Genomic DNA, 55683 nt, shown 5'->3' with positions numbered 1-55683 from the left:
CGAGCAGGTGCTGATGTGCCCGGACATCATGTCCACCGGCTTCAAGGGCGCGGAGAACGCCAACATCAAGATCGGTGACACCGTGGTGGTGTTCGCGCAGGGGCCGATCGGCCTGTGTGCCACCGCCGGTGCGCGCCTGCTTGGTGCCACCACCATCATCGCGGTGGACGGCAACGACCAGCGCCTGGCCATTGCCAGGAAGATGGGCGCCGATGTCACGCTGAACTTCCGCAATGTCGATGTGGTTTCCGAGGTGCACAAGCTCACCGGCGGCAAGGGCGCGGACAGCGCGATCGAGGCGCTGGGCACGCAGATGACCTTCGGCCAGGCGATGAAGGTGCTCAAGCCCGGCGGCACGCTGTCCAGCCTGGGCGTGTATTCGGAAGACCTGGCGATCCCGCTGTCGGCGTTTGCCGCTGGCCTGGGCGACCACACCATCCGCACCGCGCTGTGCCCGGGCGGCAAGGAGCGCATGCGCCGGCTGATGAACGTGATCCAGGGCAACCGCCTGGACCTGGGCGTGCTGGTTACCCACCAGCGCAAGCTCGACGACATCGTCGAGGCCTACGACCTGTTCGCCAACCAGCGCGATGGCGTGCTGAAGATCGCGATCAAGCCGTAAGCGCGATGGCGACGGCGGCCTGCCGCTCAGTGCGGCAGGTCATCGTCCGGGTGCTTGCTGCCAGGTGGGGGAGCAGCGTTGCGCGCGTCATGCGCTGTTGGTGGCTGCTTCGGGGCGAAGCGTTCGTTGACCCAGCCCCACAGGATCAGGCTAAGACCGGCGGCGAACATCGGGATGGCAAGCAGCACGCCGGGAAAGCCATAGACCACGGCCGCCGGCCAGGACCAGCCCCACTGGTTGCGGGCATGGAAGTAGGCGCCGACGCCCTGGCTGATGTCCGGGCTCAGCCGATCCAGCCAGGGCAGCAGCCAGCTGCCCCACGGGCCGAGCGAGACATCCAGTTCCTGCGCCAGTGCGGTCCGGCTGGTCCACGAGTAGGCCTCCATCGCGGCATACAGCGCAAACAGCGGCAGCAGGAGCAGCAACAGGCGGAGCTTGGACATTGCCGTCGGGCGCGAGGGGGAGGGGCGACAGGGTAATCGCTGCGCCCGACCGGAGGAATCCGGCCGGGGTACGCATGACCTGGGCGGTGATCAGTACAGGCCCTGGGCCAGCATCGCGTCGGCGACCTTGACGAAGCCGGCGATATTGGCGCCATCGACATAGTTGACGCTGCCATCGGCACGCTTGCCGTGCTGCACGCAGTTGGCGTGGATCTCGCGCATGATCACGTGCAGGCGCTCATCGACGTCGGCATGGCGCCAGGACAGGCGCAGCGCGTTCTGGCTCATCTCCAGCCCCGAGGTGGCCACGCCGCCGGCATTGGAGGCCTTGCCCGGCGCGTACAGGATGCCGGCGTGATGGAACACGTCCACCGCTTCCAGCGTCGAAGGCATGTTGGCGCCCTCGGCCACGCACAGCACGCCGTTGTGGACCAGGGTGCGGGCATCGTCCTCGTCCAGCTCGTTCTGGGTGGCGCAGGGCAGGGCGATCTCGGCCGGGATGTGCCAGGGGCGCTTGCCGGCCAGGTACTCGAAGCGGCGGTCACCGGCCAGCTCGGCCAGACGGCCGCGACGCTCGTTCTTCAGCGCCATCACCTCGGCCATGCCCGACTCATCGAAGCCGTCGCGGGCGTACAGGGTGCCGCCCGAATCGGAGAAGGTCAGCACCCGTGCGCCGAGGTCGGCGGCCTTCAGCGCCGCGTACTGGGCCACATTGCCGGAGCCGGAAACCAGCACCCGTGCGCCCTGGGTCTCGCGGCGGGCGTGGTGCAGCATCTGCTCGACGAAGTAGACCGTGCCGTAGCCGGTGGCTTCCGGGCGCATCAGGCTGCCGCCGTAGGCCAGGCCCTTGCCGGTGAACACGCAGGCGGCATTGTTGCTGAGCTTTTTCATCATGCCGGCCATGAAGCCGACCTCGCGCGCACCCACGCCGATGTCGCCGGCCGGCACGTCGGTATCGGCCCCCAGATGGCGGTGCAGCTCCAGCATCAGTGCCTGGCAGAAGCGCATCACCTCGCCATCGCTGCGGCCCTTGGGGTCGAAATCCGAGCCGCCCTTGCCGCCGCCCATCGGCAGCGTGGTCAGTGCGTTCTTGAAGGTCTGCTCGAAGGCCAGGAACTTCAGGATCGACAGGTTCACCGACGGATGGAAGCGCATGCCGCCCTTGAACGGACCGATGGCCGAGCTGTGCTGCACGCGCCAGGCGCGGTTGACCTGCGCCCGCCCGGCATCATCGACCCAGGCCACGCGGAACTGGATCACCCGCTCCGGTTCGACCAGCCGTTCGAGCAGGGCTTGCTCCCGGTATTTCGGGTTGCGCTGCAGAAACGGCCAAAGGCTGTGGATGACCTCCTTGACCGCCTGCAGGAATTCCGGCTGCAGCGGGTCACGGCGGGCGATATGGGCAAGGAACGCATCGGGAGTTGAATGGTGCATGGGGGCCTTCCATCTTGCGTCCTGGCGCCGTCCGGGCAGGGCGGCGGCACAGTGTGGGTTAAATACTTCAGGCAGCGCTGCCGGGACCAGCGGGGAGCCGGCCCCGGCCGTACTCAGGCGTTGGATGTCTCCGCTTGCCGGCTGCCCTGGCGCTGGCGCAGCAGGCGGTTGGCCACGTCCAGCCAGGCCAGCGCGCTGGCTTCGATCACATCGCGGCTGGTGCCGGTGCCCTCATAGGCCTCGCCTTCGTGGCGCACGCTCAGGTTGGCCTCGCCGCGGGCATCGGCGCCGATGCCGACGCTGTGCACGTGGTAGCTGTCCAGGCTCAGGGCCACACCGGTAGCGGCCGACAGCGCGGCGAACAGCGCATCGACCGGGCCATCGCCGCTGGCGGTCTCACAGACCCGGTTGCCTTCCGGGTCGGACAGCTCGACCAGCGCATTGGCGCGCTGGCCGACATCGGAGATGGTCATCGAGGCCAGGCGGTAGCCGTCCTGCACCGGGGCGCCGTGCATCAGCGTCTGCAGGTCGATATCGGTGACCACGCGCTGCTGCTCGCACAGGGCCTTGAACTGCTCGAACACCAGCGCCAGCTCTTCTTCTTCCAGCCAGTAACCCAGCGCCCGCAGGCGGGCTTCGACCGCAGCGCGGCCGCTGTGGCGGCCCAGCACCATCTGCGAGGATTCCCAGCCCACATCTTCCGGGCGCATGATCTCGTAGGTGTTGCGGTTGCGCAGCATGCCGTGCTGGTGGATGCCCGATTCGTGGGCGAACGCATTGGCACCGACAATGGCCTTGTTGCGCTGGACCGGCATGCCGACCAGGCGCTGCAGCAGCTGCGAGGTGGCCACGATGCGGCGGGTATCAATGCCGGTGTCATGGCCGTAGAAGGCGTTGCGCACCTTCAATGCCATCACGATTTCCTCGATGGCGCAGTTGCCGGCGCGCTCGCCGATGCCGTTGATCGAGCCTTCGACCTGGCGCGCACCGCCTTCGATGGCGGCCAGCGAATTGGCTACCGCCAGGCCCAGGTCATTGTGGCAATGGGCCGAGAAGATCACCTTGTCGCTGCCGGCGGCGTTGGCAATGACGTGGGCAAACATGTTGCGGATCTCTTCCGGCGTGGTGAAACCGACGGTGTCCGGCAGGTTGATCGTGGTGGCGCCGGCAGCGATGGCGACCTGGGCGACCTCGGTCAGGAAGTCCAGCTCGGTACGGGTGGCATCCTCGGCGGAGAACTCGATGTCGTCGATGTAGCTGCGCGCCAGGCGGACATGCGTGTGCACCGATTCCAGGATCTGTTCCTTGCTCATCCGCAGCTTGTGTTCGCGGTGCAGCGGGCTGGTGGACAGGAACACGTGCAGGCGCGGCCGGGCGGCCGTTTCCAGTGCCTTGACCGAGGTTTCGATGTCGCCGGGCAGGCAGCGCGACAGCGTCGCCAGGACCGGGGTCTTCAGCTCGGCGGCAATCAGCGCCAGCGCTTCGCGGTCGGACTGCGAGCTGGCGGCAAAGCCGGTTTCGATGATGTCCACGCCCAGTTCGGTCAGGGCACGGGCCATCACCAGCTTCTGTTGCGGGCTCATGCTGCAGCCGGGGGATTGCTCGCCGTCGCGCAGGGTGGTGTCAAAAATTCGAATTCGGTCGGTGGTCACCTGGGTGTCTCCTCGCCGGCGGTGGCAATAAAGGAAGTATGCGGAAAATTGCTGGAGCTGTTGCGGCCCTGGGGGCCGCTGCGTAGTCGTTCGCTGGTGCGCCGGCGCGGTTTTCGCGGCGGACGCGGGCGGATGTCGGAAAGCAGGCCAGCCAGGACGCTGGCATCGATGTTGCCGCCGGAGACCACCGCGCATTTGCGCTTGCCGGCCACGCGGCGGCCGGCGGCCAGGGCCAGGGCGCCGGCACCTTCGGCAATCAGGTGTTCTTCCAGCGCCAGCCGCACCAGGGTCTCGCGCAGCTCGGCCTCGCGCACGATGACCACGTCATCGAGCAGGCTGGCGCACAGCCGGCGGGTGATGAAGCCGGGAATCTTGACCTTGACGCCGTCGGCCAGGGTTGGCACCGGGTCGATGGCACGGGTGTCACCGGCGATGGCACGGACCATCGAATCCACGCCCTCGACCTGGGCCCCGACCACGCGCACGCCCTGGGATTTGAGCGCCAGCGCGACCCCGGAGGCCAGCCCGCCGCCGCCGATCGGCACGATCACCACATCCGGCGCGTGCGGGGCCAGTTCCAGGCCGACGGTGCCCTGGCCGGCGATCACGTCCGGATCATCAAAGGCGGACAGGAAGCGCCAGCCGTTTTCCTGGGCCAGGTTCAACGCAAAGGCATAGGCCTCGTCATAACTGTTGCCATGCAGGCGCACGGTGCCACCCCAGTGCTTGACCCCGGCCACCTTGGTCGCCGGCGCGGCGGTCGGCATCACCGCGATCGCGGTCACGCCCAGCCGCCAGGCCGCCCATGCCAGGCCCTGGGCATGGTTGCCGGCCGAGGCGCAGATCACCGGGCGCTCATCGCCGCGTTCGATCCCTGCCAGCAGCGCATTGAGCGCGCCGCGAACCTTGTAGGAGCCGGTGCGCTGCAGGTTTTCCAGCTTCAACCAGACCCCGAAACGCTCGGCGTAATGCAGCGGGGTATCGGGCAGGTAGCGGCGCAGCCGCGCCTTGGCGGCCAGCACATCGGCCACGCTGACGCGGCTTTCCACGCCGTCCGGTGCCAGCGGTGCGCGCTGCTCACGCATGGCGTGCGGCCGCTGCGGGCCGGCGCTGCCGTGCTGCCCGTGGGTGGGCCCGGCCGGTAACGGCAGGGGCGGGGCAAACCATCATGCCACCGGTGCTCCGGCCACCTCGGCCTGCGCGGTCACCGCCACGGCCAGACAGTCGTAGACCTTGCCCAGCTGCAGCGCCAGGGTATGCCCCGGGCGCTGGCCATCCACCAGCATCTGCAGCTGCCAGCTGCCATCGCCGTTGCGCTCGGCGTGGATGGCATGGGCCGTGAAGCCGCGCCGCTCGATCATGCCCAGTACACGCACAATGGCGCCCTCGGCAGCACTGATCTGCAGCTCAAGCCGGAATTGCATTGACGGTCTCCTGTGCGCGGTGGGCCGGGTTGGCATCGAGCATGTGGGAATTGGCGGTGTTCGGCGGCACCAGCGGCCAGACATTGGCACGCGCATCGATGGCCACATGCAGCAGGGCCGGGCCGTCGCTGGCCAGCAGTTCGGCCAGGGCCTGTTCGACCTGGCTGCGGTCATCGATGCGGCTGGCCGGGATGCCGAACACGCGGGCCAGCGCGGCGAAATCCGGGTTGTCGGACAGGTCGATCTCGCTGTAGCGCTCGGCATGGAACAGCTCCTGCCACTGGCGCACCATCCCCAGGCAGGCGTTGTCGAGCAGGATGATCTTCACCGGCAGCTTGCAGCGGGCGATGGTGGTCAGCTCCTGCACGTTCATCATGAAGCCGCCATCGCCATTGACCAGGATCACCGTGCGCTCGGGGCAGGCAAACTGCGCACCCATCGCTGCCGGCAGGCCGAAGCCCATCGTGCCCAGCGCGCCGGAGGTCAGGTGGTTGGCCGGGTGGTTGAAGCGGCAGTGCTGGGCCACCCACATCTGGTGCTGGCCGACATCGCAGGCAATCACCGCATCGGCCGGGGCCAGCTCGCTCAGGCGCTTGAGCAGCGACGGGGCGTAGATGCTGTTGCCGGGGGCGTCATAGCGTGCCGGGAAGCGTTCGCGGTTGCCGATGCAGCGGGCCCGCCACGGTGCACAGTCCGTGCGCACCGACTGCAGTGCCTGCAGCGCCTCGGCGATGTTGCCGGGCACGGCGATATCGGCGGTGCGCAGCTTGGAGATCTCGTAGGCATCGGCATCGATGTGGATCACCCGTGCAAACGGGGCGAACTCGACCAGCTTGCCGGTGGCGCGGTCATCGAAACGGGCACCGACCACGATCAGCAGGTCCGACTCCTGCACCGCCATGTTGGCCGCGCGGGTGCCGTGCATGCCGAGCATGCCCAGGTAGTTGGGATCGTTGGCGGTCAGCGCACCCAGCCCGCGCAGCGACAGCACGGTGGGGATGTTGCTGTTGGCCACGAACTGGCGGAACGCGTCCACCGCCTTGCCCAGGCCCACCCCGCCACCGGCATACACCACCGGTTTTTCCGCGCTGGCAATGGCGGCGATGGCCTGTTCCAGCTGCTGCGGGCACGGTGCCGGCACCGGTGGCACGCTGGCCGGTACATGCGCCGGCAGGTGGCTGGCATCGGCCAGCTGCACGTTCTTGGGCATGTCGATCAGCACCGGGCCGGGACGGCCTTCGCGGGCGATCCTGAAGGCTGCGGCCACCACCGCCGGCAACTCGTCGACACTGCGCACCAGCCAGGAATGCTTGACGATCGGCAGGGTCATGCCGAACACGTCCAGCTCCTGGAAGGCATCGGTGCCCAGCAGCGGCGTGGGTACCTGGCCGGTGATGCACACCATCGGCACCGAGTCGAGCATCGCATCGGCGATGCCGGTGACCAGGTTCGAGGCCCCCGGCCCGGAGGTGGCCACACAGACACCGACCCGGCCGCTGGCCCGCGCATAGCCATTGGCAGCCAGCGCGGCACCCTGTTCATGGCGTACCAGGATGTGCTTGAGCGAGGAATCCACCAGGGCATCGTAGAAGGGCATGATCGTGCCGCCCGGATAGCCGAACAGCGTATCCACGCCTTCGGCCTCCAGGGCCTGGGTCAACCAGCGCGCGCCATTGCGCGGCGTGCTTGGTGCTTGGGTGTTCATGTGTGACCTTTGCCTGAAGCGGGTGGGGGACCGCGCCGGTTACGCGTTCTGGGATTGCAGCCAGACCATCTTGGCGCGCAGCTCGCGGCCGACCTTCTCGATCGGGTGATCCTTGTCGGCCTGCTGCCACTGCTTGTAGTTGGGCAGGCCAGCGTCGTATTCGGCCTGCCAGTTGCGGGTGAAGGTGCCGTTCTGGATATCGGTCAGCACGTCCTTCATCCGCGCCTTGACCGAGGCGTCGATCACCCGCGGGCCGGAGACGAAATCGCCGTACTGCGCGGTTTCGGAGATGAACTCCAGCATCCGGGTGATGCCACCTTCGTAGAACAGGTCCACGATCAGCTTCAGCTCGTGCAGCACTTCGTAATAGGCGATTTCCGGCTGGTAGCCAGCCTCGACCAGGGTTTCGAAACCGGCCTGCACCAGTGCCGAGGCACCGCCGCACAGCACCGCCTGCTCGCCGAACAGGTCGGTCTCGGTCTCTTCCTTGAACGTGGTCTTGATGATGTTGGCGCGTGCGCCGCCCAGCCCGCCGGCGTAGGCCAGGGCCAGCTGCTCGGCCTGGCCGCTCTTGTCCTGGTGCACGGCATAGATGCACGGCACGCCGCGGCCGATTTCATACTCGCGACGCACCAGCGCGCCCGGGCCCTTGGGCGCGACCAGCACCACGTCCAGGTCCTCGCGCGGGGTGATCATGCCGAAGTGCACGTTCAGGCCGTGGGCGAACAGCAGGCAGGCCCCCTGCTTCAGGTTCGGCGCCAGCACGTCGTTGTAGAGCTTCTTCTGCACCATGTCCGGGGTCAGTACCGCGACCAGGTCGGCATCGGCCACTGCCTCGGCCACGGGCTTGACGGTGAAGCCATCGGCCTGGGCCTTCGCCTCGGTCGGGCCACCCGGGCGCAGGCCCACGGTGACATCGAAGCCGGAATCACGCAGGTTCAGCGCATGGGCGCGGCCCTGGCTGCCGTAGCCGACCACGGTGATCTTGATCTGGGGCTTGTCGTTGCTGCTCATCGTGCTTGGGTCCTTGCTGGAGTCAAAAAAACAGCCGCGGCGTGGATTACGCAGCGGCTGTGTCGGGGGCATTGCGGGAAGCGCAGGCGCAGGCCACAGGCGCGCTGCCAGCGCCAGCGGGCTGCTGAGGTTTGGCGGCGGTGGTCATGGTGGGCTGGCTCATGGTTTCAACTGAAAGAAAGGCTGGAAATGAAAAACCCCGCACCGGGAGCGGGGCGGGGTTTTTGACTTGATCCTGACGTTGGGTGTCTACGCGTCAGAAAGCCCCGCACCTGTAGGTCCGGTAATAAGTAGGAGCACCACCAGCTGAGCGACCGCGGTGGTCACTGATGCAGGGGTCGGCAGGGGAATGTGGCGTTGCAGCATGGGTCGAGAGAACCATGGGCTTTGTTGCCCTGTCAAGCGATGCTGTGCCCGCTGTTGACCCGCTAGCAGCCGGTTGCCGGCCAGGCGTTGTGGCAGCGTGATCGTTACAGCGGTAACGGCCATCTGGTTGAATCTGAAACCAATGGTTTTCCCCGGTTTTGCGCATGAAAGCCCGCTGTGGCAGGTGCACGATGCCCGTATGGTCCGGCCAATCAGCCTCGGCCAGCGTGATAGGAATTGCGGCTGTTTGCCGGTAGTCCAGTGGGGAGTGGCCCCGCTTCGGAACCAGGGCAATGCAATGAGCAGTCTTGAACAATGGCCGACCGGATTGGATCGACTCTGGCAGCCTTCGGCTGGTGTAACGCCGTTACTGGGCCTGGTCACCCAGGAGGGAGTAGCCGCTGCGGCCAGGCCAAGGCTGCTGTATCGCAAGGGCAGCGGGCTGTTGAGCTATCTGGCGGTGGAAAGCTGCCGCCGGCATCGGCGCAGTGACCTGGCAGAGCTGTTCTGGCCCGACCTGCCTGCCAGCGCCGGGCTGACCAACCTGCGTCAGGTACTGTGCGATTTACGCCGCAGGCTGCTGCCGATCCTGGGCCCGGAGGTGCTGCAGATCGACCGCACGCATGTCCAGCTGCAGTTGACCTGGGGCCAGGCGCAGGTGGACCTGCAGATCATCGAGGCGGTGGCCATCGGCGAGCACAGCGCGCAGCTGCCTGCGATGGATTGGCTGCTGCACTGCGATGAGCTGCTGGCGGACTGGGATGTCGATGGCTGTCCGGCGTTTGACCAGTGGCTGGCTGGGCAGCGGCGCTGGTACCGGCAGTTGTGGCGGCGGGCGCTGGAGCGCCTGCGGGCGGTGGCCGAGCGCGGCCACGACTGGCGGCTGGCGCTGGAATGTGTGCGCTGCCAGATCCAGGTCGATCCCTGGGATGAACGCCTGCACCGGCAGCGCATGCAGCTGTACTGCGCGCTGGGCCAGGCCGAGCTCGCCCTGGCCAGTTACCAGAGCCTGGCCCAGCAGCTGGAGAAGGAACTGGGGGTGTTGCCCGACCCTGACACCGCGGTTCTGGCCCGCTGCATCCAGGCCACCGTCGTGTAAGCGTGGGCCGGCCACACAGGTGGCAGCGGGTGCCCGGATGCACAGGCAAAAAAAGCGCGCCATGCGGCGCGAATGCAGGATGTTTCGGGTTATTGGAATGCGTCGGCGAGAGAGAGATTTGCCTGCCGTCACCGCGGCCGTTGTCGGCTGCGATTAACAATGCCTAGGCTATCCTCCTGCGGCTGAAAACCCTTTGCTGTACATGCCGATGCTGTTTGCTGCCTCTGGCGCTTGCGCCAGCCTGTGTCCGTTGCCCGCTACCGGTCGATCCTGGCGATTGACGTGGAGTGCTGGGCAATGACTTCTGCGCTATCGGCAGTGGCCACTGCCATAGTGCTGCAGGTTGGCCGCTGCCGTGTCGAAACGGCGTCGCGTGAGATTACCGGGCCTTCCTCGCCGCGGGTTCGCCGGGTAACCCCCAAGGCAATGGCGGTATTGCGGCTGCTGGCAGTAGCCGGCGGGCAAGTGGTGACACGCGAGAGCCTGCTGGCCGGTGTCTGGCCCGATTCGGCACCGACCGATGACGTGCTGACCCAGGCCGTGACCCAGCTGCGCAAGGCTTTTGCCGCTGCCGATGGCAGTGAGCCCTATATCGAAACCATTGCGCGCAGCGGTTATCGGCTGCTGGTGCCGGTTGCGGTTATGTCCTTGCCGGCCACGCCAGACGCCCCGGAGCCGGGTCTGCGTCCGACCGAAGCCGGCTTCAGCGCGGAGCCGCCGCGCCGGCGTCGGCGGGTGCTGCGGCGTTGGTTGTTGATTGCGCTGGCGGTGGCGCTGGTGCTGGCGATCGCAATGCTGTCGTGGCTGTTGTGGCAGCAGCGCAGCCAGGCCCAGGCGGCCTCCAGCAACCCGCTGCCGGTACGCCCGTACCGGCTGTTGACCTCCAGCCTGGAAACCGAAACCCACCCCGCGCTGTCGCCAGCGGGCGACCAGCTGGCCTATACCGCGGTCAACAGCCAGCAGGAGCGCTCGCAGATCTTCGTGCGCAAGCGCTTGGCCAACAGTCCGCTGCATGCCCTGAGCGACACCCCGCTGCAGGCGCATGACCGCCTGCCCAGCTGGTCGCCGGATGGCAGCCAGATTGCGTTCGCGCGCTTTCATGCCGATGGCCGTTGCCAGTTGATGCTGGCCGCCGCCGATGGCCAGCAGCCACCGGTGGAGCTGCTGGACTGCTCGCCGGCAGAACTGCTCAGTTTTGATTTCAGCGCCGATGGCCGCACGCTGGTCATCGGCAGTTTTTCCGCCCAGCCCGGGCGGGCGGGGATTGCGTTGTTCCATATCGCCGAGCGCCGTTGGCAGCCGCTGGACTATCCGCGCCAGCCCGGTGACCTGGATTACAACCCGCGCATCTCGCCGGATGGGCGCTGGCTGGTGTTTGCGCGCAATCCGCAGCTGGGACGGCTGTACATGATGCCGGCCGGGGGCGGTGCACTGCAGCCACTGGACCCGGGCTTGATGCAGATCCGCGGGCTGAGCTGGCTCAGTGACAGCCGCCATATCGTGGTCGGTCGTCGGATCGGGATGGAGGCCCGGCTGCAGCAGCTGGACACCCGGCAGCCCGGTGTCTGGCGCGACCTCGGTGTGGAGGATGCGCAGCTGCCGGCTGCCGCACGCCAGGTGCCGATGCTGGCCTTCATGCAGCGGCGCGCGCAAACCGGACTGCTGCGGTATGGCCGCGACCAGCCGCCGCAGCGGATCTATCCCAGTGTCGGCCGCGAACTGGCACCGGCCCTGTCGGCCGATGGCCAGCAGCTGTTGCTGTTTTCCGACCGCAGTGGCGTCCCGGCGGTCTGGCAGGGACGTGGCGATGGCCGCGGTGCGCTGCGTCTGGTGGTCGGTGTGCAGCCCGATGTCAGGCAGCAGGCGGTCTGGGACCGGCAGGGCCAGCACGCCTTGTTGATCGGTCAGGACCAGGCGCAGCGCAGCGTGCTGTACGAGCTTTCCGGCGCCGGTACGGCGGTGCCGCTGCCGGTACCGGTGTCTTCGCAAATCCTGCAGGCTGCCTATACCGACAGCGCCAACCAGTTGCTGGTACTGGAACGTGCCGATGACCGCGGCCGGCTGCGGCTGTTTGACCGTGACCGCACGCCATGGCAGGAACTGGCCCGTCTGGATGGCGTCAGCCAGTTGCGTTGGGACCGCAGCCGTGGGCGGGTGCTGTTCACCCGTTTTGACCGTCCCGGTCTGTTTGCCTGGGATACCGCCAGCGGCCAGACCGCAGTGGTGAACACCCATTGGCCCACGCGCTGGCGCTACCGCAGCTGGGAGGTCTCTGCCGATGGCAGCATCTGGTACAGCCAGATCGCAGCGCACTGCCGCAACGCGCTGCGGCTGCTGAACCCCCAACCGCAGCAGCGTGACAGTGGCCAGGACCTGCGTTGCCTGGACCGCCGGCTGGCTGCCAGCTTCGGTGGCTTCAGCAGCGCTGAAGATGGTGCGTTGTTGATGGCCGTGGCTGAACGCGAGGGCGGGGATATCGGCCTGATGCCGTTGTTCGATACAGCTGAGGCTCAGCTTGAGTATTTCTCCAAGCGATTGATTCTGTAGGTAAATTTGCTTTCGTAAGTCTTTCGGCATGAATTTCGGAAAGACCTCGGCGGCCCTTCGTAGGACTTTCCTGACACTGCTGCACGAACTTGGCAAAACGAACGCCAAGTTTTTGTAAATGCGGTGATCTCATGCGAAAAATCATCTGGGCCGATCGCGGCCAAGTGCTCAATCCGGACAAGCTGGCGGAGGATGGCCAGGCGCCTGTCTGCATCGGCGCCTCGCGGCTGGGGACCGTGCAGGCCAGCGCGCATGCGATGACGGTGTGGATGCAGCTGCGCGGCAGCTCCTGGATCGAGTCCAAGGAAGGCAAGTTCCGCCTGCACGCCGGGCAGTGGATTGCCTTTGAGAAGGAGTCCCGGCCGATGATCCAATGTGGTCGCGAGGGCCTGGCCATTGGCCTGTGCCTGGATGCCGATGCGCTGCGCGCGTTGAGCCAGCTGGCCGACTGTGCGGTGTATGCCGGCCGCGGCACGATCAACCGCAGCGAGGCCCGGGTCGCCCTGCGGCTGTGGCGCAAGCTCGCCGACAGCGATGGTTCGGCGCTGGCCATGCGGCCGGTGCTGCTGCATCTGGCCTCGCTGCAAAGCGAACTGGGCGAGGTGGTGCAGCGTTGCCCGGGGCGTTCACGGCTGCGCAAGCGCCAGGTGTTCGGGCGCATGCAGCGCGCGCGGATGTACCTGGAAGGCAACAGCCACCGGGTGGTGCGCATCGGCGAACTGGCCGAGCTGACCAACTTCTCCTCCTGGTACCTGTCCAAGACTTTCCAGTCGCTGTACGAGGAAAGCCCGCAGTCGTTGTCGGCGCGCCTGCGCCTGGAGCGTGCGGCGCTGCTGCTGCGCGAGACCGACATGATGATTGGCGAGGTGGCCTCGGCCAGCGGCTTTGACAACTGCTGCAGTTTCGCCCGTGCCTTCCGGGCCAGATTCGGCACGTCGGCATCGCGCTATCGGGAAAGCTTGCTGGCTGATTCGGCAAAGCCAGCTGGTGCCTGGCGCAAAGTTGCCGCGTTCTCCTGATCGTAATGTGCAGGGCGGCGTTCATTGAGCGCCCTTTACGACTTGGAGAGAAACATGAAGTTGCGTAATTCTGCGATCCGGCTGGGCCTGCTGCCGGCCGGTATCGCCATGGCACTGGTACCCTCGCTGGCCAGCGCGCAAGACAGCGCCGCTGCCGGTGCCACCACCCTGGATCGCCTGGAAGTCACCGGTTCGCGCATCCGCGGGGCTGACATGGAAACCCAGCAGCCGATCCTGACCATGACCCGCGAAGCGCTGGAAAAGCAGGGTTTTGTCTCCGTCGCCGACGTGCTGCAGAACCTGACCTCGGCCGGTTCGCCGGCGATCTCGCGCTCCGATGCGCTGGCCTCGGGCGAGAACGTCGGTGGTTACTACATCGACCTGCGCAACCTGGGTGCCAACCGCACCCTGGTGCTGATGAACGGCAAGCGCTTGGGCGCCACCACCGGCGGCTACCAGGACCTGAGCCAGATCCCGATGTCGGCCATCGAGCGCATCGAGATCCTCAAGGACGGCGCTTCGGCCATCTACGGTTCCGATGCCATCGCCGGCGTGGTCAACGTGATCACCCGCAAGCGCTTTGACGGCGCCGAGGCCCAGGTCTATGTCGGCCAGTACGGCGAAGGCGACGGCGACACCACCCAGTATTCGTTCACCCTGGGTGCCGAGGGCGAGCGCGGTGGCGTCACCCTGTCGGCCGAGTATTCCAAGCAGGAGCCGGTGTTTGCCGGTGACCGCTGGTACTCCCGCTCCGGCAGCGCCGGCCCGGACTACCCGGGCGCCGGCTTCAGCCCGATCAGCCAGAACGGCTCGTTCTGTGATCCGTGCCTGCACCCGACCGCAAAGGCTGGTGAGCCGGGCTACGTCAACCCGAGCGATGTGCTCTGGTACACCCTGAGCGAAGGTGGTGATCCGTCCAACCGTGCCGACTACCGTCTGCACACCGCCGCGGACAACGCCAACTCCAACGAGCAGATGATGGTGTCCACCGGCATCGAGCGTAAGTCGTTGTATGTCAACGGCAACTACGACGTGACCGACGCCATCAGCTTCAATGCCGATGTGCTCTACAACGAGCGCACCACCGACCAGCAGATCGCCGGTTACCCGTACCAGTCGGAGGCCTTTGGCACCCCGCTGGCCGCCGACAGCGCCTTCAATGTCCTGGGCAAGGACATGGAGTTCCGTCGTCGTCTGTGGGAAATGCCGCGTACCACCGAAAGCAAGCTCAAGACCCTGCGCTTTGCGCCGAGCCTGTCGGGCTACTTCGACTTTGCCGGCCGCACCTTCGACTGGAACGTCGGGGCGATGTGGAACCGCAACGAGATCGCCAAGTCGGCACGTGGCGACATGTCGCTGCTGGCCTCCGAGCAGGCCCTGGGCACCTCGTTCATCGATGCCAATGGCGTGGCCCGTTGCGGCACCGCCGCCAGCCCGATCGCCGGCTGCTATGCCTGGAACCCGCTGCTGCCCTACGGCGTGGCCGGTGCCGGTTCGCTGGCTGACAAGGCCGTGCAGGACTTCCTGTTCCCGATCTACAACGATACTGGTGTGACCAAGACCACCAGCTTCACCGCTGACCTGTCCGGCTCGATCATGACCCTGCCGGCCGGCGACCTCGGTTTTGCCGTGGGCGTGGAGCACCGCAAGGAAGAAGGCAAGTTCATTCCCGATGCCTTCTCGCAGTCGGGCCTGTACACCGGCCTGGCCAGCACCACCACCTCCGGCGACTACAGCCTGGATGAGGTCTACCTGGAGCTGAACGTGCCGGTGCTGGCGGACCTGCCGTTCGCCAAGGAGCTGACCGTCAACATGGCCTCGCGCTATTCGGACTACAGCAACTTCGGTGACACCACCAACTCCAAGATCGGCTTCACCTGGCGCCCGATGGACGAGCTGCTGGTCCGCGGCACCTTTGCCGAAGGCTTCCGCGCCCCGTCGATCGACAACCTCTACGGCGGCACCGGTGCCAGCTTCGAGTCCTACACCGATCCGTGCTCGGTCGGCGTGCCCGGCTCGGTGGCCGGCAATGCGGCCTGCACCGCCGCCGGCGTGGCCCCGGACTACGTCCAGCTCGGCCAGGGCCTGGTGCCCTGCGAAGACTGGCCGTGCCAGACCCCGGACCAGTTCATCACCGGTTCCAACCCGGCACTGAAGCCGGAAACCTCCACCTCCAAGACCGTGGGTCTGGTGTGGAGCCCGCGCTGGGTCCAGGGCCTGGACGTGAGCCTGGACTGGTTCAACTACAAGATCGAGGACATGATCATCTCCGACAGCGTCGACCGCATCCTGCGCGACTGCTATGTACTGGGTGATGCCTCGCGTTGTGGTGCGGTCAGCCGTGCCGGTGATGGCCATATCAATGCCATGTTCTACGGCCTGGCCAACCTGGGCCAGATGGAAACCGAAGGCTACGACCTGGGCGTCAAGTACCGCCTGCCGGAAACCGCCTACGGCAATGTCAGCTTCGACTGGCAGACCACCTACGTGGCGACCTATGACCAGTCCAGCCAGAATGCTGCCGGTGAAGACATCATGGTCGGCTACGTCGGCAGCCCGGGCATCTTCCGCGTGCGCTCCAACCTGGGCGTGAACTGGAACCTGGGTGACTGGGCCGCCAGCTGGACCGCCCGCTACTACTCCTCGATGGCCGAAGCGTGCGTGCGCAACCGTCCGTGTACCGATGCGGACCGTTTTGCCAACGGTGAGGCTGCACCGCAGCGCAAGGTGGGTGCCAACACCTTCCACGACCTGCAGGTCAGCTACCAGGCACCGTGGAACGCAACCATCGCCCTGGGTGCCAACAACGTGTTCAACCACCGCGGTGCGATCATGTTCTCGGCCCCGAACTCGAACTTCCCGTACTACGGCGGGTTTGATATCGGTCGCTTCCTGTACATGAAGTACACCCAGCGCTTCTGATCGAACCGATCATCGGGTGTAAAGGAGGGTGGGCCGCAAGGCCCACCCTTTTTGCTGGCGCCGGTCCGGCCTGCCGTGCGGTCGGCGGCATAAAAAAACCGCGCCGGTGGCGCGGTTTTCAGCGGGAGGGGGCGGTGCTGGATCAGGCCGGCTGGGCCGCCAGTCCGAGCAGGTGATCGGCCTGTTGCTGCCATTGCGGCAGCTTGTCCAGCGCGCCGGTCTTTTGCAGGTAGTCCAGGTTGACCGGCTCCCTGCGGATGAGCCGGTTGGCCACGTGCACGGCCCCGGTCACCCAGAAGTTGCGGCTGTTGCTGCGCTCCGGTTCAAGTTGAAAGGCGACCGCTTCGATGATCGGCATCGGCAGCCCCCACAGGCCCAGCAGATAGGCACCGGCATCGGCGTGGCCCAGGGTCTGGTGCTGTTCGCTGCTCTGGTTCTGCTCGACCACCCCCGGCAGCAGCAGGCCGATATCGGCCAGCAGCGCGGCGGTGGCACCCAGCTCGGCACTGGAGCTGGGCAGCAGGCGTGAGGCCAGTCGGGCGGACATCATTGCGCGTTGCTGCAGCTGGGCGCGCTTTTCCTCGGAGATGATGCTGCTGGAAAACACTTCGCTGGCCAGCACCAGGTCACGCAGGGTGGCCAGGCCCAGACGGGTCACGGCGGTGCGCAGGTCGGTGATGGTGCGGCCGCTGTTGAAGAATACCGAATTGGACAGCTGCAGCACCTTGGCCGCGATCGCAGGATCGGTGGCCACCAGGTCGGCAATCTGGCCATTGTCGATGGCGTTGTCCTGTTCCAGGGCGGCGGTCAGGCTCAGGTACAGGCCCGGTGGCGAGGGCAGTTTTTCAATCCGCCCGATCGCATTGCGCAGCTGCGGGTTGTCCAGCAGCTCGCGCAGTTCTTCAATGCTGCTCAGGGCCTCGAGCAGGGCTTCGGGAGCAAGCGGGGAGGGCAGGAAGCGGTGGGCCAAGCCGATCAGGCGGGCCGACGGCGGCCGGCCGGCGTTGTGCTCGGACACCAGTGCAATCCGGATCGCTTCCGGCCGCAGCGTGCGGGCCTGCAGCAGCAGCATCGTCGGCGGCAGCCCGACCACATGGGGCGCCACGATCAGGGCATCAATAGGATGGCTGGCCAGTTCGGCGACGGCAGAATTGCCATCGCTGACGCGGGTGACTTCCCACTCGTCGCCCCAGGCATGGATGAACTCGGACAGTTCGGCCGGCAGTGCGGCTTCATCCCCTACAAGCAGAATATGAACGCTCTTCCCCTGCGGCTGCGCAAGATACAGCCATTAACCCCATAACTCTAACCAAAACAGGAGATCCGCTGCTGGGCGAACCCCCTGTTTTGTGATGCTGCGCACCTTGGAATCAGCGTGCGCTGGCGTGCGGTTCAGCCTTGGCCGTCAGCCTGGTAGCGCGCCAGGGCCTCGACCAGGATCTGCTTGGCTTCGGCGGCATCGCCCCAGCCCTCGACCTTGACCCACTTGCCCTTTTCCAGATCCTTGTAGTGTTCAAAGAAATGGGTGATGCGGTCCTTGATGCCCTGCTCGACGTCGCCCACGTCATTGATGTGGGCATAGTCCTTGAAGATCTTGGTCACCGGCACGGCGATCAGCTTCTCGTCCTGGCCGGCCTCGTCACTCATCTTCAGCACGCCGACCGGACGGCAACGCACCACCGAACCCGGGATCAGGCCGAACGGCAGCAGCACCAGCACGTCGGCCGGGTCGCCGTCACCGCACACGGTGTTGGAGACATAGCCGTAGTTGGCCGGATAGCGCATCGGGGTGGACAGGATGCGGTCAACGAACAGGACGTTGGAATCCTTGTCCACTTCGTACTTGACCGGCTCGGAGTCCTTGGCGATCTCGATGATGACGTTGATTTCTTCCGGCGGGTTCTTGCCGGGGGAGACGAGCTCCAGGCCCATGTGCGGCTCCAGTATCGGGATGAATAAAATTGGCCGCCAATTCTACGCTGGCCATTGCTGCGTTGCATCGCATGGTGCTTGCTGCGGTGTTCAGGTGCTGCGGTGAAAGCTGCCTGGCAGTCCCACTCCCCGGTGATGCCATGCGTGTGAACCCGTGCCTGACGTTGCTGATGATCAGTACCCTGCTGCTGGCCCCGGCCCTGGCGGCCCCGCCCGATACCGGGCGGCAACGTCCACCGTCGCGTCCGCAGGCCGACGGGGTATGGCATACGCTGCGTCAGATTCCCGAGGCCTGCGCCCGCCTGCAGGGCCGGTTTACCGGCCAGCCGGAGCGGCCGTACCAGCTGCAGGCGGTGGCAGGCAGTACGCACTGCCGGCGGCGGGCGGTCCTGTTGCCGTTGCAGCAGGGCGGCGAAGATCCCGGCCAGGGCTGGATGCTGGATGAGCGCATCATGGTGCCCTCGGCGGCCTGTCCTGGTCTGGCGGTGGAACTGAGGCTGTGGCGGCGCCAACCGGCTGACACAAGCCGGCCGCGCGATGCCCAGGGACGGGAGCGCATCTATCTGCAGCAGGCACGCGAGCAGTGGGCCCGGCAGCGCCTGGCCGGTTTGCCGCAGTGGCGCGCCTACTGGCAGCTGCAGGGCCGCTGTGGCTGAAAGTGCTGCCGCTGCCGGGACATGCCGGTAGCCTGGGCAAGCGCCGCAACAGGGTCATGCGCTAGACTGGCCGCCTTGCGGTGTTGGTTGTAACGCTGGTCTGATGGCCGCGCGCGCCGTATCTTTTCCCTCCCCCTGTTTATGGAGTGCGCATATGCGTTTGGTTCTGTTGGGCCCGCCCGGTTCTGGCAAAGGCACCCAGGCTGCCCGCCTGAAGGATGAACTGCAGATTCCCCATATCTCCACCGGCGACCTGCTGCGCGCCGAAGTGGCAGCCGGCAGTGAACTGGGTCTGCAGGCCAAGGAAGTGATGGCCCGCGGTGAACTGGTCTCTGACGAGATCCTGCTGGGGATGATCCGTTCGCGGCTGTCGCGCGAGGACGTGGCCAACGGCTTCATCCTTGATGGCTACCCGCGCAATGTGGCCCAGGCCAATGCACTGGAAGCCCTGCTGGCGTCGATCGGCCAGCCGTTGCAGGCGGTGGTCCAGCTGGATGTGGCCAACGAGCTGCTGGTCGAGCGGATCGCCGGCCGTGCCAAGGCTGAAGGTCGTGAAGACGACAACCCCGAATCGGTACGCAAGCGCCTGCAGGTCTACAGCGATTCCACCGCCCCGGTGATCGGCTTCTACGAAAGCCGCGGTGCGCTGGCCAAGGTCGATGGCGTGGGTACCCTGGATGAGGTGTTCGCGCGCATTCTGGCTGCGCTGGGCAAGTAAGCCGGCCGTGCCTGGATAAATAAAACCCCCGCCTTGCAGCGGGGGTTTTTTGTGCACAACACGGCAGCAGTAACGTGGGGAGACGTTGCAGTGCCGCGTATCAGCAGCCAGCTGGCTTGCTCAGAGCCGGGGCCGGTCTTCATCGGGGATGTGCCCAGGGGAGGGGCGTCATGAAGATCGGCCGGGCTGGCCGTGGAACAGTATCGATGGCACCAGCGGCAGCACCTATCGGTATTTGGCTCATCGGTTGTCAGGGTTTGCCTGACACCTGCCCTTGGCCTGGGCAATCGGTGACAATGCGCTGATGAGCACGATCCATATCCTCGGCATTGCCGGAACATTCATGGGCGGCGTGGCTGCGTTGGCACGCGAACTGGGCTACAGCGTGGAGGGCAGTGACCAGGCGGTCTATCCGCCGATGTCCACCCAGCTGGAGCAGCTGGGCATTGCACTGCGCCACGGCTACCTGCCTGAAAACATCGGCCCGGACTGTGCCAGCGTGGTGGTCGGCAACGCCCTGTCGCGCGGCAATCCGGCCGTTGAACACGTGCTGGACCAGGCGCTGGATTACACCTCCGGGGCGCAGTGGCTGGCGCAGAACGTGTTGCCCGGACGCACCACGATTGCCGTGGCCGGTACCCATGGCAAGACCACGACCACCTCGCTGCTGGCCTATCTGCTGGACCGTGCCGGGCAGGATCCGGGCTTTCTGATTGGCGGGGTGGTGCCCGATTTTGGCGTCTCGGCACGGCTGGGCACAGGCCCGGCCTTCGTGGTCGAGGCCGATGAGTACGACACCGCGTTTTTCGACAAGCGCAGCAAATTCGTACATTACCGCCCGCGGGTGGCCATCCTCAACAACCTGGAATATGACCACGCCGATATTTTCCCGGATCTGGCCGCCATCGAACGCCAGTTCCATCACCTGGTGCGGACTGTTCCGGGCAATGGCCGGCTGATCGTCAATGCCGCCGATGCCAACCTGGCCCGGGTGCTGGAGATGGGCTGCTGGACGCCGGTGGAACGCTTTGGTTTCCAGCCCGGGGTGGAGTGGCAGGCACAACTGCTGGCCGCTGACGGCAGCGCCTTTGCGGTGTTCCACAACCAGCAGTGCCTGGGCCAGGTGCACTGGTCGCTGCTGGGCAACCACAATGTCCTCAATGCGCTGGCGGCGTTGGCCGCGGTGCACGCCGTCGGTATCGACCCGGCCACGGTAATGCCTGAACTGGCAGGCTTTGGCGGTATCAAGCGGCGCCTGGAGGTGGTCGGCAAGGTCGATGGCATCACTGTCTATGACGACTTTGCCCACCATCCCACCGCCATCGCCACCACGCTGGCGGGGCTGCGCGCGCGGGTGGGCGATGCGCGGATCGTGGTGGCGATGGAGCCGCGCAGCAACTCGATGCGCCTGGGCGCACATGCGGCCGCGCTGGCGCCGTCGCTGCAGCTGGCCGATGCGGTGGTGTTCCTGCACCGTCCGGAGCTGGCCTGGGATGCGGCCGCGGTGATCAGCCAGGTGCGTGGCCAGGCCCGTGCGGTGGCCGACAGCGAACAGCTGCTGGACGTGCTGGCCGGGCAGGTCACTGCCGGCGACCACGTCGTGTTCATGTCCAATGGTGGTTTTGACAACGCACCACGCCGGTTGCTGGCGCGTCTGCAGGGTGGGTGCGGTTAAGCCCGGCGCTGGCCTGGGTGCTGCGTCAGGTGCGTGCCGGCGCTATGCTGGCACGCACATGCAACCGCTGATGTTCTAGCCATGGTTACCTCACAGACTGCGTTACCGCTGTTCCCTTTGCACGGGAACCTGTTGCCTGGCGCCGGAATCACCCTGCGTATCTTCGAACCCCGTTACCTGGACCTGCTGCGTCACTGCAGCCGTACCAACAGCACCTTCGGCATCTGCCTGATCCTGGATGGCGAGGAGGTCGGTGCGCCGGCGATGCCGGCCGGCTGGGGGGTAGAGGCCAGGATCGAGGATTTCGACACCGGCGCCGATGGCATGTTGTTGCTGCGGCTGCGCGGCGCACGCCGCTTCCAGGTCGAACAGGTCCAGGTCAGTGACAACGGCCTGGTGATCGGCCAGGTGCAGTGGTGCCCGCCGGACAGTGACGATGAGGTGCGGCCGGAGCATGCGCTGTTGTCGCTGCTGCTTGAGCGCATCATCGAGCAGGTCGGTGGCCCGTATGCCAAGGCCGGCAAGGAATTGTTCGAGCAGGCCGCGTGGGTTGGCTGGCGGTTGGCCGAGCTGTTGCCGCTGGAAGAGGGGCAGCGGCTGCAACTGCTGCAGCAGGATGATGTCCATCAGCGGCTCAGCCTGCTGCTGGGCTGGATTCCGGATTGACCCCGCTGCTGCCGCAGCTGCGCTTACCGCAGCGGGGCTGAGGCAGGTTCCGGCAGCAGCTGGGCGCGCAGCACCGGCACGCCGCTTTCCGGGTGATTTTCAATGGCTGGCTGCAGCGAATGCAGTGCCTGCTCGACGGCGCGGATGGCCGGCACCGGCCCCGGTACCGGGCGCCACAGCCCCACCAGGCCCCAATGTCGCTGGAAATGCAGGGTCTGGGCGGTGCCCAGCCACAGCGGTTGCGCCCCGGGTTGCAACACCACATCCGAGCGCCACAGGCGCAGGGCATACAGCTGGTCGGCACCGCTGGGCTTGAGCATCAGCAGCGATTCGACCCGGGTATCCAGGGTGGCCGGCAGCACCGGCACCTGGCTGGCCGCACTGTCGCTGTCGAGCATGTGCAGTGCCTGTTCCCAGCCGGCCTGCGGCTGGGCATGCCAGCCATCGGCCTGCAGCTGCTGGCGGATCTGCTCCAGGTCACCGGCCAGCTGCACATCCAGCGGCCAGCGCTGGTCATCATCAAATTCATTGCGCACCGCGGGCATCCGGCGCCATCCGTCCTGCTGCCAGGCACTGAGCGGAACCTGCTGGGCCGGCGGGCTGGCCGGTTCGAACTTGCCCAGCTTGGCCTCCAGGTTGCGCGGGGCGTAGAACAGCGCGGCGGCGAAAAAACCGCCGTAAAACAGCCAGCACACCGGGGTGATCCAGAACCCCCGGTTGAAGCGCCGACGATAGGCGATCCCCAGCACCAGCAGCCAGAACAGGCCGAACAGCATGCCGCCGAGGATGTCGCTGAGCCAGTGCGCGCCCAGATACAGGCGGGCAAAGCCAATCGTGGCGACAATCGCCCCGGACAGCAGGTACGGCCAGACCCGGTTGCGTCCGGGCAGCTCGCGGCCGATCAGTACGGCAAAGAAGCCGAAGGTGATCGTGGTCATGGTCACCGCAACGGACGGGAAACCGAAGCCACTGCTGGCCTCGGCCGGGCGCACCATGTCCACGGTGGCGGTGAGCAGTTCGGTCAGGGCCAGGCCAAAGGCCAGCGCCAGCAGCCAGTGCACCACCGCCATCCAGCGCCGCCGCCAGGCCAGGTAACCCATTCCCAGCGCGATGGCCGGCAGCAGCACCTGCCAGTCACCCAGCGAGGCCAGGGTGGTCATCGGGTAGTCGGCCAGCGGATTGCGCAGCGAGAGCATGGCCTGATGCACGGCCAGGTCCAGCTGCAGGGGTTCGCCGTGCGAAACCACGGTCATCAGCAGGGCAAAGCCGCCCCAGCCCAGCGCCAGCAGCATCACTGCCAGCACGGCCAGCGGCACCGCCTCGCGCCGCTGCGGATCAAGCACACCGACGGTGAACTGGCCCAGCAACGGGTGCCGCCCGGACCAGGCCAGCAGGGTGGCCAGCCAGCCATCCAGCCGCTCTGCCGACCAGCGGTAGGTGTACAGCACCAGCGCCCAGGCCAGGCCGAGCACGGTGGCCAGCGCCGCCAGCACCATCAGCAGGCGGCCGGCTACCGCGGCGACCGCCTCGTAGGCCTGGCCCAGGATCCAGCCCGGCAGCAGGAACAGCACCGCCCAGGAGACGGCGGCGATGACGCTGGCGCGCAGGTAGCTTTTCAGCGGCATGTTGGCCATGCCGGCCACCGCCGGCACAAACGGGCGGATGGCGCCGACATAGCGCGCGATCAGGATCGATTTGAACGCGTTGCGGCGGAACATCAGCTCGCCGCGTTCCAGCAGTTGCGGATGCTTGGAGAACGGCCAGACCGCACGCAGGCGGTCGCCCCAGCGGCGGCCGATCCAGTAGCTCAGGCCATCACCGGCCAGCGCGCCGAGGGTCGCGCACAGCACGGTGTAGGGTCCGGACAGCTCCCCCAGGCCGATCAGCACGCCAACGGCAATCAGCAGCGGCAGCGCCGGCACGATCGCGCCCAGCACAATGACCGAATCGCAAAACGCGATGGCGAAGACGACCACGCCGGCCAGTGCAGGGTTGGCCGCGATCCACGCCAGCAGCCCATCGATCCAGGAAGCATTCATCGAAAAATTATATCGGCGCCGGGCAAGCTTGCCTGTATTTTCCCACCTTCCCATTCAGCGATGAGCGCTGTCTACACTGCAGGCCATGTCCAGTAAACCAACCATCACCGCACTGAAGGCGGACAGTTTTGGCTGCATCCTGTTGGTGCAACAGGGGCAGCAGTGTTTCATCCGCCGCGATTTGAGCGTGACCCCAGGGTGGTTGCGGCTGCCGGCCTGGTGGCTGGCACGGCGCGAGGCACGCGCGCTGTCCGCGTTGGGCGACATGCCGGCCACGCCGCGCCTGCTGGCCTGGGACGGCACCCATCTGGAGCGCAGCTTCATGCACGGGGCGGCGATGTTCAAGGCGCCGCCGCGGGGCGATGTGGCGTATTTCCAGCAGGCACGCAGGCTGCTGCAGCAGCTGCACCGACGTGGCATCGCCCACAACGACCTGGCCAAGGAGGCCAACTGGCTGGTGCTGGCCGATGGCAGCCCCGGTCTGATCGACTTCCAGCTGGCGGTGGTCGGCCACCCGCGCTCGCGCTGGCTGCGGCTGCTGGCCCGTGAGGACCTGCGCCACCTGCTCAAGCACAAACGCACCTATTGCCCGCAGGCCCTGACCCCGGTGGAAAAGCGCCTGCTGCGGCGTCGCTCCTGGGTGCGCGAGCTGTGGTTTGCCACCGGCAAGCCGGTGTACCGCTTCATCACCCGCAAGCTGCTGCGCTGGGAGGACAACGAAGGCCGCGGCCCGCGCCAGTGAGCTGGCCGCCCACGCTCCCGGATCAATGGGAGAAGTGCTGCGGCAGCGCGTGGCCACAACGGTTGCAGTGGCTGGCTTCGTACTCGTGGCCTTCGTGGCCGCAGATGATGCAGCCGCGATCGTCACGGCGCCTGTTGCCGGCCTGCTGGCGGATGATGTCGCCGGCCAGTTCGGCGGTGTAGATGCCGGTGGGCACGGCCAGGATCGAGTAGCCGATCAGGATCAGCACCGAGGTGATGAAGCGGCCGATGGACGTGTGCGGCACCATGTCGCCATAGCCGACCGTGGCCATGGTCACGATCGCCCAGTACATGCTGCCGGGGATGGAGTGGAAACCGTGCTCGGGGCCTTCGATCACGTACATCAGCGCACCGGCGACCACGGTGATGGTCAACACGGTAAACAGGAACAGGATGATCTTGCGCCGGCTGCGCCACAGCGCACCGATCAGCACGCCGCCTTCATCGACGTAGCGGGTCAGCTTGAGGATGCGGAACAGCCGCAGCACGCGCAGGATGCGCACCGCCAGCAGCGCCTGTGCGCCGGGAATGAACAACGACAGGTAGGCCGGCAGGATCGACAGCAGGTCGATGATTCCCCAGACGCTGACCGCATAGCGCAGCGGCCGGCGCACCACCTTCAGGCGCAGCACGTACTCGGCAGTGAACAGCACGGTGAAGAACCATTCCACGCCATACAGCCAGCCGGAAAAGCGGGCATGGATCGCCTGCACGCTGTCGAGCATGATCACCAGCACGCTGGCCAGGATGGCCAGCACCAGCGCAATGTCGAAACGGCGCGAGGCCGGGGTGTCATGGCGGTGGATGATGTCGAACCAGCGCTTGCGCCAGCCGCTGTCACTGGCCGGGTTCAGCTGTGGGGTGGAGAAAAGTTTCATGGCCGGCATTGTGCCGCAGGGCGGGGAATGGGGGACAATGACACTTTCCCATCGGCCCCGTTACCGCCATGAATGCTGCTACTGACGCGCTGTTGTCCAAGTCCGCCTACTACCTGCCGGTGTATGCACCGCGCCAGCTGGTGCTCGAGCGTGGGCAGGGCGCGCGCGTCTGGGATGTGGAAGGGCGGGAGTTCATTGACCTGGCTGCCGGCATCGCGGTGTGCTCGCTGGGCCACAACGATGCCGACCTCAAGGCCGCGCTGCTGGCCCAGGCCGACAAGCTGTGGCACGTCTCCAACGTGTTCTACACCGAGCCGGCGCTGCGCCTGGCCGAGGAGCTGGTGACCGCCTCGAAGTTTGCGCAGCGGCTGTTCTTCTGCAATTCCGGCGCCGAGGCCAACGAGGTGGCGATCAAGCTGGTGCGCAAGTGGGCGGCCAATGCCGGCCGCGATGCGCACAAGCGCACCATCATCACCTGCCGTGGCAGCTTCCACGGCCGTACCCTGGGTACGGTGACCGCCACCGCCCAGCCCAAGTACCAGGCCGGTTACGAGCCGTTGCCCGGTGGCTTCCGCTACATCGACTTCAATGACGTGGCCCAGCTGGAACAAGCCATGGCTGCCGGCGACGTGGCCGCGGTGATGTTCGAACCGGTGCAGGGCGAGGGCGGTGTGGTGCCGGCCAGCGAGGCGTTCATGCGCCGTGCGCGTGAGCTGTGCGACGCGCACGATGCGCTGCTGGTGCTGGACGAGATCCAGGTCGGCATGGGCCGCAGCGGCCAGTTGTTTGCGCACTGGCACTGGGGCGTGACCCCGGACATCGTGACCCTGGCCAAGGCCTTGGGCTGTGGTTTCCCGATCGGCGCGATGCTGGCCGGGCCGAAGGTGGCCAGCGCCATGGGCGTGGGCTCGCACGGCACCACCTTCGGCGGCAACCCGCTGGCCACTGCCGTGGCACGTGCCGCGCTGGCCAAGCTGTCCAGTCCGGAAATCACCGCCAATGTCGCCCGTCAGTCGGCGGCACTGAAGGCCGGTCTTGAAGCCATCGGCACCGAGTTCGGGGTATTTGCCGAGGTGCGCGGCATGGGCCTGATGATCGGTGCACAGCTCAAGCCCGAATTCGTGGCCGATATCGGGGCACTGCAGAACCTGGCGGCCGAGCAGCAGGTGCTGATCCTGCAGGCCGGCACCAGCGTGCTGCGCTTTGTGCCAGCGTTGAACATCACCGACGAAGAACTGGCCGAAGGCCTCAAGCGGGTGCGTGCGGCGATTGCTGCCTACATGGCCGCGCGCTGAGCCGCGTATTGCCAGCAGATGGCAGATAGCAGGAAACCGCCGGCAAACCGGCGGTTTTTTGTTGCCTCCAGGCCAGATCAGCGCAGCAGGTGATGGCGCTTGAGTACCCGTCGCAAGGATTGCGCGTGGTGGGCGGTGTCGGCCATCAGGCCGGCACTGCGGGCGCCACGGACATTGGTGAACAGGTTGTCGATGAACAACGTGCGTGCCGGATCGGCTCCCAGTTGTGCGGTGGCCGCGGTGAAGCAGGCCGGGTCGGGCTTGTGCAGGCCCAATTGGCCGGCGGTGAGCACGCGTGTGCTGTCCAGCCCGGGCAGGTCCAGGGCCATGGCAATCGGGGCAGCCAGCGCTGCCGGATTGTTGCTCAGGATCGCCAGCGGGCAGACCGGGGCAATGCCCAGCAGCAGCTGGCGGCAATCGCGGCGCACCGTGGTGGCGGCCATGCGGGCGGCATGCCATTGCCCGGTGCTGATCGCGCAGTCCAGCCGCTGTTGCAGACGCTGCAGCACGGTGTCCAGTTGCTGTGGGTCACTGCCGGTGACCGCGTCGCGGCCCAGGGCAGCCAGCGCGCTGGCAATGCTGTCGGCATCCAGCGACAGGCTATGGGCCAGTGCCTGGTTGCGTGCGCGCGGGTTGAAATCGGCAAGGACATCATCGAAGTCCAGCAGCAGCAGGGCAGGGCGGATGAGCGGTGCAGTCATCGGCAAAAGTGTCGCAGGTATTAACGCATTGCGTGCAATCAGTGGTTGTCTTGGATGCGCTGTCTAGAATGCCTGTTCCCTGTTGCAAGGAGTGTTTCTTGAAACTGCTTTCTTCCCTGCTGGCACTTGCCGCCCTGGCCCTGGCGCCGTCTGCCTACGCACGCACTTGTGCGCTGAGCATCGACAGCAATGACCGCATGCAGTTCTCCACGGCCAGTTTGAATGTGCCTGGCGACTGCACCCAGGTCGAACTGACCCTGCGTCATACCGGTACCCGTCCGGTGGCGGTGATGGGCCACAACTGGGTACTGACCGAAACCAAGGATTTCACCGCGGTGGCGCAGGCCGGCATGCGCGCCAGCCTGGCCGACAACCATCTGCCCAAAAACGATGCGCGGGTGATTGCGGCCACGCCGATGATCGGTGGCGGGGCCACCACCCGGGTGCGCTTTGCCACCAGCAAGCTGAGCAAGGGCGGTGACTACACCTTCTTCTGCTCCTTCCCTGGGCACTGGGGAATGATGAAGGGCAAGCTGACCTTCGGTTGATCGCATCAGCATGCAGACAGACAAAAGGCCGGCATTGCCGGCCTTTTGCGTTGCCGCAGCGGGCAGGCAGCGATCAGCCGGCAGCGACCACCTTGAACGCCTCGCGCGCGGCGGCCAGGGTCGCCTCGATCACCTCGTCGGTGTGCGCGGCGGACACAAAACCGGCCTCGTAGGCCGACGGGGCCAGGAACACCCCGCGCTGAAGCATGGCGTGGAAGAAGCGGTTGAACGCGGCCACGTCACAGGCGGTGGCCTGGGCATAGGTTTCCACCTTCTCGTTGGTGAAGAACAGGCCGAACATCGCCCCGACCTGGTTGGTGGTCACCGCCACCCCGGCCTGCGCCGCGGCGGCTTCCAGACCGGCGCACAGGCGTGCGGTGGTGGCCGACAGGCGCTCGTGGAAGCCCGGCTCGCTGACCAGCTCCAGCATCGCCAGGCCGGCGGCCATGGCCACCGGGTTGCCGGACAGGGTGCCGGCCTGGTAGACCGGGCCGGCCGGAGCGATCTGGTTCATCAGCTCGGCCCGGCCGCCATAGGCGCCCACCGGCATGCCGCCGCCGATGATCTTGCCGAAGGTGGTCAGGTCCGGGGTGATGCCGTAGTGCGCCTGCGCGCCGCCCAGGGCGACACGGAAGCCGGTCATCACTTCGTCAAAGATCAGCAGCGCGCCGTACTGGCTGCACAGCGCACGCAGGTGCTGCAGGTAGCCGTCACGCGGCGGGATGCAGTTGGCATTGCCGACCACCGGCTCGATGATCAGCCCGGCAATCTCGCTGCCCTGCTGCGCAAACAGCGCGGTGGCGGCGTCAAAATCGTTGTAGGGCAGGGTCAGGGTCAGCTCGGACAGGCCGGCCGGCACGCCCGGCGAGGTCGGCACGCCCAGGGTCAGCATGCCGCTGCCGGCCTTGACCAGGAACGAATCGCCATGGCCGTGGTAGCAGCCTTCGAACTTGACGATCTTGCTGCGGCCGGTGGCGCCACGGGCCAGGCGGATTGCCGACAGCGTGGCCTCGGTGCCGGAGTTGACCATGCGCACCATCTCGCAGGACGGCACCAGCGCGGTGATGGTCTCGGCCATGGTCACCTCGGCCGGGCACGGCGCGCCGAAGGACAGGCCGTTGTCGATCGCCGCCGCCACCGCTGCGCGCACCTTCGGGTGGTTGTGGCCGACGATCATCGGGCCCCAGGAGCCGACGTAGTCGATGTAGGCATTGCCATCGACATCGTGCAGGTACGCACCATCGGCACGGGCGACGAAGAACGGCTCACCGCCGACCGACTTGAACGCGCGCACCGGTGAGTTGACACCCCCCGGCAGCAGCGTCTGGGCACGGGCGAACAGGGCGGAGGATTGGCTGTGGTTCATCGTTGGGCTTCCTTGAAGCAGGCTTGATAGGCGCGCAGGGCGGCAACCGGGTCAGGTGCGGCGTAGATGCCGCTGATCACCGCCAGCAGGTCGGCACCGGCAGCGACCAAGGCCCCGGCATTGTCCGGGGTCAGGCCGCCGATGGCCACCTGCGGCACGCCGAAGCGGTGGCCGTCGCGCAGCAGCTGTGGGTCGGCGCGGCGGGCCAGTGGTTTGGTGGTGGACGGGTAGAACGCGCCCCAGGCGATATAACTGGCGCCAGCCGCAACCGCACGCTCGGCCAGCGCCGGCTCGTTGTAGCAGGAGGCACCGATGATCGCTTCCGGGCCCAGGGCCGCACGGGCGGCGGCGATGTCGCCGTCATCCTCGCCCAGGTGCACGCCGGCCGCGCCGACGGCCACGGCCAGTTCCAGCTCGTCATTGATCAGCAGCGGCACCTGATGGCGGGTGCACAGTGCCTGCAGTGCGGTGGCCTGGGCCAGGCGCAGGGCGGCATCGGCGCGCTTGTTGCGGTACTGCAGCAGCGCGACCCCGGCGGCCAGCAGTGGCTCGGTGGCGGCCAGCAGGGCCTGGCTGTCGTTCTGGTCCGGGGTGATCAGGTACACGCCGGACATCACGGAAGTAGGGGTCATTGCTTGAGCTGTGCGGCGGGAAGGCAATAATGATCGCCCATTGCCCGCCAACGGTGGTTATCTGATGTCTGCATTGAACCTGGCGCCGTTGCAGCGCTGGATGTGTCTGGTCTGTGGCTTCATCTACAACGAGGCCGATGGCCTGCCCGAAGAGGGCATCGCGCCGGGCACGCGCTGGGCCGATGTGCCGGCGGACTGGTGCTGCCCGGACTGCGGCATGGGCAAGCAGGATTTTGAGATGTTCGTGCTCGACTGAGACTGCGTGCTAATGCATGCGTCCGCTGAAAACCGGCGCATTGCGCAGCAGTTGGCTGATTTTTTCGCTGTCCGGTGCCTGCGGTTCCCGCTGCAGGTAGGTGTCCAGGTCATGCCGGGCGGCGGCCAGGTGCCCCAGCTGCATATAGGCCAGGCCGCGATCGCGCAGCGCCGCGGTGTTGTCCGGCGCCAGCAGCAGCTGGCGGTCGGCGCAGCGTGCCACCTTGTCCCATTGCCCCTGCAGGTCCCAGCTGCGCTGCAGGTTGCGCAGCAGGCGCAGCACGATCCCGCGTACCGGCGAGGGCATCAGCAGGCGCACCAGCAGTTCTGCTTCCAGTGCCTGGCCGCCCAGGTGCTGGGCGGCGAGCTTTTCAATCTGCTCCAGCCCCAGGGGATGCCCGCCGTGGTAGGGGTCCATCGCCAGCAGCGCGTTATCGCCCAGGTCCAGTGCGGTGAGGAAATGGCCGGGGAAGGCGATGCCATGTACCGCCAGCCCCAGCCGGTTGGCCACTTCCATCTGCACGATCGCCAGCGCGATCGGGTTGCCACGACGCCTGGCCAGTACCTGTTGCAGGTGGTTGTTGTCGGCGGCGTAGTAATCATCGGCCGGGCCATAGCCCTGTTCCTGGAACAGGTAGCGGTTGATTGCCGCCATCTTCAATGGCAATGAGCCGATGCTGGCCACTTCGGTGGCCAGGGCATCGGCATGGGCCTGCAGCTGCGCCGCGCAGGCCTGCACATCCAGCCCGGGATATTCATCGGCAGCGACCCGCAGCACGGCGGCCAGCAGCGGCCATTGCGCATCATCGGTATCGGCCAATGTGCTCCAGTCAGGCAGTGACAGGCTCATTACGCTGTTAATCCGCAGTGGGAATGCCGGGCCCCAGTATCAGCCGGCTACCGTTTTGCAGGTGTAGACGCTGGGCATGGCCGGCATTGAGTTCAAGCACATAACGCGCCGGGCCTTCGCTGGGATAGGCCGGGCACTGGCTGGCCGGTGGGCAGGGCGGCACATTGCGCTGCTGGCTGACCAGGCGCAGGTCGTTGTCGAAATACAGGATGTCCAGCGCGATCTTGGTATTTTTCATCCAGTACGCCTGCCAGTCCTGGCGCTCATGGATGAACAGCATGCCGCGTCCGGCGGGCAGCTGGGTGCGGTACATCAGGCCCTGCGCGCGGCTGTGGTCATCGGTGGCCAGCTCGACCTCATAGCGCTGTCCGGCCAGTTCGACCCATGGCAACGATGTATTGCTGGCACAGGCCGGCAGCACGGTGGAGAGCAGGGCCAGCAGCAGGCTGGAGAGCAGGGCAGCTTTCATCGGGTCGGCTCGTCAAACGGATGGGGGACACCATCGGGCAAGCGTCGCTTATCCGTCAAGGCGGCGCAGGGACCCGGCCCGGGCAGGGGTGCTGCAGCGGCCATCCGCCCGCCGCCGCGGGAGCGGCCGGGCCTCTCCCTGGGTGCTGACATCGGGGATCACCTGGAAGGGGATCCGCAGCGGCGCGGCACCGGTGGCGATGGCCGCCTGCAAGGCGCCGAAATACAGCGTGTTGTTGCCGTAGCGCTGGTTGACCGCATCCAGCACCTGGTTGAGGGAGCGCCGCCGCCGTTGCTGCGGGTCGTCGAACAGCTCATCAGCGTGCATGCCGGCAGCCTCCAGGCCACTGAGGACCACCGCGATCGCCACCGGGCAATCGGCCTTGCCGAGCCTGTCGGGCAAGGGCGCGAGCAATTGCCAGAGCAGGTGCAGCAGCTGCTGGCTGTCATCGATGGCGGCAAACCGGCATTGCGCCTGCAGGCCCTGCTCGCGGCCGAGCAGGCGCACCGTCAGCTGCAGCTGGGTGGCCTTCCAGCCACCACGGCGCAGGCGCATCGCTGCCTTGGCCAACAATTTGCCGGCCACTGCGCGTGCGCCGGCCAGGCAGCGCAGCTCAGGGCCAAGCACATGCGAATGCCCGATCGAGCGGGTGGTGCTGTGCCTGAGCGGGCTGTCCACCCCGTGCAGGTCGGCCCAGAAGCGCTCGCCGCCGATGCCGCCCCAGATCGCCTTGAGCTGGCGCGGGCTGGCCGCGCACAGCTGTGCGGTGGTGTCGATCCCGGCGGCAAGCAGGCGCCGGTGCATCGACGGGCCGATGCCACACAGCTCGTTCAATGACAGTGGATGCAGCGCCTGCGGCAGGTCGTGCTGCTGCAGCACGGTCAGGCCGTCGGGCTTGTGCATGTCGGCGGCGGTCTTGGCCAGGAAGCGGTTGGGCGCGATGCCGATCGAGCAGGTCAGCGCGCTGCCATAGCGCTGGCGCAGGGCGTCCTTGATCTGCCCGGCAATCCGGCGCGCGGCGGCTTCGGAGCGTTCATTGAGCAGCAGCGGGCAGGCCACCTCGTCAATGGAAGCCGGCGTTTCATGCGGAATGCACTGGCCGATCAGCGCCATCAGCTCATGGTGCAGGGCGATGTAGCGCTCGGGACGGGCCAGCCTGAACACGATATCGGGACAGCGCTGGCGCGCCTCCCGCACCCCGGTGCCGGTCTTTACCCCGAAAGCCTTGGCCTGGTAGCTGGCAGCAATGCAGCAGGTGCCTTCACTGGCCACCGGGATCACCGCGACCGGGCGCCCGCGCAGGGCCGGTTCATCGAGCTGCTCGACCGAGGCGAAGTAGGAATTGAAGTCGACGAACAGGTAACGCAGGGTCATGGCAGCCACAGTCAGCGCAGCGGGAGGGCGCGGCTGACTGTGCGCGCAGCCCGTCTCAGCAACGGAGACGGGCCGCCGGGCTGGCGCTTACAGCACCTGCGGCGGGGTGCCGCCGACGATCACCACATCGGCCTTGCGCCGCGCGAACAGGCCCACGCAGACCACGCCGGGGATCTGGTTGAGCTCGCGCTCCAGTGCCACCGGGTCGGTGATGACCAGGTTGTGCACATCCAGGATCTGGTTGCCGTTGTCGGTGGTGGTGCCCATCCGCCAGACCGGCTGGCCGCCGGTGCGCTCCAGGATCTGCCGGGCCACCAGCGAGCGTGCCATCGGGATCACCTCCACCGGCAACGGGAACGTGCCCAGTACCGGCACCTGCTTGGACGGGTCGATGATGCAGACGAACTGCCGGGAGGCCTCGGCGATGATCTTTTCGCGGGTCAGCGCCGCGCCACCGCCCTTGATCAGATTCTTGTTGCCGTCGCACTCGTCGGCGCCGTCGACATACAGCTCCAGGGTGCCGGCATGGTTGAGCTCGATCACTTCGATGCCGTGCTTTTTCAGCTGAGCGGTGCTCTGCTCGGAACTGGACACCGCAGCCTTGATCGGGAACGGCAGCTTGGCCAGGCCATCGATGAAATACGCCACGGTTGAACCGGTGCCGACCCCGACGATCATGTCGCGTTGGACGTATTCCAGCGCCTTCTCGGCGGCCAGACGTTTGGCTTCGGACATTGCATCACCCCGTAATAAGGTTGGAAAGCAGTAAGGCCCGGCGGTGCTTGCCGGCCGGGCGGCGGGAATCATTTTTCCAGTGCGAGCAGATAGTCCCACTGCGCGGCGGTGACCGGGAACACCGACAGCCGGTTGCCGCGGGAGGTCAGCGGGAAGCCCTCGCCCAACGCATCGGCATGCTGCTTGATCTGCTCCAGCGCGATCACATCACCCAGCTTGCGCTCGAAGGCCACGTCCACCAGCATCCAGCGCGGGTTCTCGCGGCTGGCCTTGGGGTCGAAGTATTCCGAGTCCGGATCGAACTGGGTCTCATCCGGATAAGCCTCACTGGCCACCCGGGCAATGCCGACGATGCCGGGCACCTTGGCATTGGAGTGATAGAACAGGATGCCGTCACCGACGCGCATGCCATCGCGCATGAAGTTGCGTGCCTGGTAATTGCGTACGCCGTTCCACGGCTCGGTGCCGACGCGCTGCAGGTCGTCGATGGAAAACACGTCCGGTTCGGACTTCATCAGCCAGTAGCGGGTGCGGGAACTCATGGGGTGCGTGTTGCCAGATGGGTAGTGGAGGGAGTGCAGACCGCATCCAGCCGCACATCCCAGTCGGCAGCAGCCAGGGCGGCAACCTGCTGGCAATCAAAGGCGGCACCGACCAGCCACGGCGGCGCAGCGTGCTGGAGGCGGAAAGCGAAGCTGCGATCATACCAGCCGCCCCCCATTCCCAGCCGCTGGCAGTGGCGGTCAAAGCCCACCAGCGGGGTCACCACCAGTGCCATTGCCTGTGCCGGCAGCGCATCAGCCAGTGCAATGTCCGGTTCGGGAATGCCGTAGCGGTTGTGGGTCAGTGCCTGCCCGGGGCGCCAGGGCGCAAAGCGCAGGCTGTCGCCGGCCAGCAACGGCAGGCAGTAGGTCACCCCGGGCGGCAGCTGGGTCTGCCAGCGGTGCAGGGCGATTTCGCCATCGCCGGCCCAGTAGCCGGCCACCAGCCCCCGGGCGGGTGCAAACGGCAGCTGCAGCAGTTGCCCGGCCAGGGTTTCGGCGGCGGCCAGCCGGGTCGGTGCATCCAGTGCACGGCGCGCCTGGCGCAGCTGCGCACGCAGGGTTTTACGGTCCTCGGACATGGCCTGGCCATCGGATGGGGGCGATGATTGTCGCTGTGCCCGGGCGTTATCGCCAGCGCGGCGCGGGCGCTGGGTGAACGCGCTGCGCTGGCAGCGGAAAAAGAAACGGCACCTTGAAGGTGCCGTTGAAAAAGTTCTCCGCTGTGTCGATGCATGCGAAACGACCCTGAACCCGAGGTTCAAGTGGAGACGCTGAGGCCCCATCGGGCTTTCCGCTCGGAGGCGGACATGCACACCCGGTGCCGGCGCGTCCCCGGTGTCGTTCTTAAGGGACAAGGCGATATGTTTGCACATGCTGTCGGGCACGGCAGAGAACGCATCTGCAGTATACCGGTCACCGTGCACGCTGGGCAGCCGTTGGTCGGCCAATGCAGGTTCAACCAGGTGGCTGCGTTGTGCATGCGTTAGGCAAACGCGTGGTCTATGGTGCCTGGTCCAGTGCGTGATCCAGGCGCCGGTTCAATTCGGCCAGGGTCCGTTGCAGGTCACTTTCCTGCTGGCTGACCTGCTTGCGCAGCAGCAGCAGCTCGTGTGCCAGGTTCAAGGCGGTGAGCACGGCCACCCGGTCCACCGAGGCGGTGCGGTTGCCGCCGCGGATCTCGCGCATGCGCGCATCCAGGGTGCGCGCGGCTGCTTCCAGGCCGTCGCGTTCGGCCGGATCGACGCCAACGGTGTAATCACGGTCCAGGATGCGGATGGTGACCGGTGTGCTGCTTGCGCTCATGTGTTCTGTTCCAGCGAACGCAGCCGGCTGATCATGGCTTCCACCCGCGAACGGGCCATTTCGTTCTTGGCCAGCAGCTGGGCGCGTTCGACCATCAGTTGTTCCTGGGCAATGCGCAGGCTGCGGTTCTCCTCACCCAGACGGGTGTTGCGCTCAACCAGGGTCTGGACCCGCAAGGCCAGGGACTGCAGTTCGGCAACGGGATCAAAGGCAGGCATGGGCGCACGATAGGCAGGCAGGCGCCGGCCGGTCAAGCACCACAGGCATTGGCCCCAGTACACTGGCAGCCATGGCTGCAGCCGGAGGCTGTGGCGCCTGATCCCTACCCATAGGCAATGCAATGAACGAACTTCCCGATTTCACCGCCGTTTCCCAGCAGGCTGCGGCCCTGGACCTGGCCAGTACCCCGGCCGAACTGCATGGCGGGCTGTGCGGTTGGCTGGCCGCCGGTGGTGTTGATCGCAACGACTGGCTGGCTGCGGTACTGGCCGACCCCGCGCTGGGCGCGCCCGAAGCGGGCAGTGCGCTGGACCGCCTGCGCGCGGTAACGGCCGCGCAGCTGGAAGATCGTGATTTTGCCTTTGAACTGCTGCTCAGCCCGGCCAGTGCCAGCGTGCTGGAGCGCACCGGTGCGTTGTTTGACTGGTGCCGCGGTTTCCTTGGTGGCTTTGGCCTGGCCAGTGGCACCCGGCCGAGCCTGAGCGAGGAAGGGCAGGAGGCGCTGGAGGACATGGCGCGCCTGGCCGCCTCCAACAGCGAGGAATTCGAGGCCGGTGATGAAGACGAGGATGCGCTGGCCGAGATCGAGGAGTTCGTGCGCGTGGCGGTGCTGCTGCTGCACGGTGACTGTGTGATGGCCGTGCGCCATCGCAAAAGCCTGAACTGAGGTGGCGGATGTCCCTGCGTGTACTGACCGGCATCAGTGCCGGTGAATACCGGAGTCGCCGTCGCCAGCTGATGGACGCGGTGGGCAGTGATGGCATCATCGTGCTGCCGGCCGCGCCGGAGCGGGTGCGCAGCCATGACACCCATTACCCGTACCGGCAGGATTCAAACTTCCATTACCTGCTGGGTTTTGGCGAGCCGCAGGCGGTGCTGGTGATGCTGCCCGGGCGCCGGCATGGCGAGGTGATCGTGTTCTGCCGTGAGCGCGATGCCGAGCGCGAGATGTGGGACGGCCCGCGTGCCGGCACTGCCGGGGTGGTCTCGCTGTATGGCGCCGACGATGCCTATCCGATCGAGGACATCGACGAGATCCTGCCCGGCCTGCTGGAAGGGAGGTCGCGGGTGTACTACCCGTTTGGCTGTGATGCGCAGTTTGACCGCCAGCTGATGGGCTGGATCAACCAGGTCCGGGCACAGGTACGCCATGGGGCCCGACCGCCGCATGAGCTGGTCGAACTGGGCAGCTTGCTGCATGAGCAGCGGCTGTTCAAAAGCGATGCGGAAATTACGCTGATGCGCCACGCCGCCCGGCTCAGTGTGCAGGCCCATCGTGCGGCGATGGCAATGGTCCGTCCGGGCATGGCCGAGTATGTGCTGCAGGCGGAGATCGAGCGCGTGTTCCGCGCCAATGACGGCTGGCCGGCGTATGGCTCGATTGTCGGCGCCGGCAGCAATGCCTGTGTGCTGCACTATGTGGCCAACAATGCGGTTGCCGCCGATGGCGAACTGGTCTTGATCGATGCCGGTGCCGAATACCGTGGCTATGCCGCCGACATCACCCGCACCTTCCCGGTCAATGGCCGTTTCTCGCCCGAGCAGCGTCAGCTGTATGACTTGGTCGAACGGGCGCAGGCCGCGGCCATTGCCCTGGCCCGGCCGGGTACGCCATGGGATGCGCTGCATGCGGCCGCGGTGGAGGTGCTGGTCGATGGCCTGCTGTCGCTGGGGCTGCTGGAAGGCACCCATGCCGAGGTCCTGGCCAGCGGCAGTTACCGCCGTTTCTATCCGCACAAGAGTGGCCATTGGCTGGGCCTGGATGTGCACGATGTCGGCAGTTACCGGATCGAGGAGCAGAGCCGTCTGCTCGAGCCGGGCATGGTGTTCACGATCGAGCCGGGCCTGTACATCCGGCCCGACGACAAGGGCGTGGACGCGCGCTGGCGCGGCATCGGCATCCGCACCGAGGACAACCTGCTGATCACCGAGGCCGGGCACGAGAACCTGACCGGGGCACTGGAGCGCAGTGCCGAGGCGGTGGAGGGCTTCATCGCCGAGGCGAGGAGAGAGGCGAGGAACGAGTAACGAGTAACGCGGGAGGGGCCCGGTCGGCTTGTTTCTGCTGCCTGCCTGGCATGACAAAGGGCGCCCACTGGCGCCCTCTGTCACATCAGCACAATCGACAGCAAGAAGCAGCCAGGACAGTACCGACACCCGGCCACGCTTTCTCTCACTCCTCACTCCTCTCCACTCACTCCTTGCTTTCGGCGAAGATCGGCCGGGTCAGGTTGTCGGCCTGGTCGGCTGTGCACAGCACTTCGTCCTCGATGCGGATGCCGCCGTAGGGCTTGAAGAAGGCCACGCGATCCCAGTTCACGGCATCGGCCTGGCCGGCAGCGCGCAGGTCTTCCAGCAGCATGTCGATGAAGTACAGGCCCGGCTCGATGGTCACCACCATGCCCGGCTGCAGCACGCGGGTCATGCGCAGGTAGGGCTGGCCGGCCGGCCGTTCGATGAAACCGCCATGCTCACCTTGCGCAAAGCCGGCCACGTCATGCACCTGGGCGCCGATCGGGTGGCCGATGCCATGCGGGAAGAAGGCATTGCTGACCCCGGTGGCCAGCGCCGCCTCGGCACTGACGTTGATGATGTCGAAGTCCTTGAGGATCCCGGCCAGTGCCAGGTGGGCGTCCAGGTGCAGCTGGCGGTAGTCGAAGCCGGCGGTGACCTGTGCACACAGCTGCTGCTGGGCCGCATCGACCGCAGCGATCAGCGCCTGGAACTCCGCATGCCCGTCGGCGGCGTAGGTGCGGGTGATGTCGGCCGCATAGCCCCAGGCCGAGGCACCGGCGTCGATCAGGAAGCTGCGCGGGTTGGCCGGGCGCTGCTTGTCCAGCTCGGTGTAGTGCAGCACCGCGCCGTTTTCGTTGAGCGCGATGATGTTGCCGTAGGGCAGCTCGTTGGCATCCTGCTGCGCGGCCGCGCAGTAGGTCATGTGGATCTCGAACTCACTGGCCCCGGCGCGGAAGGCCGCTTCGGCGGCGCGATGGGCACGCACCGCCGGCACCTGCGCATGACGCATCAATGCAATTTCATACGGCGTCTTGAACGAGCGGTGCCAGTGCAGGTGGTCGATGACCGCGGCGGGGTTGTCCGGAGCAAAACCGCCCAGGGTGCTGTTGGCCTCGCCCAGCACCGCGCAGCGGGCTGGATCGGCCGGCAGCAGGGCCAGGGCCTGCTCCGGCTCGCGGATGATGTGGATGTCGAAATGCTCGACCCACCAGCCGCTGGGAGCGGCCGGCACCACGTGCCAGTAATCGCGCGGTTGGTTGAAGATCAGCTGCGGGCGCTTGCCCGGGGTGTAGACGATCCAGCTGTCCGGGACCCGGGTCAGCGGCAGCCAGTGCTTGAAATGCGGGTTGACCGCAAACGGATAGTCGCGGTCATCAAACACCTGGTAGTGCAGGCGGCCGGATGGAATGACCAGGTGGTCCCGTCCGGCACGCGTCAGCGCGGTATCGGCGCGCGCGGTCAGGGTGCGGAGGTGGTCGGCATACAGCGGGGCGGGATCGGGCAGGTGCATGGGCTTACATCCAGGAACGACAGCCTGTGATTGTGCACCGGACCTCCCGGTTGTGGTTGCCTCAGCTGGTCTGCCCGGTGCTGATCCACTGCCGCAGTGCCTCGCGATGGGTGGCGCTCAGGGTCAGGAACCGGAAGCCTGCCCAGTACTGCCCCGGTGCATGGGCCGGTTCGCGCCACAGCAGGTGCACGCCTACCTCGATGGCGACCTCGCGGCCATGTCGGTCGGGCACCGGGAAGCTGAGCTGGTACAGCGCATCGTCCACCAGCTCGGCATCGGAAAGGATCAGCATGCCGCTTTCAGAGACGTTGCCGAGCCGGCCGATGACCTGCTCGCGCATGCGGTCGGTGACCGGGACGTGCTCGGGGACGGCTCTGCGCGGGGCGCGCCGGGTATCTTCGATCATGCCGATTCCTTGTTGCCGCCGCGGCCGGCCAGTGAGCGCAGGGTGCGCAGGGTCGCCTGCCAGGCACGGTCGATCAGCCGGCCCTGGCTTTCATTGACCACCCGCAGTTGGCCCTGGGCCATCAGCCGGGCCAGGCTGTCCATGGTGTGTTCGGCCACCTTCTGCCCACGGGCGTTGACGAACAGGGCGTTGTCGGTGAGCTGGCTGAACCAGGACATGCGCAGGCGCCGGGTATCGCCCTGCTGGTTGATGTGGAAATCAAACCAGGTGCCGAAGGGCAGGCCGCGCAGCTGCTGGTAGCACGACTCCTCGCCGATGCTGCGTGGCGGCAGGGGGGGCTGCTGGGCGAGGTCTTCGTTACGCCCGCCCTGTTCGCCCAGGCGCGTGCGTGCCTGCAGCTTGGCGGTCAGCTCGGTGCGCGAGGTGGTGTCGTCCTCGCCGCCGGGGGTGGACAGGCGGCGGGCAATCGCGCCGGCCTCATCGGCGTGGTAGCCGACCTGGCCCAGGGCCTGTTCAAGTTGCCGGCCGAACTGGCTGTCGGCCTGGCTGCCGGCCGGCTGGGTGGTGAGGGCGACGATGCGTTCGGTGGCCGCGATCTGCTCGTTCCATTCGGGCGACTGCTCACCCTGGCGCAGCAGGGTGAGCATCAGCACATCGTTCCACGCCTGGCGCATCAGGTTCTGCACAAAGCGCGGCGGTGCCGGGGCCGTGCTGCAGGCCGCTTCAATGGTTTTTTCGGCCAGCCGACGGGCCGTTTCCAGCCGTTCCTTGCCGCGGGCGGCCTCGATGAAGCGGCGCTCGGACAGTTCGGCCTTGTGGACCGCGGTGCGGTAGTGGTTCTGGATTTCCTCGGTGGCCGCGGCGAAGACCTGCTCGTCGCCGTCGTATTCGCTGACCACCTTCTGCACGGTCTGGCCCAGCTTCTGCACCAGCACCGGGTCGATATCCTCGCTGCCCAGCCACAGCGCGCCGGATTCGGCCACGGCGTTGAGCAGCTCGCGCGCGGGGTGCTCGTCGCGGACGAAGAAGCCGGGGTCGGAAATCGCCGCGCGTACGAGCGGCAGCTGCAGTTGCGCCAGCAATTCGTTGGCGCTGGTGTCGCTGCGCATATGTGCCTGGATCTGCCGGTAGAGCAGGCCAAGCAGATCCATGGTGTCGTTGTCGCGCGGCGAGAGCTGCGCCTGCGGGCCATGTTCGGCGCGCGCCTGGGCCAGCAGGGCGTTGCGGATATCGTCGATGGAGCGGGTGGCACTGGCCGGCCGGTCGCCGGTCAGCCCCTGCAGCCGGGCCAGCAGGTTGCTGATCACCGGGCTGCTCAAGCCCGGGCTGCTGCCGGTGCTGGCCGCCGGGATGGCCGGTTCGGCGGCGGGATCTGCCGGTGCGGCGGAGCCGCTGCTGGCGCCGATGCCTGCCGTGGTGGTCGGCAGATGGCCGCCGTAGGCCTGGCGGGCGGCGCTGAGCATCTGCTGCAGGTCGGCCAGATCCTCATCGCTGACCGCTGCATTGAGGGCCTGTCCGGGCTGCATGGCCATCGCCGCCGACTCGCTGGCCACTTCCTGCAGGCTTTCACGCCAGGAGTTGCCGGTGCTTTGTCCTTGCCATTGGGTCAGTGGCCGCTCCGGGCCGGCCGGGCGGGTGCGGCGCTGCTCGCTGCGCTCGGCGGGAGTGCGGGCCGTAGCATCGCTGCTGGCCGGCGACGGCGCGCTGCCGCGCCTGCGGCCGGCCGGCCGGGGCAGGAAGGGCTGGTAGACCAATCCCGGCAACACGCCATGGCTGGCCAGCAGGCTGTTGGCGCGTTCCAGCAGTTCGGCCTGGCGTTCCAGCACCATCCGGCCGAAGGCCTTGTACAGCACCAGCGAGGCTTCTTCGCTGAGCTCCAGCGACTCGCTGGCCTGCGGCAGGCGCCGGCACAGCCAGTGCGGGGACAGCGGAACCTGCTCGATATCGTAGGCCGGGCGGCCGGCGAGCACGGCCATGCGCTGGGACAGCACATGCAGTGCGGTGGCGTGGCGTGGGGCCTCGCGGCGGGCCAGATCGCTCAGCAAGATGTCGCGATCAATCTGGATGTCCTGCACCAGCGACAGCTCGCCAGCCAGCGGCTTGCTCGAGGCAGTGTGGTTGGCGGCCGGTTCGTGCAGGCTGCACAGCGCCTGCCGGCAGACTGCCAGGTAATGACGGGCAAATGCCTCGCCCATCGGCATCACATGCCGGGCCTGGCTGAGCAGGTCCATCTGCAGCTGGCTGTTGCGGGAGACATCGGCATGCCGCATCAGGTCGCGTTCCAGCTCGACGATGGTCAGGGTGAGCGGGGTAAGCAGAATGCCCTGGGCGAGCTGCTGCAGCTCATCAAGCAGGGCGAGAACCTTGGCAGGCAACATTGTGGGTACATCCGGCGTGGGCAGTGTTCGCTGTGAACCGGCCATGGTGTGCATCCTGCGTTCCCCTGAATGGCAAACTTTAAACGTCTGAGCCGCGCGCTGCCAGTGGCGGCAGATGCCAGCGGGCAGGGCCGCCACCGCCGCCGCTACCGCCAGCGCTGCGCTCAGGCCAGAAACAGCTCGATCACGTCATTGGTAAAGCGCCGGCCCAGTTCGGTCGGCTGCCAGTGCCCATCGTTGCCGCTCAACCAGCCACGCGTGCTGGCCGTTGCCAATGCCGGGGCCAGCACTGCTGCGTCCAGCCCGGTGCGTGCGGAAAAATCCCGCTCACTGAAGCCTTCGTGCAGGCGCAGCAGGTTGAGCATGTACTCAAACGGCAGGCGCTCGGGGGTGATGATGTCATCGCCGCCGATGCTGGCCGGGGTGCCGGCAGTATCCATGAAAGTCTGTGGGTGCTTGACCTTCCAGCGGCGCAGGATCTGCTGCTGCGCCCCGGAGCTGATCTTGCCGTGGGCACCGGCGCCGATGCCCAGGTAGTCGCCAAAGCGCCAGTAGTTGAGGTTGTGCGCGCACTGGCGGCCGGGCCGGGCATAGGCGCTGACCTCGTACTGGGCGTAGCCGGCCTGCGCCAGCAGCGCCTGGCAGTGTTCCTGGATGTCCCAGGCCGCATCTTCATCCGGAATGCCCTTCGGCGGGCGGGCAAAGAAAATGGTGTTCGGTTCCAGCGTGAGCTGGTAGTGGCTGATGTGGGCCGGCTGCAGCGCAAAGGCGCGCTCAAGGTCATGCTCGGCCGCGGCCAGGTCCTGGCCGGGCAGGGCGTACATCAGGTCCAGGTTGATGTTGTCAAAGCCGGCATCCTGGGCCAGCTTGACTGCTGTTTCGGCCTGGGCGCTGTCGTGGATGCGGCCGAGTTTTTCCAGCGCCGCATCGTTGAAACTCTGGATGCCAAAGCTCAGCCGGTTCACCCCGGCTTTGAGATAGCCATCAAAACGGCCGTGCTCGGCGGTGCCCGGGTTGGTTTCCAGGGTCACTTCGGCACTGGGGGCAAAGCGCAAACGCGCGCTGGCCGCATCCAGGATGCGGGCGATGGCGTCGGGCGGAAACAGGCTCGGGGTGCCGCCGCCGAAGAACACGCTGTTGACCACCCGGCCCCAGACCAGTGGCAGGTCCTGGTCCAGGTCGGCGATCAGCGCATCGATATAGGCATCAAACGGCAGTGCGCCCTTGCCGGCATGCGAGTTGAAGTCGCAGTACGGGCACTTGCGCACGCACCAGGGCAGGTGGATGTACAGCGAAAGCGGCGGTGGAATCAGGCTGGCCATCTTGGCTCAGGCCCCGAGAAAGGCCGGCAGTGCCGGGATCAGCCGGGCCAGCGCCAGGCCGCGGTGGCTGACGGCGTTTTTCGCCTCCGGGCTGAGCTCGGCAGCCGACAGGCCGCTGGCCGGATCGCCGAAGACCGGGTCATAGCCAAAGCCGCCCGCACCGCGGGTGGCGGTCAGGATCTGCCCATGCCAGCGGCCCTGGGCGATCAGCGGATCCGGGTCCCCGGGATGCCGGACCACCACCAGGGTGCAGTGGAAGTGGGCAGCGCGCTGCTCGATGGGCAGCCCGTCCAGCTCGGCCAGCAGCTTGGCAATGTTGGCCGTATGGTCGCCGTGGCTGCCGGCATAGCGGGCCGAATACAGCCCCGGCGCGCCGCCCAGGGCGTCCACGCACAGCCCGGAGTCGTCTGCCAGCGCGGGCAGGCCGGTGAGCCGGGACGCATGGCGGGCCTTGAGCAGGGCGTTTTCGACAAAGCTCAGCCCGGTTTCCTCGGCGTCATCCACGCCCAGGCTGGCCTGGGAAACCACTTCGATCCCGGTCGGGGCCAGCAGACGATTGAATTCGGCCAGTTTGCCGGCATTGCCGCTGGCCAGGACGAGTTGTTTCATGGTGCAGGTTCCAGCAGGTCCCAGGTGTTGCCGTACAGGTCGGTGAAGATCGCCACCGTGCCGTGCGGCTCCTGCCGCGGTGCTTCGGTAAAGCGCACGCCACGGGCGGTCATCGCCGCATGGTCGCGGGCAAAGTCATCGGTGTGCAGGAAAAAGCCCACCCGGCCACCGGTCTGGTCGCCGATCCGCGATTGCTGGTTGACCGTGCTGGCCAGGGTCAGCACCAGGCCGGCCTGGCTGCCCACCGGCGCCACCACGACCCAGCGCTTGCCGGCACCGAGGGCGGTGTCGGCACGCAGCTCGAAGCCCAGCACCGTGGTGTACCAGGCGATGGCGCGGTCGTAGTCGTCCACCAGCAGGGTGGTCAGGGCCAGTTGCTGGCTCATGCGGCCAGCGCCGCCTGCTGGGCGGCGAGCAGCTCGCCGATGCCCTGCTCGGCCAGGACCAGCAGCGCATCGAGCTCGTCGCGCCGGAACGCATGGCCCTCGGCGGTGCCCTGCAGTTCGATGAAACCGCCGCCATCGTTCATCACCACGTTCATGTCGGTGTCGCAGTCGCTGTCCTCTGCGTAATCCAGGTCCAGCACCGGAACCCCGCGGTAGACGCCCACCGACACCGCCGCCACCGCGCCGATGATCGGGTTGCGCTTGATCTCGCGCTTGGCCAGCAGGGTGTTGACCGCATCGACCAGGGCGACATAGGCGCCGGTGATGGCCGCGGTGCGGGTACCGCCATCGGCCTGCAGCACGTCGCAGTCCAGGGTGATGGTGCGTTCGCCCAGCGCATTGCGGTCCACGCAGGCGCGCAGGCTGCGGCCGATCAGGCGCTGGATCTCCAGTGTGCGTCCGCCCTGCTTGCCACGCGCTGCTTCACGGTCGGTGCGGGTGTGGGTGGCGCGCGGCAGCATGCCGTACTCGGCCGTCACCCAGCCTTCGCCCTTGCCGCGCAGGAACCCCGGCACCTTGTTGTCGACACTGGCGGTGCACAGCACCCGGGTGTTGCCGAAGCTGACCAGGACCGAACCTTCGGCGTGGCAAGTGAAGGCGCGCTCGATGCGCACGTCGCGCAGCTGGGAGGCATCGCGGCCGGAGGGGCGGGAAAAGCTGGTCATGGGGTTACCGGAATCTGGCCAAAACAGGAGCGCAGACAGCACCAGGTGGCGGTCTGCGCGGCCGGCTAGGGTACCATCTGCCCTTTGAAGACATGGGGACCTGGCCATGATCCGTAGCATGACCGCCTGGGCCGGCGGCGAGCGCAGCACCGCATGGGGCACGCTGTCGTGTGAACTGCGCTCGGTGAACCACCGTTTCCTGGAAATCGGCCTGCGCCTGCCCGACGACCTGCGCGCGGCCGAAGCGGCGTTGCGCGAGCGCATCAGTGTCCGCTTGAACCGCGGCAAGATCGATGCGGTGCTGCGCCTGCGTGCGCCGGAAGGCAGCACCGCGCTGGCGATCAACCACGCCCTGGTCGAGCAGCTGGGTGATCTGGCCGGCCAGCTGCGTGAGCGTTTCCCGGCGATGACGGTGAGCCTGACCGAACTGCTGCAGTACCCGGGCGTGGTCAGGGGCGAGGCGGTGGATCCGCTGGCCCTGCAGACGCAGGCGCTGGCGCTGCTGGATGAGGTGCTCGATGGCTTCATCGCCGCGCGTGAGCGGGAAGGCGAAAAGCTGGCCGCCGCAATTGCCGAGCGTGTCGATGGCATTGAACGCATCGCCGGACAGGTGCGCGAGCTGATCCCGGCCATCCGTGAAGGCCAGCGCGCCAAGCTGGCGGCACGCCTGGCCGACCTGCCGCATCCGGTCGATCCGGGGCGGGCTGAAGCCGAACTGGTGCTGTGGCTGCAGAAGCTGGATGTGGATGAGGAGCTGGACCGCCTGGCCAGCCATATCACTGAAATCCGACGGGTGCTGCGATCGCGTGAGCCGGTGGGCCGGCGGCTGGATTTCCTGCTGCAGGAATTCAACCGCGAAGCCAATACCACCGGGTCAAAGTCGGTCGACAGCCGCACCTCCAATGCTGCCGTCGAGCTGAAGGTATTGATCGACCAGATCCGCGAACAAGTGCAAAACATCGAGTGAGGCCGCCCCGGTCGCACGCTCTTTCCACCTCATCGATACTCTTTCCCATGCGCGGAACTCTCTATATCGTCGCCGCACCCTCCGGTGCCGGTAAAAGCTCGCTGGTCAATGCCACCCTGGCGCGTGATCCGCAGATCAGCCTGTCCATCTCCTTTACCTCACGCGCGATGCGTCCGGGCGAGGTCAACGGCAAGCACTACCATTTTGTGTCGGCTGCCGAGTTCGAAGCGATGATCGCCGCCGGTGATTTCTTCGAGCACGCGCTGGTGCATGGCGACTGGAAGGGCACTGCGAGGCAGTCGGTGGAGCCGCAGCTGGCCGCCGGCAAGGACGTGCTGCTGGAAATCGACTGGCAGGGCGCACAGCAGGTCCGCGCCAAGGTGCCCGGTGCGGTCAGTGTGTTCATCCTGCCGCCGTCGCGTCAGGCGCTGGAAGACCGGATGCGCAAGCGCGGTCAGGACAGCGAGGCGGTAATCGCCCAGCGGATGGCTGCCGCGCGTGAGGAAATGTCGCACTTTGCCGAGTTCGACTACGTCATCGTCAACGAGGATTTCGACACCGCGGTGGAAGAGATGGGGTCGATTTTCCGGGCCAGCCGGCTGCGTTGCCAGGTGCAGCAGCAGCGGCATGCCGCCTTGACCGCTGCCCTGCTGCAGGATTGATCTAACCTGCTGATTCTTAAGAGGCGGTTCTCGGCCTGATTGCGTATTCAACGCCGGCCGGCGTACAATCGCCGCCTTATCCCTGACCAAAGAGTGCGGCCACCTCGGCTGCCGGGAGCTCGCATGGCCCGCATTACCGTAGAAGATTGTCTGGAAGTTGTTAACAACCGTTTCGAGCTGGTCATGATGGCCTCCAAGCGCGCCCGCCAGTTGGCCAACGGCGTGCAGGCGACGCTGGACAACAGCGAAAGCGACGACAAGCCGACGGTGCTGGCGCTGCGCGAGATTGCTGCGCGCAAGATCGACAACGCGCTGATCGACGAAGTCGAGAAGGCCGAGCGCGAACGCGCCGAGCGCGAAGCGCTGGAGCTGGCCGCCGCCGAGCTGGTGGCCGAAGAGGACATGAGCAAGAGCGACGACTGAGATCCGGTCGCCCTCGTGATTGCCGTACAACGGCCCGCCTGTGCGGGCCGTTGTTTTGTTTGCGCCCCGGTTTGCCGTCGTACGCGTGCTGACATAGTCTTCTGTCATGAATCCAGCTCCCGCCATTTCGCCCGTTGCCGACCACAATGGCGCCGTTCCCGACTACGTGCTGCAGCTCGAGCGCAGTGCGGGGTATCTGTCGCCTGAACATCTGCAGGTGGTGCGGCGGGCATGGGAGGTAGGGGCAGCGGCGCATGCCGGTCAGACCCGCAAGTCCGGCGAGCCCTACATCACCCATCCGGTGGCCGTGGCCGGGGTGCTGGCCGAGCTGGGACTGGATGTGGAAGCGCTGGTGGCGGCGATCCTGCACGACACCATCGAAGACACGCCGCTGACCCGCGAGCAGCTGGCCGCCCAGTTCGGGGAGGCGGTTGCCGACATCGTCGAGGGCGTGACCAAGCTGGACAAGCTCAAGTTCCGTGACCGCCAGGAGGCGGCGGCGGAGAGCTTCCGCAAGATGCTGCTGGCGATGTCGCGCGACCTGCGCGTGATCATGATCAAGCTGGCTGACCGCCTGCACAACATGCGTACGCTGGGTGCGCAGAGCACCGAGGCGCGGCAGCGCATCGCGCTGGAAACCCTGGAAATCTATGCGCCGATCGCCCAGCGCCTGGGCATGAACCTGGTCAAGAGCGAGCTGCAGAACCACGGCTTCAAGGCGCTGTACCCGTGGCGCCACGCGATCCTGGAAAAGCACATCCTGTCCCAGCCGGTGGTGCGCCGCGAGGCGATGGCCCAGGTCGAGGTGCAGCTGAGCCAGCGGTTGGCGCGCGAGGGCATCGAGCACCGGCTGATCAGCCGGATCAAGACTCCCTGGAGCATCTACAACAAGATGAACCAGGAGAACAAATCCTTCGACCAGGTCATGGATGTGTTCGGCTTCCGCCTGGTCGTGCGCGACGTGCCGACCTGCTACCACGCCCTGGGCGCGGTGCATGCCGCGTTCAAGCCGCTGGACGGGCGCTTCCGCGACTTCATCGCCATCCCCAAGGCCAACGGCTACCAGTCATTGCATACGGTGCTGTTCGGCCCCTACGGCTCGCCGATCGAGGTGCAGATCCGTACCGAGGAAATGGACCTGGTGGCCGAGCGCGGGATTGCTGCGCACTGGACCTACAAGTTCGGCGGCGAGGGCCCCAACAGTGCCCAGAGCCGTGCCCATGCCTGGATCAGTGACCTGGTCGAGTCGCAGCGTGCCGCCGGTTCGTCGCTGGAATTCCTGGACAACGTCAAGGTCGACCTGTTCCCGGACGAGGTCTACCTGTTCACCCCGAAGGGCAAGATCCTGGCGCTGCCGCGCAATGCCACCGCGCTGGATTTCGCCTATGCCGTGCATACCGATGTCGGCAACAAGGCGGTGGCCTGCCGGGTGGACAAGAAGCTGGTGCCGTTGCGTACCCGCCTGAGCAGCGGGCAGACGGTGGAGATCATCACCGCCCGTTCGGCCACGCCCAAGCCGCAGTGGCTGGAGTTCGTGGTTTCGTCCAAGGCGCGTACCGCGATCCGTCACCAGCTCAAGCAGCTCGAGCACGAGGATGCGGTGCAGCTGGGCCACCGCATGCTTGACCGTACCCTGGAGGCGATGGACAGCTCGATCGAGCGCCTGCCCAAGGGGCGCATGGACGCCTTCCTGGCCGAACACCGCTACCCACGGCTGGAGGCCTTCCTGGCCGATGTCGCGCTGGGCAACTGGATGCCGTTCCAGGCGGCCCAGGCATTGCTGGCCCATGCCGACCTGCGCGGGCCGGCCAGCCTGCGCAGCCAGGAAAAGATCCTGATCAGCGGCAGCGAGCGCGGCGTGGTGAGCTTTGCCAACTGCTGCCAGCCGATCCCGGGCGACGAGATCATGGGCTACCACACCGCCGGCAAGGGCATCGTGGTCCACCGCATGGATTGCCCGAACCTGGTCGAACTGCGCAAGACCCCGGACCGCTGGGTGCCGATCGGCTGGGATACCAGCGTGGTCGGTGATTACGACACCGCGCTGGTGGTGGCGGTGGAAAACGGCACCGGGGTGCTGGCCCAGCTGGCCGCTTCGATTGCGCAGAGCAAATCCAATATCGACCGGGTCGACTACCTGGACCGCGACGTCAATGCCGCGGTGCTGTGCTTCAACATCCAGGTCAGTGACCGCACCCATCTGGCCGAAGTCATGCGCCGGTTGCGGCGCTTGAGCGTGGTGCAGTCGGTACGCCGGCTGTAGCCAGCGGTAGCACTGCCGGTGGCGCATGGGATCGGTGTCGGCATTGGCTACAATGCCGCTTCCTTTTCGTAACCGGAGTGCCCCATGAGCCGCCAGATCATCAACACCGAGCACGCACCTGCTGCCATTGGCCCGTATTCGCAGGCGGTGCGGGTCGGCAACGTGGTGTATTTCTCCGGCCAGATTCCGCTGGATCCGGCCACCGGCAACGTCGTCGAAGGCGATATCACCGCGCAGGCCCGGCGCGCGTTTGACAACCTCAAGGCGGTGGCCGAGGCCGCCGGTGGCTCGCTGGAGCAGATCGTGCGCTGCGGCCTGTTCCTGACCGACCTGGGCCAGTTCGCCCAGGTCAATGCGGTGATGCAGGAATACTTCAGCGCGCCGTACCCGGCCCGTTCGACGATCGAGGTCTCCGGCCTGCCCAAGGGCGTGCTGTTCGAGGTCGAAGCGACGATGGTGCTCGAGTAACCGCGCCGCCGTGAACCGCAAACGGGTTCCTGCACCGGCCCTGGCAGTGGCCGGGCAGTCGCCGTTGACGGCGCTGTCCGGTGTCGGCCCGGCGGTTGCGCTCAAGCTTGCCGAGCGCGGGCTGGCCACCCTGCAGGACCTGTGGCTGCACCTGCCGCGCAGCTACGAGGACCGCACCCACATCACCCCGCTGGCGCAGCTGCGCAGCGGCATGGCGGCCCAGGTGGAAGGGCAGGTGGTGGCGGTGGAGCGTGGTTTCCGTGGCCGGCCGGTACTGAAGGTGGCCATCGAGGATGACACCGGTGGCCCGCTGGTGCTGCGTTTTTTCCATTTCCGTGCCGCGCAGGTGGCGCAGTTTGCCCACGGCGTGCGCGTGCGGGCCTTCGGTACCGCCAGGCCCGGCCCGACCGGGCTGGAGATCGTCCATCCCAGCTACCGGGTACTGACCGTTGGTGAGGATCCGGCGCTGGGCCAGACCCTGGATCCGGTCTATCCGCTGGTGGAAGGGGTAGGGCCGGCCACCATCCGCAAGCTGGTCGGGCAGGCGCTGGATCGTCTGCCACCGGAAGAGCAGCTGGATCTGGTGCCGCCGCAATGGCTGGCGCAGCTGGGCCTGCCATCGCTGCGCCAGGCCCTGCTGACCGTGCATCGACCGCACGCGGCGGCCGATCTGGCGGCACTGGCTGCCGGCCGCCATCCGGCGATCGCCCGTCTGGCCATCGAGGAACTGCTGGCCCATCACCTGAGCCTGCGCCGCCAGCGCATTGCCCTGCAGCGGCAGCAGGCTCCGGCCCTGGCTGGGCAGGGCGACGGCGTGGCGCGCCTGCTGGCGCAGCTGCCGTTTGTGTTGACTGCCGCGCAGCAGCGGGTGTTTGCCCAGATCCGTGCCGACCTGGCCAAGCCGCAGCCGATGCTGCGCCTGGTGCAGGGCGATGTCGGTTCGGGCAAGACCGTGGTCGCCGCGCTGGCGGCGATGCTGGCGGTGGAGGCCGGCTACCAGGTGGCGCTGGCCGCGCCGACCGAGCTGCTGGCCGAGCAGCACCTGGCCAACCTGCGTGGCTGGCTGGAGCCTCTGGGCATCACTGTCTGCTGGCTGGCCGGCAAGGTCACCGGCAAGGCGCGGGCAGCCAGCCTGGCGGCCATTGCCGATGGCTCGGCCCAGGTGGTGGTCGGTACCCATGCACTGATGCAGGATGCGGTGGTCTTCCATGACCTGGCCCTGGCCATCGTCGATGAGCAGCACCGCTTCGGCGTGCATCAACGTCTTGCCCTGCGTGACAAGGGCGCGCGTCCGGGCAGCGTGCCGCACCAGCTGGTGATGACGGCCACCCCGATCCCGCGCACGCTGGCAATGAGTGAATACGCCGACCTGGATGTCTCGGCGATTGACGAGCTGCCCCCCGGGCGCACCCCGGTGCAGACGGTGGTGCTCAGCAACGAGCGCCGCCAGGAGTTGATCGAGCGCATCCGCAGCGCCTGTGCGCAGGGTCGCCAGGCCTACTGGGTGTGTACCCTGATCGAGGAAAACGACGAACTGGAAGCCAGTGCCGCCGAGTCCATCCATTCCGCGCTGGCAGCGAGCCTGCCCGAGCTGCGGGTGGCGCTGGTGCACGGGCGGATGAAGGCGGCCGACAAGCAGGCCGCGATGGCCGCGTTCAAGGCCGGGCAGACCCAGCTGCTGGTGGCCACCACGGTGATCGAGGTCGGCGTGGATGTGCCCAATGCCTCGCTGATGGTGATCGAGAATGCCGAGCGCCTCGGGTTGGCCCAGCTGCACCAGCTGCGCGGCCGGGTCGGGCGTGGCAGTACGGCCTCCAGCTGCGTGCTGCTCTACCAGGGGCCGTTGTCGATGATGGCCAAGGAGCGGCTGGCCACCATGCGGCAGACCAACGATGGCTTTGTGATTGCCGAAAAGGACCTGGAGCTGCGTGGCCCGGGCGAGTTGCTGGGCACCCGGCAGACCGGCGTGGCGATGTTCCGGATTGCCGATCTGGCGCGTGACGCCCATCTGTTGCCGGCCGTGCATGCGCTGGCCGAGCGTCTGTTGGCCGAGCATCCGGCGCTGGCCGACCGGGTGATCAGTCGCTGGATCGGCTCGGCGGTGCGCTACGCCGCTGCCTGATGGCCGGACTTTGCGTTGGCGGCAGGCCGGTGGCAGACTCCCGTGCCGATTAAAGCGAAAGCATCATGACTGAAAAGATTCCGTTGCTGATTGATACCGACCCGGGTGTGGACGATGCACTGGCCTTGTTGATGGCCTTTGCCGACCCGCGCCATGACGTGGTGGGTCTGACCGTGGCCGCGGGCAATGTCGGTTTGCAGCACACGGTGCGCAATGCGCTGAAACTGTGCGAGGTGGCCGGGCGTCCGGAGGTTCCGGTGTTTGCCGGTGCGGCCGAGCCGCTGGTGCATCCGGCCGAGGATGCCGCTCATGTGCATGGCATCGATGGCTTTGGTGATGTGGACCTGCCTCCGGCAGCACAGGCGGCCAGTGCCGAGCATGCCGCGCTGGCGATCATCCGCCTGTCGCACGAACATGCCGGCAAGCTGTTCCTGGTTGCGCTGGGGCCGCTGACCAATGTGGCGTTGGCGCTGAAGCTGGATCCGAGCCTGCCGTCGCGGATCAAGCGGGTGCTGGTGATGGGCGGTGCATTCACCGCGCACGGCAACATCACGGCTGCGGCCGAGTTCAATATCGCGGTGGATCCGGAAGCGGCGCATATCGTCTTCAGTGCGTTTGCCCAGGTCGAAGTGGCCGACTGGGAAGCTACCCTGGCCCATGGCCTGCTGCACCGTGACGTCGAGCAGTGGCTTGCCGCCGATACCGACAGCGCGCGGTTTTACGAGCTCATTTCGCGCAAGACCCGGCTGTGGTCGGAAGATGGCCGTGGCGAGCGCTGGTTTGCCGCTGATGCATTGGCCATGGCCTGGGCGCTGGAGCCGGAAGCGGCCACCCGGGTGGAAGCGCGCCCGTTGCTGGTGGAAATGGCCGGGGTCCATACCCGCGGTGCCACCATCATCGACTGGAACCGGCAAACCGGTCGCGCCGACAACGCCCGGCTGTTGATCGGGTATGATCAGCAGCGTTTCGAGGCACGGGTGCGTCAGGCACTCGGCCTGAACTGAACCTGCGCAATGCGCTGGCTTGCTGTCATGGTGAGTCGGCGCTATAATGCCGCTCTTGCCCAGCAGCCCTCTTTTTTACAAGGTGCGAGCCCATGAAGGCCGATATCCATCCGAATTACCGCGCCGTCGTGTTCCACGACGTCACCTCTGACTTCAAGATCCTGACCCGTTCCACCATGGGTTCGAAAGAAACCATCAAGTGGGAAGACGGCGAAGAATATCCGCTGATCAAGGTCGAAATTTCCTCGGCTTCGCACCCGTTCTACACGGGCAAGCACAAGGTCATCGACACCAGCGGTCGTATCGACAAGTTCCAGAAGCGTTACGCTCGCTGATTCGGCGAACGTCGCCTGCGACGCTGCAACGGCCGCTGATGCGGCCGTTGTTGTTTCTGGCGGTTCGGGCCCGGCATTGCCGCAATTGATCGCAGTGATTGCCTGGCTGTATCGGCAACCTGCGCTGAAGCAGGGCGCTACGTCTTTAGTCACAGACGTACCTGCCGCCGTACCCGTCCGAACCGGCTGTGCGATAATGCCGTGATCCGCAGACCTGATGTCGGCGGACCAATTTTTCCGATGCTGCCCCACCCCCGCGTCGAGGGCGGCGACTTCCTATCAAAGGAGCGACCCCGTGTCCGATATCGATCAGGTCACGCTCAACGCCGGCGACAAGTCGGTTGTTTTGCCTGTCATCAAGCCGACCCTTGGCAACGATTGCGTCGAAATTTCGAAGCTGACCAAGGAAACCGGTCTTTTCACCTACGACTCCGGTTACACCGCTACCGCCAGCTGCAAGTCCGCCATCACCTATATCGACGGTGACAATGGCGTGCTGCTGTACCGCGGCTACCCGATCGAGCAGCTGTCGGAAAAGTCGACCTACACCGAAGTGGCCTATGCGCTGATCAACGGTGACCTGCCGACCGCCGAGCAGCTGGCTGCTTTCGAGGCCGAGCTGACCGCCGAAGCCGGCGTTGATGCCTCGATCAATGCACTGATCGCCTCCTTCGACAAGGACGCCCATCCGATGGCGATCCTGGCTGCCGCGATCGCGCAGCTGTCGGCCAAGTACCACAACAGCCTGGACCTGGCTGACGAAGGCCAGCGCCGCCAGGCTGCCATCCGTCTGATCGCCAAGGTTCCGACCCTGTCGGCGCTGATCTACCGCCATGGCAAGGGCCTGCCGGCCAACACCCCGGACCTGTCGCTGGGTTACGTTGCCCGCTTCCTGAAGCAGACCTTCGAGTCGGCTGATGGCCAGTACGAGATCAACCCGGACGTGGTCAAGGCGCTGGATCTGCTGTTCATCCTGCACGCCGACCACGAGCAGAACGCCTCGACTTCGACCGTGCGTCTGGTCGGTTCGACCGGTGCCAACCCGTACGCTTCGGTTGCCGCTGGCGTCACCGCGCTGTGGGGTCCGGCCCACGGCGGTGCCAACGAAGCCGTGCTGAAGATGCTGGAAGAAATCGGCAGCGCCGACAACGTCGAGTCGGCCGTGCTCAAGGCCAAGGACAAGACCTCCGGCTTCCGCCTGATGGGCTTCGGTCACCGCGTCTACAAGAACTTCGATCCGCGCGCCAAGGTCATTGGCGAGATGACCAAGAAGGTGCTGGGCCAGCTGGGCATCCAGGACCCGCTGCTCGACGTTGCCGTCAAGCTGGAACAGGCTGCGCTGAACGATGAGTACTTCGTTGCCCGCAAGCTGTACCCGAACGTCGACTTCTACAGCGGCATCATCTACAAGGCCCTGAACATTCCGACCGAACTGTTCACCGTGATGTTCGCGCTGGGCCGTACCTCCGGCTGGGTCTCGCATTGGCTGGAGCAGCAGGTCGATCCGGAAATGAAGATCGGCCGTCCGCGTCAGGTCTACACCGGCTCGCCGGTCCGCGACGTCAAGTAACACCCTGTCTGCGGGCATCGGTATGACTTGATGTGACAAAAAGCCCCGCGCAAGCGGGGCTTTTTGTTTGGTTCATCGCAGGATACCGGGGAAGGCTGCGCGGATTTTCAAGAAGAAATATTCCTGATCGCGGTACCCGTAGGCGCGGCGTTTGATGACCTTGATGGTGTTGTTGATGCCTTCCACGATGCTGGTGTTGAGCCGGTGCCGGCAGCGGGACAGGATTCCGTGCAGGTAAGCCTTGAGCTTGTGCGCGAAGTGCTCCAGGGCCGCAATGCCGCTGCCTTGGGCTTGTTCCAGCCAGTGATCCCAGGCCTTCCTGGCCCAGGATGGATGGCGGTAGAACCACAGCCGTTTGAGCTCGTCACGCATCAGATAGGTGGTCAGTAGCGGTTGGTTGGCCTGCAGCAGCTCGTCCAGTCGCACCCGCTGTGGGTGTTCAAGGTTGCGGCGATTGCGCAGCAGCAGCAAGCGTCTGGACTTGATCACCCGGCGCGCGGGCTTGTCCTGGCGAAGTGGATTGGCCTGATCCACGCGCACCCAGTCGATCACTTCGCGGCCGTACTTGGCCACGACATGGAACAGGTCGTAGACGACTTCGGCATTAGTACAGTGGACCTTGATCTCAAGCTCATAGGCGGTTGTAATGTCGA

At 66.5% G+C, this 55683-nt stretch carries 54 protein-coding genes and 1 other RNA gene (1 of these 55 only partly in view); 24 read left to right on the top strand and 31 right to left on the bottom strand.

The window, feature by feature from the left end; all coding sequences use genetic code 11:
- Positions 1-622, top strand: partial view of an NAD(P)-dependent alcohol dehydrogenase gene (locus tag ABB25_RS11545; protein ID WP_211259320.1) — the 3' portion only. Its footprint begins 461 nt before the window's first position; 622 of the gene's 1083 nt are visible here — the last part of the coding sequence; its start codon lies off the left edge, out of view; it ends in the stop codon at positions 620-622.
- A gap of 26 nt (positions 623-648) precedes the next feature.
- On the opposite strand, the gene ABB25_RS11540 is transcribed toward ABB25_RS11545, so the two are convergent.
- The 7 genes from ABB25_RS11540 to ilvC form a co-directional block, all read right to left on the bottom strand.
- A complete protein-coding gene (locus ABB25_RS11540) occupies positions 649-1065 on the bottom strand; it encodes a hypothetical protein (protein ID WP_057666949.1) in 417 nt (138 codons plus the stop codon).
- Between the two features lie 90 nt (positions 1066-1155).
- On the bottom strand, positions 1156-2499 hold the full coding sequence (gene gdhA, locus ABB25_RS11535) for an NADP-specific glutamate dehydrogenase (RefSeq protein WP_057666947.1): 1344 nt from the start codon (positions 2497-2499) through the stop codon (positions 1156-1158).
- A gap of 113 nt (positions 2500-2612) precedes the next feature.
- The gene (locus ABB25_RS11530; RefSeq protein ID WP_057666946.1) at positions 2613-4151 is read right to left on the bottom strand and encodes a 2-isopropylmalate synthase; all 1539 of its coding nucleotides are present in this window, start codon (positions 4149-4151) and stop codon (positions 2613-2615) included.
- Positions 4148-5236: a threonine dehydratase gene (locus tag ABB25_RS11525; RefSeq protein ID WP_083488292.1), complete on the bottom strand. Its 1089-nt coding sequence runs from the start codon at positions 5234-5236 to the stop codon at positions 4148-4150. Before ABB25_RS11525 ends, ABB25_RS11530 begins: the two co-directional genes overlap by 4 nt.
- Positions 5237-5317: 81 nt before the next feature.
- Positions 5318-5575 carry an ACT domain-containing protein gene (locus ABB25_RS11520; RefSeq protein ID WP_057666944.1) on the bottom strand — a complete coding sequence of 86 codons (258 nt, stop codon included), beginning with the start codon at positions 5573-5575 and terminating at the stop codon, positions 5318-5320.
- Positions 5559-7280, bottom strand: coding sequence for an acetolactate synthase 2 catalytic subunit (ilvG, locus tag ABB25_RS11515; RefSeq protein WP_057666942.1), 1722 nt, complete (start codon positions 7278-7280; stop codon positions 5559-5561). Before ilvG ends, ABB25_RS11520 begins: the two co-directional genes overlap by 17 nt.
- Positions 7281-7319: 39 nt before the next feature.
- Positions 7320-8294 (bottom strand): ketol-acid reductoisomerase, encoded by a 975-nt coding sequence (gene ilvC / locus ABB25_RS11510; RefSeq protein ID WP_057666940.1) that lies wholly within the window; start codon positions 8292-8294, stop codon positions 7320-7322.
- Between the two features lie 664 nt (positions 8295-8958).
- On the opposite strand from ilvC, the gene ABB25_RS11505 reads away from it, so the two are divergent.
- The 4 genes from ABB25_RS11505 (at position 8959) to ABB25_RS11490 (ending at position 16247) form a co-directional block, all read left to right on the top strand.
- Positions 8959-9759, top strand: a complete 801-nt coding sequence (locus ABB25_RS11505; RefSeq protein ID WP_160319436.1) for an AfsR/SARP family transcriptional regulator — start codon at positions 8959-8961, stop codon at positions 9757-9759.
- A 297-nt stretch (positions 9760-10056) separates the two neighbouring features.
- Positions 10057-12306, top strand: a complete 2250-nt coding sequence (locus tag ABB25_RS11500; RefSeq protein ID WP_057666966.1) for a winged helix-turn-helix domain-containing protein — start codon at positions 10057-10059, stop codon at positions 12304-12306.
- A 131-nt stretch (positions 12307-12437) separates the two neighbouring features.
- Positions 12438-13325 (top strand): helix-turn-helix domain-containing protein, encoded by an 888-nt coding sequence (locus ABB25_RS11495; protein ID WP_057666936.1) that lies wholly within the window; start codon positions 12438-12440, stop codon positions 13323-13325.
- 54 nt (positions 13326-13379) lie between these two features.
- A complete protein-coding gene (locus ABB25_RS11490; protein WP_057666935.1) occupies positions 13380-16247 on the top strand; it encodes a TonB-dependent receptor plug domain-containing protein in 2868 nt (955 codons plus the stop codon).
- A gap of 142 nt (positions 16248-16389) precedes the next feature.
- Here ABB25_RS11490 and ABB25_RS11485 read toward each other — a convergent pair whose 3' ends face one another.
- On the bottom strand, positions 16390-17352 hold the full coding sequence (locus ABB25_RS11485; RefSeq protein WP_244477815.1) for an HDOD domain-containing protein: 963 nt from the start codon (positions 17350-17352) through the stop codon (positions 16390-16392).
- Positions 17353-17639: 287 nt separating this feature from the next.
- Positions 17640-18179, bottom strand: coding sequence for an inorganic diphosphatase (gene ppa / locus ABB25_RS11480; RefSeq protein ID WP_057666930.1), 540 nt, complete (start codon positions 18177-18179; stop codon positions 17640-17642).
- Positions 18180-18319: 140 nt separating this feature from the next.
- Between ppa and ABB25_RS11475 the strand changes: the two genes are divergently transcribed.
- The 4 genes from ABB25_RS11475 to ABB25_RS11460 all read left to right on the top strand — a co-directional run bounded on the left by ABB25_RS11475 (position 18320) and on the right by ABB25_RS11460 (position 21894).
- Positions 18320-18835 (top strand): hypothetical protein, encoded by a 516-nt coding sequence (locus ABB25_RS11475; RefSeq protein ID WP_057666928.1) that lies wholly within the window; start codon positions 18320-18322, stop codon positions 18833-18835.
- A gap of 154 nt (positions 18836-18989) precedes the next feature.
- Complete coding sequence (locus ABB25_RS11470) at positions 18990-19553, top strand: adenylate kinase (protein ID WP_057666926.1); 564 nt, start codon at positions 18990-18992, stop codon at positions 19551-19553.
- A 304-nt stretch (positions 19554-19857) separates the two neighbouring features.
- Positions 19858-21228, top strand: a complete 1371-nt coding sequence (gene mpl, locus ABB25_RS11465) for a UDP-N-acetylmuramate:L-alanyl-gamma-D-glutamyl-meso-diaminopimelate ligase (RefSeq protein WP_057666965.1) — start codon at positions 19858-19860, stop codon at positions 21226-21228.
- Between the two features lie 81 nt (positions 21229-21309).
- A complete protein-coding gene (locus ABB25_RS11460) occupies positions 21310-21894 on the top strand; it encodes an LON peptidase substrate-binding domain-containing protein (protein WP_057666925.1) in 585 nt (194 codons plus the stop codon).
- 23 nt (positions 21895-21917) lie between these two features.
- Here the strand turns inward: ABB25_RS11460 and ABB25_RS11455 are convergent, their stop codons facing one another.
- A complete protein-coding gene (locus ABB25_RS11455) occupies positions 21918-23933 on the bottom strand; it encodes a bifunctional DedA family/phosphatase PAP2 family protein (RefSeq protein ID WP_057666922.1) in 2016 nt (671 codons plus the stop codon).
- Between the two features lie 85 nt (positions 23934-24018).
- Between ABB25_RS11455 and ABB25_RS11450 the strand changes: the two genes are divergently transcribed.
- Positions 24019-24675: a protein kinase family protein gene (locus ABB25_RS11450; protein ID WP_057666920.1), complete on the top strand. Its 657-nt coding sequence runs from the start codon at positions 24019-24021 to the stop codon at positions 24673-24675.
- 22 nt (positions 24676-24697) lie between these two features.
- Here ABB25_RS11450 and ABB25_RS11445 read toward each other — a convergent pair whose 3' ends face one another.
- Positions 24698-25573: an ion transporter gene (locus tag ABB25_RS11445; protein ID WP_057666963.1), complete on the bottom strand. Its 876-nt coding sequence runs from the start codon at positions 25571-25573 to the stop codon at positions 24698-24700.
- Positions 25574-25641: 68 nt separating this feature from the next.
- On the opposite strand from ABB25_RS11445, the gene ABB25_RS11440 reads away from it, so the two are divergent.
- Entirely contained in the window at positions 25642-26868 is a 1227-nt protein-coding gene (locus ABB25_RS11440) for an acetylornithine/succinylornithine family transaminase (protein ID WP_057666918.1), read from the top strand.
- Between the two features lie 77 nt (positions 26869-26945).
- Here ABB25_RS11440 and ABB25_RS11435 read toward each other — a convergent pair whose 3' ends face one another.
- The gene (locus tag ABB25_RS11435) at positions 26946-27569 is read right to left on the bottom strand and encodes an HAD-IA family hydrolase (protein WP_057666917.1); all 624 of its coding nucleotides are present in this window, start codon (positions 27567-27569) and stop codon (positions 26946-26948) included.
- A gap of 98 nt (positions 27570-27667) precedes the next feature.
- Between ABB25_RS11435 and azu the strand changes: the two genes are divergently transcribed.
- A complete protein-coding gene (gene azu, locus ABB25_RS11430) occupies positions 27668-28117 on the top strand; it encodes an azurin (RefSeq protein WP_057666915.1) in 450 nt (149 codons plus the stop codon).
- A 73-nt stretch (positions 28118-28190) separates the two neighbouring features.
- Here azu and hemL read toward each other — a convergent pair whose 3' ends face one another.
- Both hemL and thiE read right to left on the bottom strand, forming a co-directional pair.
- The gene (gene hemL / locus ABB25_RS11425; RefSeq protein WP_057666912.1) at positions 28191-29483 is read right to left on the bottom strand and encodes a glutamate-1-semialdehyde 2,1-aminomutase; all 1293 of its coding nucleotides are present in this window, start codon (positions 29481-29483) and stop codon (positions 28191-28193) included.
- Positions 29480-30115 carry a thiamine phosphate synthase gene (gene thiE, locus ABB25_RS11420; protein WP_057666909.1) on the bottom strand — a complete coding sequence of 212 codons (636 nt, stop codon included), beginning with the start codon at positions 30113-30115 and terminating at the stop codon, positions 29480-29482. Before thiE ends, hemL begins: the two co-directional genes overlap by 4 nt.
- 64 nt (positions 30116-30179) lie before the next feature.
- On the opposite strand from thiE, the gene ABB25_RS11415 reads away from it, so the two are divergent.
- Positions 30180-30371 carry a rubredoxin gene (locus ABB25_RS11415; RefSeq protein ID WP_083488285.1) on the top strand — a complete coding sequence of 64 codons (192 nt, stop codon included), beginning with the start codon at positions 30180-30182 and terminating at the stop codon, positions 30369-30371.
- A gap of 9 nt (positions 30372-30380) precedes the next feature.
- Here ABB25_RS11415 and ABB25_RS11410 read toward each other — a convergent pair whose 3' ends face one another.
- The 9 genes from ABB25_RS11410 to ABB25_RS11375 all read right to left on the bottom strand — a co-directional run bounded on the left by ABB25_RS11410 (position 30381) and on the right by ABB25_RS11375 (position 35863).
- Positions 30381-31220: a SirB1 family protein gene (locus ABB25_RS11410; RefSeq protein WP_057666907.1), complete on the bottom strand. Its 840-nt coding sequence runs from the start codon at positions 31218-31220 to the stop codon at positions 30381-30383.
- A 7-nt stretch (positions 31221-31227) separates the two neighbouring features.
- On the bottom strand, positions 31228-31689 hold the full coding sequence (locus tag ABB25_RS11405; RefSeq protein WP_057666904.1) for a DUF192 domain-containing protein: 462 nt from the start codon (positions 31687-31689) through the stop codon (positions 31228-31230).
- A gap of 48 nt (positions 31690-31737) precedes the next feature.
- Positions 31738-33063, bottom strand: a complete 1326-nt coding sequence (locus ABB25_RS11400) for a Y-family DNA polymerase (RefSeq protein ID WP_057666902.1) — start codon at positions 33061-33063, stop codon at positions 31738-31740.
- An 87-nt stretch (positions 33064-33150) separates the two neighbouring features.
- On the bottom strand, positions 33151-33798 hold the full coding sequence (gene rpiA / locus ABB25_RS11395; RefSeq protein WP_057666899.1) for a ribose-5-phosphate isomerase RpiA: 648 nt from the start codon (positions 33796-33798) through the stop codon (positions 33151-33153).
- A gap of 68 nt (positions 33799-33866) precedes the next feature.
- Positions 33867-34340, bottom strand: coding sequence for an EVE domain-containing protein (locus ABB25_RS11390; RefSeq protein WP_057666897.1), 474 nt, complete (start codon positions 34338-34340; stop codon positions 33867-33869).
- Positions 34337-34921: a 5-formyltetrahydrofolate cyclo-ligase gene (locus ABB25_RS11385; protein ID WP_057666895.1), complete on the bottom strand. Its 585-nt coding sequence runs from the start codon at positions 34919-34921 to the stop codon at positions 34337-34339. The genes ABB25_RS11390 and ABB25_RS11385 overlap by 4 nt, the downstream gene beginning before the upstream one ends.
- Before the next feature lie 131 nt (positions 34922-35052).
- Positions 35053-35238, bottom strand: a non-coding RNA gene (gene ssrS, locus ABB25_RS14375) — 6S RNA.
- A 104-nt stretch (positions 35239-35342) separates the two neighbouring features.
- Entirely contained in the window at positions 35343-35645 is a 303-nt protein-coding gene (locus ABB25_RS11380) for a cell division protein ZapA (RefSeq protein ID WP_057666893.1), read from the bottom strand.
- On the bottom strand, positions 35642-35863 hold the full coding sequence (locus ABB25_RS11375; protein ID WP_057666892.1) for a TIGR02449 family protein: 222 nt from the start codon (positions 35861-35863) through the stop codon (positions 35642-35644). The genes ABB25_RS11380 and ABB25_RS11375 overlap by 4 nt, the downstream gene beginning before the upstream one ends.
- Positions 35864-35985: 122 nt before the next feature.
- Between ABB25_RS11375 and ABB25_RS11370 the strand changes: the two genes are divergently transcribed.
- A complete protein-coding gene (locus ABB25_RS11370) occupies positions 35986-36531 on the top strand; it encodes a YecA/YgfB family protein (RefSeq protein WP_057666891.1) in 546 nt (181 codons plus the stop codon).
- 14 nt (positions 36532-36545) lie between these two features.
- Positions 36546-37892, top strand: coding sequence for an aminopeptidase P N-terminal domain-containing protein (locus tag ABB25_RS11365; RefSeq protein ID WP_057666960.1), 1347 nt, complete (start codon positions 36546-36548; stop codon positions 37890-37892).
- A 166-nt stretch (positions 37893-38058) separates the two neighbouring features.
- Here the strand turns inward: ABB25_RS11365 and pepQ are convergent, their stop codons facing one another.
- The 7 genes from pepQ to rph all read right to left on the bottom strand — a co-directional run bounded on the left by pepQ (position 38059) and on the right by rph (position 45216).
- Entirely contained in the window at positions 38059-39390 is a 1332-nt protein-coding gene (gene pepQ, locus ABB25_RS11360) for a Xaa-Pro dipeptidase (RefSeq protein ID WP_057666890.1), read from the bottom strand.
- Positions 39391-39451: 61 nt separating this feature from the next.
- Complete coding sequence (locus tag ABB25_RS11355; protein ID WP_057666888.1) at positions 39452-39796, bottom strand: PilZ domain-containing protein; 345 nt, start codon at positions 39794-39796, stop codon at positions 39452-39454.
- Positions 39793-42174: a DUF1631 family protein gene (locus ABB25_RS11350; protein ID WP_083488283.1), complete on the bottom strand. Its 2382-nt coding sequence runs from the start codon at positions 42172-42174 to the stop codon at positions 39793-39795. The genes ABB25_RS11355 and ABB25_RS11350 overlap by 4 nt, the downstream gene beginning before the upstream one ends.
- A gap of 164 nt (positions 42175-42338) precedes the next feature.
- The gene (hemW, locus tag ABB25_RS11345) at positions 42339-43496 is read right to left on the bottom strand and encodes a radical SAM family heme chaperone HemW (RefSeq protein WP_057666885.1); all 1158 of its coding nucleotides are present in this window, start codon (positions 43494-43496) and stop codon (positions 42339-42341) included.
- Positions 43497-43502: 6 nt separating this feature from the next.
- Entirely contained in the window at positions 43503-44105 is a 603-nt protein-coding gene (gene rdgB / locus ABB25_RS11340; protein WP_057666883.1) for an RdgB/HAM1 family non-canonical purine NTP pyrophosphatase, read from the bottom strand.
- Positions 44102-44491 carry a VOC family protein gene (locus ABB25_RS11335; protein WP_057666881.1) on the bottom strand — a complete coding sequence of 130 codons (390 nt, stop codon included), beginning with the start codon at positions 44489-44491 and terminating at the stop codon, positions 44102-44104. The genes rdgB and ABB25_RS11335 overlap by 4 nt, the downstream gene beginning before the upstream one ends.
- Positions 44488-45216: a ribonuclease PH gene (gene rph, locus ABB25_RS11330; RefSeq protein WP_057666879.1), complete on the bottom strand. Its 729-nt coding sequence runs from the start codon at positions 45214-45216 to the stop codon at positions 44488-44490. The genes ABB25_RS11335 and rph overlap by 4 nt, the downstream gene beginning before the upstream one ends.
- A gap of 106 nt (positions 45217-45322) precedes the next feature.
- Here rph and ABB25_RS11325 point away from each other — a divergent pair, with 106 nt between their 5' ends.
- From ABB25_RS11325 to ABB25_RS11285, 9 genes are all read left to right on the top strand, one after another.
- Positions 45323-46183 (top strand): YicC/YloC family endoribonuclease, encoded by an 861-nt coding sequence (locus tag ABB25_RS11325; RefSeq protein ID WP_057666877.1) that lies wholly within the window; start codon positions 45323-45325, stop codon positions 46181-46183.
- A 47-nt stretch (positions 46184-46230) separates the two neighbouring features.
- The gene (gene gmk, locus ABB25_RS11320; RefSeq protein WP_057666874.1) at positions 46231-46845 is read left to right on the top strand and encodes a guanylate kinase; all 615 of its coding nucleotides are present in this window, start codon (positions 46231-46233) and stop codon (positions 46843-46845) included.
- Between the two features lie 123 nt (positions 46846-46968).
- Positions 46969-47268, top strand: coding sequence for a DNA-directed RNA polymerase subunit omega (gene rpoZ, locus ABB25_RS11315; RefSeq protein WP_057666872.1), 300 nt, complete (start codon positions 46969-46971; stop codon positions 47266-47268).
- A gap of 106 nt (positions 47269-47374) precedes the next feature.
- Positions 47375-49531 carry a RelA/SpoT family protein gene (locus tag ABB25_RS11310; protein ID WP_057666870.1) on the top strand — a complete coding sequence of 719 codons (2157 nt, stop codon included), beginning with the start codon at positions 47375-47377 and terminating at the stop codon, positions 49529-49531.
- A gap of 84 nt (positions 49532-49615) precedes the next feature.
- Positions 49616-49999: a RidA family protein gene (locus tag ABB25_RS11305; protein WP_057666868.1), complete on the top strand. Its 384-nt coding sequence runs from the start codon at positions 49616-49618 to the stop codon at positions 49997-49999.
- A gap of 10 nt (positions 50000-50009) precedes the next feature.
- Entirely contained in the window at positions 50010-52121 is a 2112-nt protein-coding gene (gene recG, locus ABB25_RS11300; protein ID WP_057666866.1) for an ATP-dependent DNA helicase RecG, read from the top strand.
- Between the two features lie 65 nt (positions 52122-52186).
- On the top strand, positions 52187-53125 hold the full coding sequence (locus tag ABB25_RS11295; protein ID WP_057666864.1) for a nucleoside hydrolase: 939 nt from the start codon (positions 52187-52189) through the stop codon (positions 53123-53125).
- Positions 53126-53217: 92 nt separating this feature from the next.
- Positions 53218-53460: a type B 50S ribosomal protein L31 gene (locus tag ABB25_RS11290; RefSeq protein WP_057666862.1), complete on the top strand. Its 243-nt coding sequence runs from the start codon at positions 53218-53220 to the stop codon at positions 53458-53460.
- Positions 53461-53755: 295 nt separating this feature from the next.
- Positions 53756-55030, top strand: a complete 1275-nt coding sequence (locus tag ABB25_RS11285) for a citrate synthase (protein ID WP_057666860.1) — start codon at positions 53756-53758, stop codon at positions 55028-55030.
- A 72-nt stretch (positions 55031-55102) separates the two neighbouring features.
- Here the strand turns inward: ABB25_RS11285 and ABB25_RS11280 are convergent.
- Positions 55103-55683 (bottom strand): transposase (locus ABB25_RS11280; RefSeq protein ID WP_160319435.1); only part of this gene is annotated, 581 nt, incomplete at its 5' end.

This window comes from Stenotrophomonas koreensis, assembly GCF_001431525.1.
Taxonomy (GTDB): Bacteria; Pseudomonadota; Gammaproteobacteria; order Xanthomonadales; family Xanthomonadaceae; genus Stenotrophomonas; species Stenotrophomonas koreensis.
Note: the sequence above shows the minus strand (reverse complement) of the source record. Positions and strands in the feature narration are given on the sequence as shown.

Coding starts and splice junctions, on each gene's coding strand:
- ABB25_RS11540 (WP_057666949.1), bottom strand. CDS start 1,065: ATGTCCAAGCTCCGCCTGTTGCTGCTCCTGCTGCCGCTGTTTGCGCTG.
- gdhA (WP_057666947.1), bottom strand. CDS start 2,499: ATGCACCATTCAACTCCCGATGCGTTCCTTGCCCATATCGCCCGCCGT.
- ABB25_RS11525 (WP_083488292.1), bottom strand. CDS start 5,236: ATGCGTGAGCAGCGCGCACCGCTGGCACCGGACGGCGTGGAAAGCCGC.
- ABB25_RS11520 (WP_057666944.1), bottom strand. CDS start 5,575: ATGCAATTCCGGCTTGAGCTGCAGATCAGTGCTGCCGAGGGCGCCATT.
- ilvG (WP_057666942.1), bottom strand. CDS start 7,280: ATGAACACCCAAGCACCAAGCACGCCGCGCAATGGCGCGCGCTGGTTG.
- ilvC (WP_057666940.1), bottom strand. CDS start 8,294: ATGAGCAGCAACGACAAGCCCCAGATCAAGATCACCGTGGTCGGCTAC.
- ABB25_RS11505 (WP_160319436.1), top strand. CDS start 8,959: ATGAGCAGTCTTGAACAATGGCCGACCGGATTGGATCGACTCTGGCAG.
- ABB25_RS11500 (WP_057666966.1), top strand. CDS start 10,057: ATGACTTCTGCGCTATCGGCAGTGGCCACTGCCATAGTGCTGCAGGTT.
- ABB25_RS11495 (WP_057666936.1), top strand. CDS start 12,438: ATGCGAAAAATCATCTGGGCCGATCGCGGCCAAGTGCTCAATCCGGAC.
- ABB25_RS11490 (WP_057666935.1), top strand. CDS start 13,380: ATGAAGTTGCGTAATTCTGCGATCCGGCTGGGCCTGCTGCCGGCCGGT.
- ppa (WP_057666930.1), bottom strand. CDS start 18,179: ATGGGCCTGGAGCTCGTCTCCCCCGGCAAGAACCCGCCGGAAGAAATC.
- ABB25_RS11475 (WP_057666928.1), top strand. CDS start 18,320: ATGCGTGTGAACCCGTGCCTGACGTTGCTGATGATCAGTACCCTGCTG.
- ABB25_RS11470 (WP_057666926.1), top strand. CDS start 18,990: ATGCGTTTGGTTCTGTTGGGCCCGCCCGGTTCTGGCAAAGGCACCCAG.
- mpl (WP_057666965.1), top strand. CDS start 19,858: ATGAGCACGATCCATATCCTCGGCATTGCCGGAACATTCATGGGCGGC.
- ABB25_RS11460 (WP_057666925.1), top strand. CDS start 21,310: ATGGTTACCTCACAGACTGCGTTACCGCTGTTCCCTTTGCACGGGAAC.
- ABB25_RS11455 (WP_057666922.1), bottom strand. CDS start 23,933: ATGAATGCTTCCTGGATCGATGGGCTGCTGGCGTGGATCGCGGCCAAC.
- ABB25_RS11450 (WP_057666920.1), top strand. CDS start 24,019: ATGTCCAGTAAACCAACCATCACCGCACTGAAGGCGGACAGTTTTGGC.
- ABB25_RS11445 (WP_057666963.1), bottom strand. CDS start 25,573: ATGAAACTTTTCTCCACCCCACAGCTGAACCCGGCCAGTGACAGCGGC.
- ABB25_RS11440 (WP_057666918.1), top strand. CDS start 25,642: ATGAATGCTGCTACTGACGCGCTGTTGTCCAAGTCCGCCTACTACCTG.
- ABB25_RS11435 (WP_057666917.1), bottom strand. CDS start 27,569: ATGACTGCACCGCTCATCCGCCCTGCCCTGCTGCTGCTGGACTTCGAT.
- hemL (WP_057666912.1), bottom strand. CDS start 29,483: ATGAACCACAGCCAATCCTCCGCCCTGTTCGCCCGTGCCCAGACGCTG.
- thiE (WP_057666909.1), bottom strand. CDS start 30,115: ATGACCCCTACTTCCGTGATGTCCGGCGTGTACCTGATCACCCCGGAC.
- ABB25_RS11415 (WP_083488285.1), top strand. CDS start 30,180: ATGTCTGCATTGAACCTGGCGCCGTTGCAGCGCTGGATGTGTCTGGTC.
- ABB25_RS11410 (WP_057666907.1), bottom strand. CDS start 31,220: ATGAGCCTGTCACTGCCTGACTGGAGCACATTGGCCGATACCGATGAT.
- ABB25_RS11405 (WP_057666904.1), bottom strand. CDS start 31,689: ATGAAAGCTGCCCTGCTCTCCAGCCTGCTGCTGGCCCTGCTCTCCACC.
- ABB25_RS11400 (WP_057666902.1), bottom strand. CDS start 33,063: ATGACCCTGCGTTACCTGTTCGTCGACTTCAATTCCTACTTCGCCTCG.
- rpiA (WP_057666899.1), bottom strand. CDS start 33,798: ATGTCCGAAGCCAAACGTCTGGCCGCCGAGAAGGCGCTGGAATACGTC.
- ABB25_RS11390 (WP_057666897.1), bottom strand. CDS start 34,340: ATGAGTTCCCGCACCCGCTACTGGCTGATGAAGTCCGAACCGGACGTG.
- ABB25_RS11385 (WP_057666895.1), bottom strand. CDS start 34,921: ATGTCCGAGGACCGTAAAACCCTGCGTGCGCAGCTGCGCCAGGCGCGC.
- ABB25_RS11380 (WP_057666893.1), bottom strand. CDS start 35,645: ATGAGCGCAAGCAGCACACCGGTCACCATCCGCATCCTGGACCGTGAT.
- ABB25_RS11375 (WP_057666892.1), bottom strand. CDS start 35,863: ATGCCTGCCTTTGATCCCGTTGCCGAACTGCAGTCCCTGGCCTTGCGG.
- ABB25_RS11370 (WP_057666891.1), top strand. CDS start 35,986: ATGAACGAACTTCCCGATTTCACCGCCGTTTCCCAGCAGGCTGCGGCC.
- pepQ (WP_057666890.1), bottom strand. CDS start 39,390: ATGCACCTGCCCGATCCCGCCCCGCTGTATGCCGACCACCTCCGCACC.
- ABB25_RS11355 (WP_057666888.1), bottom strand. CDS start 39,796: ATGATCGAAGATACCCGGCGCGCCCCGCGCAGAGCCGTCCCCGAGCAC.
- ABB25_RS11350 (WP_083488283.1), bottom strand. CDS start 42,174: ATGTTGCCTGCCAAGGTTCTCGCCCTGCTTGATGAGCTGCAGCAGCTC.
- hemW (WP_057666885.1), bottom strand. CDS start 43,496: ATGGCCAGCCTGATTCCACCGCCGCTTTCGCTGTACATCCACCTGCCC.
- rdgB (WP_057666883.1), bottom strand. CDS start 44,105: ATGAAACAACTCGTCCTGGCCAGCGGCAATGCCGGCAAACTGGCCGAA.
- ABB25_RS11335 (WP_057666881.1), bottom strand. CDS start 44,491: ATGAGCCAGCAACTGGCCCTGACCACCCTGCTGGTGGACGACTACGAC.
- rph (WP_057666879.1), bottom strand. CDS start 45,216: ATGACCAGCTTTTCCCGCCCCTCCGGCCGCGATGCCTCCCAGCTGCGC.
- ABB25_RS11325 (WP_057666877.1), top strand. CDS start 45,323: ATGATCCGTAGCATGACCGCCTGGGCCGGCGGCGAGCGCAGCACCGCA.
- gmk (WP_057666874.1), top strand. CDS start 46,231: ATGCGCGGAACTCTCTATATCGTCGCCGCACCCTCCGGTGCCGGTAAA.
- rpoZ (WP_057666872.1), top strand. CDS start 46,969: ATGGCCCGCATTACCGTAGAAGATTGTCTGGAAGTTGTTAACAACCGT.
- ABB25_RS11310 (WP_057666870.1), top strand. CDS start 47,375: ATGAATCCAGCTCCCGCCATTTCGCCCGTTGCCGACCACAATGGCGCC.
- ABB25_RS11305 (WP_057666868.1), top strand. CDS start 49,616: ATGAGCCGCCAGATCATCAACACCGAGCACGCACCTGCTGCCATTGGC.
- ABB25_RS11295 (WP_057666864.1), top strand. CDS start 52,187: ATGACTGAAAAGATTCCGTTGCTGATTGATACCGACCCGGGTGTGGAC.
- ABB25_RS11290 (WP_057666862.1), top strand. CDS start 53,218: ATGAAGGCCGATATCCATCCGAATTACCGCGCCGTCGTGTTCCACGAC.